Annotated in this window: 62 protein-coding genes and 4 tRNA genes (2 of these 66 cut by a window edge); 32 read left to right on the plus strand and 34 right to left on the minus strand. The window is 64.6% G+C overall.

Going from position 1 to position 54547, the window contains the following annotated elements; all coding sequences use genetic code 11:
• The 6 genes from ureC to DBV10_RS01995 form a co-directional block, all read left to right on the plus strand.
• On the plus strand, positions 1 to 186 hold the final stretch of the coding sequence (ureC, locus tag DBV10_RS01970) for an urease subunit alpha (RefSeq protein ID WP_124510110.1). It extends 1581 nt beyond the left edge of the window; the window shows 186 of its 1767 coding nt (coding positions 1582-1767); the start codon falls outside the window, past its left edge; the stop codon is at positions 184 to 186.
• 11 nt (positions 187 to 197) lie between these two features.
• A complete protein-coding gene (locus tag DBV10_RS01975) occupies positions 198 to 686 on the plus strand; it encodes a GNAT family N-acetyltransferase (protein ID WP_124510112.1) in 489 nt (162 codons plus the stop codon).
• A 65-nt stretch (positions 687 to 751) separates the two neighbouring features.
• Entirely contained in the window at positions 752 to 1414 is a 663-nt protein-coding gene (gene ureE, locus DBV10_RS01980; protein ID WP_124510115.1) for an urease accessory protein UreE, read from the plus strand.
• Between the two features lie 150 nt (positions 1415 to 1564).
• Positions 1565 to 2275 (plus strand): urease accessory protein UreF, encoded by a 711-nt coding sequence (locus tag DBV10_RS01985; RefSeq protein WP_124510117.1) that lies wholly within the window; start codon positions 1565 to 1567, stop codon positions 2273 to 2275.
• Positions 2276 to 2325: 50 nt separating this feature from the next.
• On the plus strand, positions 2326 to 3003 hold the full coding sequence (gene ureG / locus DBV10_RS01990; protein WP_124510119.1) for an urease accessory protein UreG: 678 nt from the start codon (positions 2326 to 2328) through the stop codon (positions 3001 to 3003).
• A 20-nt stretch (positions 3004 to 3023) separates the two neighbouring features.
• A tRNA-Ser gene (locus DBV10_RS01995) sits at positions 3024 to 3111 on the plus strand.
• 87 nt (positions 3112 to 3198) lie between these two features.
• On the opposite strand, the gene DBV10_RS02000 is transcribed toward DBV10_RS01995, so the two are convergent.
• Together DBV10_RS02000 and DBV10_RS02005 are read right to left on the minus strand one after the other, a co-directional pair.
• Positions 3199 to 3387 carry a hypothetical protein gene (locus tag DBV10_RS02000; protein WP_124510121.1) on the minus strand — a complete coding sequence of 63 codons (189 nt, stop codon included), beginning with the start codon at positions 3385 to 3387 and terminating at the stop codon, positions 3199 to 3201.
• A gap of 350 nt (positions 3388 to 3737) precedes the next feature.
• Positions 3738 to 5468 carry a diguanylate cyclase domain-containing protein gene (locus DBV10_RS02005; RefSeq protein ID WP_124510123.1) on the minus strand — a complete coding sequence of 577 codons (1731 nt, stop codon included), beginning with the start codon at positions 5466 to 5468 and terminating at the stop codon, positions 3738 to 3740.
• A gap of 308 nt (positions 5469 to 5776) precedes the next feature.
• On the opposite strand from DBV10_RS02005, the gene DBV10_RS02010 reads away from it, so the two are divergent.
• A complete protein-coding gene (locus tag DBV10_RS02010) occupies positions 5777 to 6109 on the plus strand; it encodes an I78 family peptidase inhibitor (RefSeq protein WP_124510125.1) in 333 nt (110 codons plus the stop codon).
• A 104-nt stretch (positions 6110 to 6213) separates the two neighbouring features.
• Here the strand turns inward: DBV10_RS02010 and hemW are convergent, their stop codons facing one another.
• From hemW to DBV10_RS02035, 5 genes are all read right to left on the minus strand, one after another.
• Positions 6214 to 7458 carry a radical SAM family heme chaperone HemW gene (hemW, locus tag DBV10_RS02015; protein ID WP_199740020.1) on the minus strand — a complete coding sequence of 415 codons (1245 nt, stop codon included), beginning with the start codon at positions 7456 to 7458 and terminating at the stop codon, positions 6214 to 6216.
• A gap of 14 nt (positions 7459 to 7472) precedes the next feature.
• Positions 7473 to 8072, minus strand: coding sequence for an RdgB/HAM1 family non-canonical purine NTP pyrophosphatase (gene rdgB / locus DBV10_RS02020; RefSeq protein WP_124510129.1), 600 nt, complete (start codon positions 8070 to 8072; stop codon positions 7473 to 7475).
• 50 nt (positions 8073 to 8122) lie between these two features.
• A complete protein-coding gene (rph, locus tag DBV10_RS02025) occupies positions 8123 to 8857 on the minus strand; it encodes a ribonuclease PH (protein ID WP_124510131.1) in 735 nt (244 codons plus the stop codon).
• A 121-nt stretch (positions 8858 to 8978) separates the two neighbouring features.
• Complete coding sequence (locus tag DBV10_RS02030; protein WP_124510134.1) at positions 8979 to 9881, minus strand: PP2C family serine/threonine-protein phosphatase; 903 nt, start codon at positions 9879 to 9881, stop codon at positions 8979 to 8981.
• A gap of 85 nt (positions 9882 to 9966) precedes the next feature.
• Entirely contained in the window at positions 9967 to 10983 is a 1017-nt protein-coding gene (locus tag DBV10_RS02035; RefSeq protein WP_063463038.1) for a serine/threonine-protein kinase, read from the minus strand.
• Between the two features lie 90 nt (positions 10984 to 11073).
• On the opposite strand from DBV10_RS02035, the gene DBV10_RS02040 reads away from it, so the two are divergent.
• The 4 genes from DBV10_RS02040 to DBV10_RS02055 all read left to right on the plus strand — a co-directional run bounded on the left by DBV10_RS02040 (position 11074) and on the right by DBV10_RS02055 (position 15229).
• Positions 11074 to 11976 (plus strand): YicC/YloC family endoribonuclease, encoded by a 903-nt coding sequence (locus tag DBV10_RS02040; RefSeq protein WP_305008986.1) that lies wholly within the window; start codon positions 11074 to 11076, stop codon positions 11974 to 11976.
• A gap of 36 nt (positions 11977 to 12012) precedes the next feature.
• Positions 12013 to 12633 carry a guanylate kinase gene (gene gmk / locus DBV10_RS02045; RefSeq protein ID WP_124510138.1) on the plus strand — a complete coding sequence of 207 codons (621 nt, stop codon included), beginning with the start codon at positions 12013 to 12015 and terminating at the stop codon, positions 12631 to 12633.
• A 16-nt stretch (positions 12634 to 12649) separates the two neighbouring features.
• Positions 12650 to 12853: a DNA-directed RNA polymerase subunit omega gene (gene rpoZ / locus DBV10_RS02050; RefSeq protein WP_005794722.1), complete on the plus strand. Its 204-nt coding sequence runs from the start codon at positions 12650 to 12652 to the stop codon at positions 12851 to 12853.
• A gap of 96 nt (positions 12854 to 12949) precedes the next feature.
• Positions 12950 to 15229 carry a bifunctional (p)ppGpp synthetase/guanosine-3',5'-bis(diphosphate) 3'-pyrophosphohydrolase gene (locus DBV10_RS02055; protein WP_124510140.1) on the plus strand — a complete coding sequence of 760 codons (2280 nt, stop codon included), beginning with the start codon at positions 12950 to 12952 and terminating at the stop codon, positions 15227 to 15229.
• Positions 15230 to 15303: 74 nt separating this feature from the next.
• Here DBV10_RS02055 and greB read toward each other — a convergent pair whose 3' ends face one another.
• From greB to DBV10_RS22745, 16 genes are all read right to left on the minus strand, one after another.
• Positions 15304 to 15867 (minus strand): transcription elongation factor GreB, encoded by a 564-nt coding sequence (gene greB / locus DBV10_RS02060; RefSeq protein ID WP_124510144.1) that lies wholly within the window; start codon positions 15865 to 15867, stop codon positions 15304 to 15306.
• Between the two features lie 79 nt (positions 15868 to 15946).
• A tRNA-Arg gene (locus tag DBV10_RS02065) sits at positions 15947 to 16023 on the minus strand.
• Between the two features lie 206 nt (positions 16024 to 16229).
• A tRNA-Ile gene (locus tag DBV10_RS02070) sits at positions 16230 to 16306 on the minus strand.
• Positions 16307 to 16356: 50 nt separating this feature from the next.
• Positions 16357 to 17361: a heat-inducible transcriptional repressor HrcA gene (gene hrcA / locus DBV10_RS02075; RefSeq protein ID WP_124510146.1), complete on the minus strand. Its 1005-nt coding sequence runs from the start codon at positions 17359 to 17361 to the stop codon at positions 16357 to 16359.
• Positions 17362 to 17370: 9 nt separating this feature from the next.
• On the minus strand, positions 17371 to 17961 hold the full coding sequence (locus DBV10_RS02080) for a recombinase family protein (protein ID WP_124510476.1): 591 nt from the start codon (positions 17959 to 17961) through the stop codon (positions 17371 to 17373).
• 2 nt (positions 17962 to 17963) lie between these two features.
• Complete coding sequence (locus DBV10_RS02085; RefSeq protein ID WP_124510149.1) at positions 17964 to 18479, minus strand: DUF4124 domain-containing protein; 516 nt, start codon at positions 18477 to 18479, stop codon at positions 17964 to 17966.
• A gap of 218 nt (positions 18480 to 18697) precedes the next feature.
• Complete coding sequence (locus tag DBV10_RS02090; RefSeq protein ID WP_233589774.1) at positions 18698 to 20209, minus strand: zonular occludens toxin domain-containing protein; 1512 nt, start codon at positions 20207 to 20209, stop codon at positions 18698 to 18700.
• Entirely contained in the window at positions 20116 to 20523 is a 408-nt protein-coding gene (locus DBV10_RS02095) for a DUF2523 family protein (protein WP_124510151.1), read from the minus strand. Before DBV10_RS02095 ends, DBV10_RS02090 begins: the two co-directional genes overlap by 94 nt.
• A 1-nt stretch (position 20524) precedes the next feature.
• Positions 20525 to 21985 carry a hypothetical protein gene (locus DBV10_RS22825; RefSeq protein ID WP_199740021.1) on the minus strand — a complete coding sequence of 487 codons (1461 nt, stop codon included), beginning with the start codon at positions 21983 to 21985 and terminating at the stop codon, positions 20525 to 20527.
• A 104-nt stretch (positions 21986 to 22089) separates the two neighbouring features.
• Positions 22090 to 22326 carry a hypothetical protein gene (locus DBV10_RS02105; RefSeq protein ID WP_124510153.1) on the minus strand — a complete coding sequence of 79 codons (237 nt, stop codon included), beginning with the start codon at positions 22324 to 22326 and terminating at the stop codon, positions 22090 to 22092.
• Between the two features lie 72 nt (positions 22327 to 22398).
• The gene (locus DBV10_RS02110; RefSeq protein WP_124510155.1) at positions 22399 to 22611 is read right to left on the minus strand and encodes a hypothetical protein; all 213 of its coding nucleotides are present in this window, start codon (positions 22609 to 22611) and stop codon (positions 22399 to 22401) included.
• A gap of 115 nt (positions 22612 to 22726) precedes the next feature.
• On the minus strand, positions 22727 to 22933 hold the full coding sequence (locus DBV10_RS02115) for a hypothetical protein (protein ID WP_124510157.1): 207 nt from the start codon (positions 22931 to 22933) through the stop codon (positions 22727 to 22729).
• Positions 22923 to 23066 carry a hypothetical protein gene (locus tag DBV10_RS22740; RefSeq protein ID WP_158616792.1) on the minus strand — a complete coding sequence of 48 codons (144 nt, stop codon included), beginning with the start codon at positions 23064 to 23066 and terminating at the stop codon, positions 22923 to 22925. Before DBV10_RS22740 ends, DBV10_RS02115 begins: the two co-directional genes overlap by 11 nt.
• An 86-nt stretch (positions 23067 to 23152) precedes the next feature.
• Positions 23153 to 23467, minus strand: a complete 315-nt coding sequence (locus DBV10_RS02125; RefSeq protein ID WP_233589775.1) for a hypothetical protein — start codon at positions 23465 to 23467, stop codon at positions 23153 to 23155.
• A 30-nt stretch (positions 23468 to 23497) separates the two neighbouring features.
• A complete protein-coding gene (locus tag DBV10_RS02130; RefSeq protein WP_124510164.1) occupies positions 23498 to 24721 on the minus strand; it encodes a replication initiation factor domain-containing protein in 1224 nt (407 codons plus the stop codon).
• 184 nt (positions 24722 to 24905) lie between these two features.
• Complete coding sequence (locus DBV10_RS22745) at positions 24906 to 25079, minus strand: hypothetical protein (RefSeq protein WP_158616793.1); 174 nt, start codon at positions 25077 to 25079, stop codon at positions 24906 to 24908.
• Positions 25080 to 25376: 297 nt separating this feature from the next.
• On the opposite strand from DBV10_RS22745, the gene DBV10_RS02135 reads away from it, so the two are divergent.
• From DBV10_RS02135 to rapZ, 5 genes are all read left to right on the plus strand, one after another.
• Positions 25377 to 25652: a hypothetical protein gene (locus DBV10_RS02135; protein ID WP_124510166.1), complete on the plus strand. Its 276-nt coding sequence runs from the start codon at positions 25377 to 25379 to the stop codon at positions 25650 to 25652.
• Between the two features lie 149 nt (positions 25653 to 25801).
• Positions 25802 to 26053 (plus strand): hypothetical protein, encoded by a 252-nt coding sequence (locus DBV10_RS02140; RefSeq protein WP_233589776.1) that lies wholly within the window; start codon positions 25802 to 25804, stop codon positions 26051 to 26053.
• Between the two features lie 15 nt (positions 26054 to 26068).
• Positions 26069 to 26968, plus strand: a complete 900-nt coding sequence (locus DBV10_RS02145; RefSeq protein ID WP_124510170.1) for an NAD kinase — start codon at positions 26069 to 26071, stop codon at positions 26966 to 26968.
• A 2-nt stretch (positions 26969 to 26970) separates the two neighbouring features.
• Positions 26971 to 28641: a DNA repair protein RecN gene (recN, locus tag DBV10_RS02150; RefSeq protein WP_124510172.1), complete on the plus strand. Its 1671-nt coding sequence runs from the start codon at positions 26971 to 26973 to the stop codon at positions 28639 to 28641.
• On the plus strand, positions 28641 to 29504 hold the full coding sequence (gene rapZ / locus DBV10_RS02155; protein ID WP_124510174.1) for an RNase adapter RapZ: 864 nt from the start codon (positions 28641 to 28643) through the stop codon (positions 29502 to 29504). Before recN ends, rapZ begins: the two co-directional genes overlap by 1 nt.
• A 35-nt stretch (positions 29505 to 29539) precedes the next feature.
• Here rapZ and mutY read toward each other — a convergent pair whose 3' ends face one another.
• From mutY to mutM, 3 genes are all read right to left on the minus strand, one after another.
• Positions 29540 to 30625, minus strand: a complete 1086-nt coding sequence (gene mutY, locus DBV10_RS02160) for an A/G-specific adenine glycosylase (RefSeq protein ID WP_124510176.1) — start codon at positions 30623 to 30625, stop codon at positions 29540 to 29542.
• Complete coding sequence (locus DBV10_RS02165; RefSeq protein WP_124510178.1) at positions 30622 to 32583, minus strand: dynamin family protein; 1962 nt, start codon at positions 32581 to 32583, stop codon at positions 30622 to 30624. The genes mutY and DBV10_RS02165 overlap by 4 nt, the downstream gene beginning before the upstream one ends.
• Positions 32584 to 32690: 107 nt before the next feature.
• Positions 32691 to 33509, minus strand: a complete 819-nt coding sequence (gene mutM, locus DBV10_RS02170; protein ID WP_124510180.1) for a bifunctional DNA-formamidopyrimidine glycosylase/DNA-(apurinic or apyrimidinic site) lyase — start codon at positions 33507 to 33509, stop codon at positions 32691 to 32693.
• A 29-nt stretch (positions 33510 to 33538) separates the two neighbouring features.
• Between mutM and DBV10_RS02175 the strand changes: the two genes are divergently transcribed.
• The 7 genes from DBV10_RS02175 (at position 33539) to pth (ending at position 39489) form a co-directional block, all read left to right on the plus strand.
• On the plus strand, positions 33539 to 35317 hold the full coding sequence (locus tag DBV10_RS02175; protein WP_124510182.1) for a tetratricopeptide repeat protein: 1779 nt from the start codon (positions 33539 to 33541) through the stop codon (positions 35315 to 35317).
• The gene (locus tag DBV10_RS02180; RefSeq protein ID WP_124510184.1) at positions 35317 to 35853 is read left to right on the plus strand and encodes a lipoprotein insertase outer membrane protein LolB; all 537 of its coding nucleotides are present in this window, start codon (positions 35317 to 35319) and stop codon (positions 35851 to 35853) included. Before DBV10_RS02175 ends, DBV10_RS02180 begins: the two co-directional genes overlap by 1 nt.
• Before the next feature lie 45 nt (positions 35854 to 35898).
• Complete coding sequence (ispE, locus tag DBV10_RS02185) at positions 35899 to 36756, plus strand: 4-(cytidine 5'-diphospho)-2-C-methyl-D-erythritol kinase (RefSeq protein WP_124510186.1); 858 nt, start codon at positions 35899 to 35901, stop codon at positions 36754 to 36756.
• Between the two features lie 30 nt (positions 36757 to 36786).
• Positions 36787 to 36863 (plus strand) — tRNA-Gln (locus DBV10_RS02190).
• 47 nt (positions 36864 to 36910) lie between these two features.
• Positions 36911 to 37885: a ribose-phosphate pyrophosphokinase gene (locus DBV10_RS02195; protein ID WP_015012772.1), complete on the plus strand. Its 975-nt coding sequence runs from the start codon at positions 36911 to 36913 to the stop codon at positions 37883 to 37885.
• Positions 37886 to 38047: 162 nt separating this feature from the next.
• A complete protein-coding gene (locus DBV10_RS02200; RefSeq protein ID WP_124510188.1) occupies positions 38048 to 38683 on the plus strand; it encodes a 50S ribosomal protein L25/general stress protein Ctc in 636 nt (211 codons plus the stop codon).
• A gap of 197 nt (positions 38684 to 38880) precedes the next feature.
• Positions 38881 to 39489: an aminoacyl-tRNA hydrolase gene (gene pth / locus DBV10_RS02205; protein ID WP_124510190.1), complete on the plus strand. Its 609-nt coding sequence runs from the start codon at positions 38881 to 38883 to the stop codon at positions 39487 to 39489.
• 128 nt (positions 39490 to 39617) lie between these two features.
• Here pth and DBV10_RS02210 read toward each other — a convergent pair whose 3' ends face one another.
• Positions 39618 to 39875 (minus strand): YfhL family 4Fe-4S dicluster ferredoxin, encoded by a 258-nt coding sequence (locus DBV10_RS02210; RefSeq protein WP_124510192.1) that lies wholly within the window; start codon positions 39873 to 39875, stop codon positions 39618 to 39620.
• Positions 39876 to 40079: 204 nt separating this feature from the next.
• On the opposite strand from DBV10_RS02210, the gene DBV10_RS02215 reads away from it, so the two are divergent.
• From DBV10_RS02215 to DBV10_RS02260, 9 genes are all read left to right on the plus strand, one after another.
• Positions 40080 to 41042, plus strand: coding sequence for an ABC transporter permease (locus DBV10_RS02215; protein WP_124510194.1), 963 nt, complete (start codon positions 40080 to 40082; stop codon positions 41040 to 41042).
• Positions 41043 to 41055: 13 nt separating this feature from the next.
• Positions 41056 to 41946, plus strand: coding sequence for an ABC transporter permease (locus DBV10_RS02220; protein WP_124510196.1), 891 nt, complete (start codon positions 41056 to 41058; stop codon positions 41944 to 41946).
• A gap of 186 nt (positions 41947 to 42132) precedes the next feature.
• Positions 42133 to 43164, plus strand: coding sequence for an ABC transporter ATP-binding protein (locus DBV10_RS02225; protein WP_124510198.1), 1032 nt, complete (start codon positions 42133 to 42135; stop codon positions 43162 to 43164).
• Positions 43161 to 44024 (plus strand): ATP-binding cassette domain-containing protein, encoded by an 864-nt coding sequence (locus DBV10_RS02230; RefSeq protein ID WP_124510200.1) that lies wholly within the window; start codon positions 43161 to 43163, stop codon positions 44022 to 44024. Before DBV10_RS02225 ends, DBV10_RS02230 begins: the two co-directional genes overlap by 4 nt.
• A gap of 104 nt (positions 44025 to 44128) precedes the next feature.
• Complete coding sequence (locus DBV10_RS02235; protein WP_124510201.1) at positions 44129 to 45619, plus strand: ABC transporter substrate-binding protein; 1491 nt, start codon at positions 44129 to 44131, stop codon at positions 45617 to 45619.
• A gap of 261 nt (positions 45620 to 45880) precedes the next feature.
• Entirely contained in the window at positions 45881 to 47293 is a 1413-nt protein-coding gene (locus tag DBV10_RS02245) for an amidase (protein ID WP_124510203.1), read from the plus strand.
• Positions 47294 to 47425: 132 nt separating this feature from the next.
• Complete coding sequence (locus tag DBV10_RS02250; RefSeq protein ID WP_124510205.1) at positions 47426 to 48034, plus strand: hypothetical protein; 609 nt, start codon at positions 47426 to 47428, stop codon at positions 48032 to 48034.
• Between the two features lie 176 nt (positions 48035 to 48210).
• Positions 48211 to 49563, plus strand: coding sequence for a tetratricopeptide repeat protein (locus DBV10_RS02255; protein ID WP_124510207.1), 1353 nt, complete (start codon positions 48211 to 48213; stop codon positions 49561 to 49563).
• Entirely contained in the window at positions 49560 to 49787 is a 228-nt protein-coding gene (locus DBV10_RS02260; protein ID WP_124510209.1) for a hypothetical protein, read from the plus strand. Before DBV10_RS02255 ends, DBV10_RS02260 begins: the two co-directional genes overlap by 4 nt.
• A gap of 102 nt (positions 49788 to 49889) precedes the next feature.
• Here the strand turns inward: DBV10_RS02260 and DBV10_RS02265 are convergent, their stop codons facing one another.
• The 7 genes from DBV10_RS02265 to clsB form a co-directional block, all read right to left on the minus strand.
• Positions 49890 to 50561 (minus strand): histidine phosphatase family protein, encoded by a 672-nt coding sequence (locus DBV10_RS02265; protein ID WP_124510211.1) that lies wholly within the window; start codon positions 50559 to 50561, stop codon positions 49890 to 49892.
• A 131-nt stretch (positions 50562 to 50692) separates the two neighbouring features.
• Positions 50693 to 50911 (minus strand): hypothetical protein, encoded by a 219-nt coding sequence (locus tag DBV10_RS02270; protein ID WP_124510213.1) that lies wholly within the window; start codon positions 50909 to 50911, stop codon positions 50693 to 50695.
• Positions 50912 to 50995: 84 nt separating this feature from the next.
• Complete coding sequence (locus tag DBV10_RS02275; RefSeq protein WP_124510215.1) at positions 50996 to 51844, minus strand: DUF429 domain-containing protein; 849 nt, start codon at positions 51842 to 51844, stop codon at positions 50996 to 50998.
• Positions 51841 to 52722: a DMT family transporter gene (locus tag DBV10_RS02280; RefSeq protein ID WP_124510217.1), complete on the minus strand. Its 882-nt coding sequence runs from the start codon at positions 52720 to 52722 to the stop codon at positions 51841 to 51843. Before DBV10_RS02280 ends, DBV10_RS02275 begins: the two co-directional genes overlap by 4 nt.
• 225 nt (positions 52723 to 52947) lie before the next feature.
• Positions 52948 to 53370 carry a BLUF domain-containing protein gene (locus DBV10_RS02290; RefSeq protein WP_124510219.1) on the minus strand — a complete coding sequence of 141 codons (423 nt, stop codon included), beginning with the start codon at positions 53368 to 53370 and terminating at the stop codon, positions 52948 to 52950.
• Position 53371: 1 nt separating this feature from the next.
• The gene (gene folE, locus DBV10_RS02295) at positions 53372 to 54103 is read right to left on the minus strand and encodes a GTP cyclohydrolase I (RefSeq protein ID WP_124510221.1); all 732 of its coding nucleotides are present in this window, start codon (positions 54101 to 54103) and stop codon (positions 53372 to 53374) included.
• A gap of 131 nt (positions 54104 to 54234) precedes the next feature.
• Positions 54235 to 54547 carry the 3' portion of a cardiolipin synthase ClsB gene (clsB, locus tag DBV10_RS02300; RefSeq protein WP_199740022.1) on the minus strand. The gene runs 935 nt beyond the window's last position, so only the last 313 of its 1248 coding nucleotides appear in the window; its start codon lies beyond the right edge, outside the window; the stop codon is at positions 54235 to 54237.

Below are 54547 nucleotides of genomic sequence, written 5' to 3' on the forward strand. Positions count from 1 at the left end.
CTGCACAAAACCTTGAGCGCGGTGCGCAACATCCGTGGCGTGCGCAAGCAGCACATGGTGCACAACAGCTACACACCCAAGATGGAAGTGGACGCACAGACCTACACCGTGCGCGCCGACGGCCAGTTGCTGACCTGCGAGCCCGCCACCGTGCTGCCGATGGCGCAGCGCTACTTTTTGTTCTGAGGCCACGCTCCGTGAACGCCTTGCAGCAAGACCTGGACATCCGACAGGACGACCTGAGCGATCCGCGCATTGAAGCCTTCATGCAGGAGCACTTGCAGGACATGTACGCCACCTCGCCACCCGAAAGCGTGCACGCCCTGGACATGGACCAACTGCGCCAGCCTGATATTGCCTTCTGGTCTGCCTGGCTGCCCGGGGCCGAGGGCGGCGTGCTGGTGGGCACCGGCGCACTCAAGCAGCTCGACGCCACCCATGCCGAACTCAAATCCATGCGCACCAGCGCCCACCACCGGGGCCAGGGCATCGCACGCCAGGTGCTCGGCCACCTGCTGCAAGAAGCCCGCACACGCGGCTTCACCCGCGTGAGCCTGGAGACCGGCCCCCAGCCCTTCTTCGAACCCGCGCGCAAGCTGTACTTCCAGCACGACTTCGTGGAGTGCGGCCCGTTTGCCGACTACGGCCCCGACCCCTACAGCTTCTTCATGACCCGCCCCGTGTGAGCGGCGCCACCGCGCAACGCCCTGGGGCCACAATGCGCGTTTTGCCGCCCGAACAAAACCTCACCATGCTCCAAGCCTCCAAACTCATCCCCCAGGGCCAAGGCCTGGCCCCCGTGCTGCTCAAGCGCGCCACCACGGTCGAACTGGACTGGGACGTGCGCCAGAAAAGCCGCTTCGCCGCCACCGACTCCGCCGCGCGCGAACTGGGCGTTTTCCTGCCCCGGGGTACGCTGGTGCGCGGTGGCGACGTGCTGGTGGCCGAAGACGGCTCGCTGGTGCGCGTGCTGGCCGCGCCGCAGCCCGTGCTGGTCATCACCCACTGCAGCAGCCACGGCACGCCGTTCGACCTGACCCGCGCCGCCTACCACCTGGGCAACCGCCACGTGCCCATCGAACTGCAGCCCGACCACCTCAAGATCGAACCCGACCACGTGCTGGCCGACATGCTGCGGGCCATGCACCTGATCGTGACGGCACAGGACCTGCCCTTTGAACCCGAAGGCGGCGCCTATGCCGCAGGCCATGGCGGCGGGCACCAGCACCATGGCGGGCATGCGCATGACCACGGACATGACCATGGACACGATCACAGCCACGAGCACGGGCATGCGCACACACAGGCACCAGCGGTTGCCGCTGCGGCAGCGCCCGCCCGTGGCCGCACCGTGGCCATCCCCGTGGTCGCCCAGGGCCATGTGCACGGCCCGCACTGCAACCACGACCACTGACAGGCATTGCCCATGCTGCGCACCAGGCCCACCATCCAGGCCGAGCCCACCCCCACCGTTCGGGCTGAGCCTGTCGAAGCCAGGGCACAACATGTGGCCAGCCCTTCCCCTTCGGCCAGCTCCAGCCGAACCGGCTGACACAACCACCCCATGCGCCACGACCGCCCCGCCCCCCTGCCCGCCGCCAGCTTCTTGCAGCTGATGTGGCTGGCCTCCCCCGCGCTGCCCGTGGGCGGGTTCTCTTATTCCGAGGGGCTGGAGAGCGCCATCGAAAACGCCGGCCTGGACAGCGAAACAGCGGTCGGCGAATGGCTGCTGGACCAGTTGCACATCACCCAGGCGCGCGGCGACATGGCCCTCATCGCCAAGGCTGTGGGCGCCTGGCGCCGCGCCGACTGGGCGCATGTGCGCGAACTCAACGACTGGGTGCTGCACACCCGCGAGACCAGCGAGCTGCGCCTGCAGGCCGAGCAAATGGGCCGCTCCATGGCCGACTGGCTGCGCAACCAGCACCAGGGCGACGAAATCCTGATGCCCGCCGTGCGCCACCTGGCCGCCCTGCCCCCCACCTACCCCGTGGCCTTTGCGCTGGCCGCATCCGCCACCCAGGCCCCCGTGCGCGATGTGCTGCTGGCCTACGCCTTTGGCTGGGCCGAAAACATGGTGCAGGCCGCGCTCAAATCCATGCAGCTGGGCCAAAGCGCAGGCCAGCGCATCCTGGCCCGGCTGGCCGATGCCATTCCCCCAGCCGCAGACCACGCAGCGCAACTGATGGACAGCGAGCGCCAAGCCTTTTCACCCATGCTGGCCATTCTGAGCGCCCGGCATGAAGTGCAATATTCAAGACTTTTTCGCTCCTAGCGCAAGCAACGCAAACGCCAGAAGCTATCAATTTAATAGTGAACAACGCCATGACCAACGCACTGCACCACATCCCCCACCGCACCAAAAGCCTGCCCCCCCTGCGCGTAGGCATCGGCGGCCCCGTGGGCTCTGGCAAAACCACGCTGCTAGAAATGCTGTGCAAGGCCATGCGCGATGACTACGACCTCATCGCCATCACCAACGACATCTACACCAAGGAAGACCAGCGCCTGCTCACCGTGAGCGGCGCCCTGCCCGCCGAGCGCATCCTGGGCGTAGAAACCGGCGGCTGCCCCCACACCGCCATCCGCGAAGACTGCTCCATCAACCTCGAAGCCATCGACCGCATGCTGGGCGAGTTCCCCAACGCCGACATCGTGTTCGTGGAAAGCGGCGGCGACAACCTGGCCGCCACCTTCAGCCCCGAGCTGAGCGACCTGACCATCTACGTCATCGACGTGGCCGCCGGTGAAAAAATCCCGCGCAAGGGCGGCCCCGGCATCACCAAGAGCGACCTGTTCGTCATCAACAAGACCGACCTGGCCCCCCACGTGGGCGCCAACCTGGAGGTAATGCACGCCGACACCACCCGCATGCGCACCAACGCCCAGGGCCTCAAGCCATTTGTGATGACCAACCTGAAAAACCTGAGCGGGCTGACCGAGGTGATCCACTTCATCGAGACGCGGGGCATGCTGAAAAAATCAGCGCCCGCCGTGGGCTAGAATCCGCAGCTTCCGTGCCCGGAGACGTGGGTGAGCGGTTTAAACCAGCAGTCTTGAAAACTGCCGACGGGCAACCGTCCGTGAGTTCGAATCTCACCGTCTCCGCCAGCACACCAAGCACAACGGGCCCGCGCGGTCCGTTTTTTATTGTCCAAAACACGACGCCCCCCACGACCGCGCGCCCCAAGGCGCCCCCTACGCGCGGCCCACTGCGGTCGTCAGCCCCGGTCCACGGGGCGCAATGGGTGTCAGGTCCTCGGGCCGGCACACCTCGTCGCTGTGGGCCAGCCGGATCCACAGGCCGGTTCTGCGGATGATGATGTAGTCGACACTGACTGTGCGGCCTTTGTAGAGGAACTGCGTTCCGGGTTTGTACAGGATCATTCTTGTTATGTAGCGAGCGGCTATTGCCCCACCATGACAGGCAGCCAGCAGATAAGGGAGCATGGTGCCGCCGCATCGGCCATCATGCCTCGCGCATCGTCAAAGAACCCCCAGATCGCCCGACTTTTTTGGAGAGATGCTCCCACGCCATCCGCTTGGCCTGCCTGCAGGGGGCAGCAAGTGGCGCGCAAAAAAAAGCCCGCGGGGTGCGGGCTGAACACTTGCTTGGAGCAAGCGGGAGGGATGTCGAGAGGAATCGACACCGCCATCCTAAAACGCCTGGCAGCGCGTGGGTGTAGGACAGCGCCGATGGCCGAACGGCGGCACGCCCGCTGCGCCCGGCACAACCATCACATGCCGTAGATGCGTGCGCAGCCACGGCCGGAGGCCTTGGCCAGGTACATGGCCGAGTCGGCCTTGCGCAAAAGCTCTTCGGCGTCCACTGCGTCGGCGGGCGACATGACGATGCCCACGGAGGCGCCGATCTGGATGAAATGCGATTCGATTTCGGTGGGCTGGCCGATGGCGTGCACCAGCCGTTCGGCCAGGCGGTAGGCGCTGTCGCGGTCGGTGACGCCGCGCTGCAGCAGCGCGAACTCGTCGCCGCCCAGGCGTGCCACCACATCGTCCCCGCGCGCGGCCTGCGTGAGCTGCTGGGCCACCCAGGTGAGCAGCTGGTCGCCCACGGCATGGCCAAACCGGTCGTTGATGGGCTTGAAGCCGTCGAGGTCCACGTACAGCACGGCAAAGCCCCGGCCCGAGCGCCGCACATCGGCCACGGCCGCCTGGAGGGTCTGCAGGAAGGCCGAGCGGTTGAGCAGCGCGGTGAGGCCGTCGTGCTCGGCCACATGGCGGATGCGCTGCTCGGCTTCCTTGCGCTGGGTCACGTCGGTGAAGGTGCGCAGCGCGCCACCGCCTTTGATCGGCACGGTCTGGACTTCCAGAATGCGTCCGTCGGGCCGGGGGCGGTCGTACACATGCTGCTGGTCGATCCCGCCGTTCGGGATCAGCATGTCCTGAATTTCCTGCGAGGCCAGATCGAACTCGCCGCGTGCGCGCAGGTAGGCCAGGACATGCATCAACGAGGGCTTGGAGGCCATCAGCTCCTCGGGCAGCTCCAGCAGCTCCAGCGCCCGGCGGTTGCACAGCTCCACAATGCCCGTGGCACTGATCTTGGCCACGCCCTGGTCCATGCTCTCCAGCGTGGCCTCAAGCAGGATGGATTTCTCGCGCAGCTGCGCTTCGCTGTCCCGGGCGCTGCGCTCGGCCTGCGCGAGCAGGTGCTGCTGGCGCTTGAAATCGGTGATGTCCACATGCGCATAGAACACGGTGCCGTCCGCACTCTGCTTGGCGATCACCCGGCTCCAGCAGTTGTGGGGCAAGGGCACCTCAAACGGCGCGCCGGCAAAGCGCATGTTCTCCTGCAGGATCGACAGGCCTTCGTAGAACGGTGCCATGTCGCCCGGCCCGCCAGCGGCCCAGGCATTGCGGTAGACCTCGTCGAACGTGAGGCCGGCGGCGGCGGCGCGGTCGGTGAAGCCGTAGATCTGCATGAAGGGTTCGTTGACCCATTGGATGCGCTGGTCTTCCCCGCAGATCATCAAACCGTCCGGGATGCGGTCAAAAAGCTCGGTGCTTTCGATCACGGGGCTGCGCAGGTAGCCGGGTTCATGGATGTCGGCGGCCTCCGATGCGTCGGTCTGGTGCAAGGCCTGGGCGCGCCACACGCGCACCCGGCCCACCCCGGCAATGGGCAGGGACGCCACCTGCACCCGCAGGCCCCGGTGCTCAAAGCTGTAGGGGCGCGTCTGCGCACGGTGGCGGTCTACGCCTGCAGCGATGTAGCGGTCGATGTTCGGCAGCTCGTGCGCGTCCAGCCGCTGGGTGTAGAACCGCCGCAGGTTGGCGTGGTAGGGCTCCCCCGCGTACACATGCCCTTCGTGCTCGGGGAAGAATTTGAAGAAGGTGCGGTTCCACGCGATGGAGCAGTCGTCTTCATCAAATGCGCACAGGGCAATATCCAGGCCATCCAGGGTGTCGCCGAGGGAGCGGAGGAGGCGGAGCAGGGAGTCGTCAAGCATGGCGTAACAGGGCGGCACAAACACGGTGTCCAGAAGCCGATGGACCACAGTAACCCCTGGGCTGTCCATTGTGCAAAGAAGGCCTTGAGGCAGGTCGTCACAGCCCCCCTTGCCCGGCATGGCAGCGGCCGCCCGTTGCAAACTGGCAACAATGTCTTGATGCGCATCAAGAAACACCCAGAGACAAGCGAACCAAGGCGCACCCGCGGCACCAGTCCACAGCCCCAGGGGCCTGCGTTCTTGTTCCTGTCTTGCGCGCGTGCCGCCTTCCGGTATGGTCAGGCCCCTGGTCTTTGTGGAGATGGTCCATGACAAACACCCCCTTTGCCGCCGCCGGCGGCCTGGCCTTGGCGGCGGCCTTGATGGCAGGCTGCGCCAGCCACGGGCGCCCGCCTGCGGCGCCCGGCGCACCAGTGGCCACGGCCCAGGCACCCGGCGGGCTGTGCAATGCGCAACCGGCCCAGGGGGTGGTGGGCCAAAACAGCACGGCGTCGGTGGCAGAGTCGGCGCGGGCCCGCTCGGGCGCACAGATGGTGCGCATTCTGCGGCCCGGCCAGATGGTCACCAAAGAGTTCGATACCCAGCGGCTGAACCTGGAGGTGGACGCCAGCGGGCGCATTGTGGCCGTGCGCTGCGGCTAAGCCCGCCGGCCAGCCAAAATGCTTCTCTTTTGATAGCTTATAGCGCCCTCCTGGAAAGCGCTAGCGGCCGTTTTCCCCTGACAAGTCGGGCAAACAGGACCGACTCAGTCGGCCAGGAACAGCTCCTGCAGGTCGCTCAGAAAATCAAAGCCCCGCTCGGTCGGGCGCACATGGGCCAGGTCGCGCTCAATCAGGCCTTTGCTCTCCGCCGCCTTCAGCCCCTTGGCAATGGCGGTGACGGGCAGGCCCGTGCGGGCCATGAAGTCCTGTAGCGCAAAGCCGCCACGCAGGCGCAGGGCGTTGAGCATGTACTCAAACGGCAGGTCGGCCCGGCGCACCTCGTCGTCCTGCGCCACGGCGCGGCCGGCCAGGGCGTTGTCCATGTAGCGCGCCGGGTCGCGAAAGCGCACCTGCCGCACCACGCGGTGGGCAAAGCTGAGCTTGCTGTGCGCGCCCGCGCCCAGCCCCAAGTAGTCGCCAAACTGCCAGTAGTTGGTGTTGTGGAAACACTGGTGGCCGGGTTGCGCGTAGGCCGAGATTTCGTAGCGAGCCATGCCGGCCTGGCCCGTCAGCTCGGTGATGCGGTCGAGCATGGCGTAGGCCTGGTCGTCCTCGGGGATGGCAGGCGGGAACTTGGCGAAGTAGGTGTTGGGCTCGATGGTGAGGTGGTAGATGGAGATGTGCGGCGGCTGGAAGGCCAGCGCGGTCAACAGGTCCTGCTCCAGCTCCGGTAACGTCTGGCCCGGCAGCGCATACATGATGTCGAGGTTGAAGGTGTCAAACGACGCGGCGGCCTCCTCCACCGCGGCCATCGCCTGGGCGCGGTCGTGCACGCGGCCCAGGGCCTTCAGGTGCTGGTCGTTGAAGCTCTGCACCCCCACCGACAGGCGCGTGACGCCCGCTGCGCGGAAGGCGCGGAAGCGGTCTTTCTCGAAGGTGCCGGGGTTGGCCTCCAGCGTGATCTCGCAGTCGGACTCCAGCCGCAGGCGGGCGCGGATGTCGCCAATCAGCCGGTCGATGGCCGTAGGCGAAAACAGGCTGGGCGTGCCGCCGCCGATGAAGATGCTGTGCACCGTGCGGCCCCAGACCAGGGGCAGCGCCGCCTCCAGATCGGCCATCAAGGCGTCGATGTAGCGCTGTTCGGGCAGTGCGCCGCCACCGCCTTCGCGGTACTCGTGCGAGTTGAAGTCGCAGTACGGGCACTTTTTAAGGCACCAGGGCAGGTGCACATACAGCGACAGCGGCGGCAGGCTGGGTAGCTGCAGCAGGCCGGGGCGCATGTAGTGCTGGATGTCGCGCACCACAGCGGGTTCAGCCTCTGCCTGCGGTGTGATCGGAATATGAACCACGTTCAGGGCCCCTTCTACAGCCAGCGTTCGCGTATCAGCGCCAGCATTTGCGCCGCAGATCGGCCCCGGTGGCTGTGGGCGTTTTTCACTTCCACGGGCAGCTCGGCAAAGGTTTGGCCGAACTCGGGGATGAACATCACGGGGTCAAAGCCAAATCCGTTGCTGCCCCGGGGTGCGGTGGTGATCTCGCCCACCACCCGGCCCACGGCGATCAGCGGCTCGGGGTCTTGCGGGCTGCGCACCGCGACCAGGGTACTGACCATGGCGGCGCGGCGGTTGGCCACGCCCTGCAGCTGCTCCAGCAGGGCGCGCACGTTGTTGTCGTCGCTTTTTTCGTAGCCGAACCGGGTGCAGTAGTAGGCCGTGTCCACCCCCGGCAGGCCGCCAAAGGCATCCACACACATGCCGGCATCGTCGGCCAGCGCAGGCAGGCCCGTGTGCTCGGACGCAAACCGCGCCTTGGCCAGGGCGTTTTCAACAAAGGTGCGGAAAGGCTCCTCGGCCTCGCCCACGCCCAGGTCGGCCTGGCGCACCAGCTCCACGCCCAGCGGGGCGAACATGGCCTGCAGCTCGGCCAGCTTGCCACGGTTGTTGGATGCGAGAACGATTTTCATGGGTAAAAATGGCCTCTAGCGCTTATGCATCAATCGCTAACAGCTATCAATTAGTGAGTATCTTGAAGGGCTTTTTGTTGCAGTTGCACCAGCTCGGCAATGCCTTGCTCGGCCAGGCCCAGCAGTTGGTCCATCTCGGTGCGGGTAAAGGCCACGCCTTCGGCCGTGCCCTGCACTTCAACGAAATGGCCGGCACCGGTCATCACCACGTTCATGTCGGTGTCGCAGCCCACGTCTTCCACATATTCCAGGTCGAGCAGCGGCGCGCCCTGCACCATGCCCACCGAGATCGCGGCCACGGGCTGCAGCAGCGGCGACTGGGTGATCTTGCCGCTGGCCAGCAGTTGGCTCACCGCGTCCTGCGCCGCCACCCAGGCGCCGGTGATGGCGGCGGTGCGGGTGCCGCCGTCGGCCTGGATCACATCGCAGTCGAGCTGGATGGTGCGCTCGCCCAAGAGCTTCAGATCGAACACGGCGCGCAGGCTGCGCCCGATGAGGCGCTGGATCTCTTGTGTGCGGCCGGTTTGTTTGCCGCGCGCGGCCTCGCGGTCGCTGCGGCTGTGGGTGGCGCGCGGCAGCATGCCGTACTCGGCCGTGACCCAGCCTTCGCCACTGCCACGCTTGTGGGGCGGCACGCGCTCCTCCACCGAGGCGGTGCACAGCACCTTGGTGTTGCCGAATTCAATCAGCACCGAGCCTTCGGCGTGCATGGTGTAGTGGCGGGTGATGCGCACGGGGCGCAACTGGTCGGTGGCGCGGTCGCCGGTGCGAAGGAATGTGGTCATGGTTCTTGGGTGTCCAGGGAAGGCCTTCCATGCGCCGCCCAAGGCGCACGCCAGAAAACGAAGCGGGTCAGATAGCAGGCCTGCGCCCGCTGCACGAGTCCGCGCAGCCGAGGCAGGTCAGTCAGGCTTTTCGAGCAGCAGAGCGGCGAATCGCCTCGTTGATTTCGGCGATGGAGCGCTCGATGGCCGCGTCGTCCAGGTCGTCCACCAGCCCATCGAGCGGCCCCGCCTGGATGGTGGATGCAAACACGTCTTCGCTGATGCTGTCGGTGGACACGCCCTGGGTGGACTCGAACGCATCGGGCGTCTCCCACTCCAGCGCCACCACGGTCACGTTGTCGCTGCTGTCGCCGGCCTTGCGCAAAGCATCTTCCACCAGGTCGGGCACAGCATGCGACACCGCGTTGCGCGAGAGCTGCTTGGCGATCTCCTCGTCGCTGAGCGTGCCCCACAGGCCGTCGGAACACAGCAGGATGCGGTCGCCCTGCTCCAGGTACACCGGGCCGGTGATGTCGTAGATGGGCTTGGTGGGCGAGCCCAGGCAGGTGAACAGCACGTTGCGGTTGATGCGCTCCAGCCCCGGGGGCGGGTTGTTGCGCAGCTCCATGTACGAATGGTCGCGCGTGCGTGTGAGCAGATCGCCATCGCGCACCATGTAAAGGCGCGAGTCGCCGCAGTGGATCCAGGTGGCGGTGCCGGCCTGCAGCACGGCCGCCACCAGCGTGGTGCGGGGCGTGTCGAGCATGCCCTTGTCGGTGGCATAGCGCAGGATCTGGTGGTGCGCGGCCAGCAGCGCGCCGGACAGGAACTCTTGCACATCCTTGAGCTGGGGCTTGGCCTCGCGCTGGAACAGCGCCGAGATGGTCTGCAGCGCGATCTGCGCCGCCACCTCACCCTCGGGGTGGCCCCCCATGCCATCGGCCAGCACAAACAGGCCCGATTCGCGCGTGTAGCAATAGCCCATGCGGTCTTCGTTCTTCTCGCGGCCACCGCGGCGGCTGATCTGGAATACGGAGAACTTCATAGCACCCCACGCAAACAAGGATGCACCCATGCATCGTTAGTAGACATGTGCCTCGCCCGAACCGGCTGCTGTGCGTACGCCTGGTTCATTTGGGCTTGGCTCCGATGCCGGTGGCTTCACCCACCTTCTGCACATTCTTCTTGGTATCGGACACCAGGGTGTCGAGCTGCAGGCGCATTTTCTCGGCCACCGAAAGCTTGGTGTAGCGGCGCTCGCCTTCACGGCTGAGCTCTTTTTGCAGCGCAAACACCGACTGCGGGCGCGACAGCGGGTCCAGCGCCATGCACCATTCCACCACCTCGATCAGGTTGTCGGAGTACACGCCGCGCAGCTTGGTCAGTGCCAACGACAGGCGGTCCTTGTCGATGCGCTGGGGCGCCTCATTGGGCGGAAAGCCCTGCATGCAGGCGTAGATGCAGGCGCCAATGGCGTAGATGTCGGTCCACGGCCCCATGGACGAATCGCGCCGGTACATCTCGGGCGCGGCAAAGCCGGGCGTGTACATGGGGCGGATGAAGTTGCCTTCTTTGGACAGCACCTCGCGCGCGGCGCCAAAGTCGATCATCACGGCCTTGTTGTCGTCGGTGATGAAGATGTTGGCCGGCTTGATGTCGAGGTGCAGCATCTTGTGCTGGTGCACGATGCGCAGCCCGCGCAGCACCTCGTCGAACAGCGAGCGGATGGTGGATTCGCGGAAGACCTTCTGCGTTTTCAGGTCGCGCGCGGTGATGATGAAATCCTGCAGGGTCGCGCCCTCCAGGTAGTTCATCACCATGTAGACGGTTTCGTTTTCGCGGAAGAAGTTGAGCACGCTCACCACCGAGGCATGCGAGATCTGCGCCAGCGCGCGGCCTTCTTCAAAAAAACTCTTGAGGCCCAGCCGATAGAGCGAGAGCTTTTCGGAGGGCACCTTGGGCAGCAGTTCGCCGGGCGCACGCGTGGCCAGGGACGAGGGCAGGTATTCCTTGATGGCGACCTGCTGGCCTTCGGCATCCAGGGCCAGATAGACCACCCCAAAACCGCCGGAAGACAACCGGCGCACCACGCGGTAGCCGCCAATTGCGGTATCGGGCGGCAAGGGTGCCGGCTTGATTTTTGACATATTTTGCGAAGATGACTCGGGGGTAGAGCGGAACCCGGATAATCGCCGGATCGCAAGCAACCATCAAAAAGTCCAATGCCAGTTTACAGCATGACCGGATACGCCAGCGCACAGCATGGCGCATCTGCCGCCGGCGCTGAAACCGACGCCCGCGCGCCCCAATCGCGCCGGCTGGGCCTGGAAATCCGCTCGGTCAACAGCCGCTTTCTGGACCTTTCGTTCCGCCTGCCCGACGAGTTGCGCGCCATGGAGCCCGCCCTGCGCAGCCTGCTCACGGCGCGCCTCAAACGCGGCAAGGTCGAGGTGCGCGCCGCCCTGGACACCGACGACAGCAACACGCTGCAAGACCCGCCCGCGCGGCTGCTGCAGCGGCTCAATTCCCTGCAGGATTCCGTGCGGGCCTGGCTGCCCACGGCGTCGCCCCTCACGGTGGCCGACGCCCTGCGCCTGTGCGCCAACGCCCATTCGGGCACCGAGGACTGGAGCGAAGCCGTGCCGGCCTTGGCCGAAGAAGCGCTCACAGCCCTGCTGGCGGCCCGGGAGCGCGAAGGCAAACGCTTGGCCGCCATGCTGCTGGACCGGGTCAAGCAGCTGCGCGCCCTGGCCCAGCAGGCCGTGCCCCTGGTGCCCCTGCTGGTTGAGCAGCAACGCCTGCGCTTCATGGAGCGCTGGAAAGAGGCCATGGCCCTGACCGACGGCGCCACCCTGCCCGAAGCCGCCCGCGACCGCGCCCTGACCGAAGCCACGGCCTTTGCCATCCGCATCGACGTGGCCGAGGAAATCACCCGCCTTGACTCGCACCTGGACGAAATCGATCGCCTGCTCAAAAAAGGCGGCGAAGTGGGCAAACGCCTGGATTTCCTCATCCAGGAGCTGCACCGTGAAGCCAACACACTGGGCTCCAAGTCAGCGGCACTCGACCTGACCCGCATCAGCGTGGACATGAAGGTGCTGATCGAGCAAATGCGCGAGCAAGTGCAAAATATCGAATAAAACTCATTTTTTGATAGCGCCTGGCGCACATCAACTATGGACTATCCAGGAAATCTCATCGTAGTGGCCGCCCCCAGTGGCGCCGGCAAATCCAGCCTGGTCAAGGCGCTGCTGGAGCTGGACTCGCACGTTCACCTCTCGGTCTCCCACACCACCCGCGCCCCGCGCGGCCAGGAGAAGCACGGCCGCGACTACTACTTCGCGTCGCAGTCCGAGTTCGACGCCATGGTGCAGAGCAACGCTTTCGTGGAATGGGCCCATGTGCATGGCAACCGCTACGGCACCTCCAAGAAGGCCATCGAGGAGCGCATCACCCAGGGGTCGGACGTGATCCTGGAGATCGACTTCCAAGGCGCCCTGCAGATCAAGGAGGCCTTCGCCAACGCCGTACTGGTCTTCATCCTGCCCCCCAGTTGGGAAGAGCTGCGCTCGCGCCTGGAGCGGCGCGGGGAAGACACGGCAGATGTGATCGAAGTCCGCCTCAAGAATGCGGCCGAAGAGATGGCCCAGGTCAGCAAATTCGACTTCGTTATAATTAACGAATTGTTCGAGCGCGCGCTTTTCGACCTGAAAGCCGTCGTTCACGCCCAGCGACTCAAGTACGTCGCCCAGCGCCGCGCACGTGCTGACACCTTCCAGTCGCTCAATATCACCTGAATCCCGGAGTAAAACGATGGCACGCATCACTGTAGAAGACTGTCTGGAAAAGATCCCCAACCGCTTCCAGCTCGTGTTGGCCGCCACGTACCGTGCCCGCATGCTGAGCCAAGGCCACGCCCCCCGCATCGAAAGCCGCAACAAGCCTGCCGTGACCGCCCTGCGCGAAATCGCCGAAGGCAAGGTCGGCCTGGAAATGCTCAAGAAGGTTCCTGGTTGAGCCGTTTCCTGGGCACAGCCCCCAAAGAGCACCGCGACAGCGGTGCTTTTTTTTTCCCGGAATTCGTCTGATGCGCTCCCGCGCTACATTTGAGGCATGAACGCGGTGCTCAACTCACCTTCTGCAACGCAGCCCCGGCCTGGCGATCCGCCAACGGCTGGCAATCTTTCGGCGGCCGCCGCAGCAGCCAATGCGGCTGCGGCCAGCTTTGCCGCGCTGACAGACAGCCTGGACTACCTGGATGCTTCCAGCATCGAACAGGTGCGCCAGGCCTACCGCTTTGCCGACGAAGCCCACCTGGGGCAGCTGCGCAACAGTGGTGAGCCCTACATCACCCACCCGATTGCCGTGGCGGCCCAATGCGCCACCTGGAAGCTCGACGCCCAGGCCCTGATGGCCGCCCTGCTGCATGACGCCATGGAAGACTGCGGCGTCACCAAGGCCGATCTGATCGACCGCTTTGGCGCGCCTGTGGCCGAACTGGTGGACGGCCTGACCAAGCTCGACAAGCTGCAGTTCAACACCCGCGAAGAGAATCAGGCCGAGTCCTTCCGCAAGATGCTGCTGGCCATGGCGCGCGACGTGCGCGTCATCCTCATCAAGCTGGCCGACCGCACGCACAACATGCGCACGCTGTCGGACATGCCACGCAGCAAGTGGGGCCGCATTTCGTCGGAAACGCTGGAGATCTACGCCCCCATCGCCCACCGCCTGGGGCTGAACCAGACCTACCGCGAGTTGCAGGACCTGTCGTTTCGGCACCTGCACCCCTGGCGCTATGCCACGCTGTCCAAGGCCGTCAACAAATCGCGCAACCGCCGCCGTGATCTGGTGCAAAAGGTGCAGACCGAGGTGGACGCCGCCTTCTCGAAGATCGGCATGAAGGTGCGCCTGGCAGGCCGCGAAAAAACCCTGTACGCCATCTACCAGAAGATGGACCTCAAGCACCTGAGCTTTGCACAGGTCACGGACATCTATGGTTTTCGGGTGATCGTCCCTACCGTCACCGACTGCTACACGGCGCTCGGGGTGCTGCACCAGATGTACAAACCGGTGCCCGGCAAGTTCAAGGACCACATCGCGATCGCCAAGCTCAACGGCTACCAGTCGCTGCACACCACGCTGGTGGGCCCCTCGGGCGTGAACATCGAGTTCCAGATGCGGACCGACGAGATGCACGTGATCGCCGAGGCCGGTGTGGCCGCGCACTGGCTGTACAAGGCGCAGGACGGTGACGGCACCTCGGCCGAGCGACTGGGCACCAAGTGGCTGCAGTCGCTGCTGGACATCCAGAACGAGACGCGCGACGCCGCCGAATTCTGGGACCACGTGAAGGTGGACCTGTTCCCCGACGCGGTCTACGTGTTCACCCCGAAAAGCCAGATCATGGCCCTGCCCCGCGGCGCCACCGTGGTGGATTTTGCCTACGCGATCCACAGCAACGTGGGCGACCGCACCACGGCCGCCAAGATCAACAACGAGCAGGTGCCGCTGCGCACCGAACTCAAGAACGGTGATGTGGTCGAGATCATCACGGAGCCCGTCTCCACACCCAATCCGGCGTGGCTGGGGTTCGTGCGCACCGGACGTGCCCGCTCGAAGATTCGCCACTACCTCAAGACCCTGGCGCAGACGGAGTCGGAAGGATTGGGCGAAAAACTGCTGACACAAGCCATTCGCGCCGAGGGCCTGGAGCAACTGCCCCCCCTGAACGCAGACACCCAACCCCTGTGGGACAAACTGCTGCGCTTTACGGGCAACCGCAGCCGCAGCGAACTCATGACCGACCTGGGCCTGGGCAAGCGCATCGCCAGCATCGTGGCCAAGCGCCTCATGGTGCTGATGTCGGAACATGGCCACCGCCCCGATGCCTTGCTCATGACCCGCGAGCGCTACACCTCGCACGAGACCCTGTCACAGGGCGCGGTCACGCTCGATGGCAGCGAGAACGCATCGGTGCAATACGCACCCTGCTGCCGCCCAGTGCCCGGCGACAGCATCGTCGGCTACCTCGGCCGGGGCGAAGGCCTGGTCGTGCACAACGTGCATTGCGGCGTGGCCAAGCGCTTGCAACACAAGGACAGCGAGCGCTTCATTGCCGTGGACTGGTCGGACGAGCCCACGCGCATGTTTGAAACCGGCGTGGTGGTCACCGTCACCAATGGCAAAGGCGTACTGGCGCGCGTGGCAGCCGAGTTGGCGAATTCCGAAGCCGACATCACCCATGTCGACATGGACGACGAGGCGGCGCTCGACACCACCGACCTGCGCTTCATCATTGCCGTACGCGACCAGGCACATCTGGAAGTGGCCCTGCGCAACCTGCGCCGGACGCAGGCCGTCATTCGTGCGGCCCGGATCACCCCCCAGACCTGAGAACCCGGCGCAAAGAGCGCCCAGCACAGAGCAAGGCCGCTGCAACGGCCGCCTTCCGCATACATACAAAACAACTATGCAGAAAGGCGTGGCGGCGGGTAGCGGACCTCCAGCACTTCCAGATGGCGGACACCCCCGGGGGTGGGCAACTGGACCTCATCCCCCACGCGGGCCTTGAGCAGTGCCCGCGCCACCGGAGAAATCCAACTGACCTGCGACTCGCGGCTATCGGCTTCGTCAATGCCCATGATGGTGATGGTGCGCTCAACCCCCTCGTCGTCCAGGTAGGTCACCGTCGCACCAAAGAACACCTGGTCGCTTCCTGCGTGCTGGCCGGGGTCAACCACTTCGGCGATCTCCAGTCGCTTGGTCAGGAACCGGATGCGCCGATCAATTTCACGCAAGCGCTTCTTGCCATACAGATAGTCGCCGTTCTCGGAACGGTCGCCGTTGCTCGCAGCCCAATGCACCACGTCCACGACCTTGGGTCGCTCGTTGTCGATCAGGTCGAGCAGCTCATCCCGCAGGCGCGCATACCCCCCGGGCGTGATGTAGTTCTTGCCTCCAGCAGGCAACGGCGGCAATGCCAACTCATCGTCGTCAGCCCCATCGGTCTCTTTGGTAAAAGCCTTGCTCATCGCCAGATACTCCCGATCAGCGCAAAGTGCTCAGACAAATGAAAAAGCCTGCAATCTTGCGATTGCAGGCTTTAAACATTGGTGCGGCTGGCAGGAATCGAACCCACGACCCCTTGGTTCGTAGCCAAGTACTCTATCCAGCTGAGCTACAGCCGCTAAGCTTTGAATTATAGCATGATTTCTTGGCGACCCTTGAAATCTTCTTTTTTATTTGCATCTGCTTGGTAGCAACTATCGCAAACAAAATCTAATTCAGCGCAAGCCACGATTGTAATGCACTCCAAGGCCTCCTAAAGAGAAACAGAGCACATTGCTGCAGAAAAATGGCCTTGATCGTGACGACCACCCATGCGAGCGATGGGTGGTAGGGCGTGTTGGACTTGAACCAACGACCAAAGGATTATGAGTCCTCTGCTCTAACCAACTGAGCTAACGCCCCAAGCCATGCTCCAGCGCTATACAACGGGGCAAGCGCCGTATTGTAGGGGCTTACTTGCGGTGGCTGAGTGCGTTGGAAACCAGCTTGGAGGTGATGTCCACAATCTGAATCATCCTGTCGTAAGGCATGCGCGTGGGGCCAATCACCCCCAGCGTACCGACCACCGCGCCATCCACTTCGTAGGGGGCACTGACGATGGACAACTCTTCAAAAGGAACAACCTGGCTCTCTCCCCCGATGTAGATGCGCACACCTTCGGCCTGGCTGGAGATGTCGAGCAGGCGCAGGATCTGGGTCTTCTGCTCGAAGAGGTCAAAGGCCCGCCGCAGGTTGCCCATGTCGCTGGAAAAGTCGCTGACCGCCAGCAGGTTGCGCTCACCGGAGATGACGACTGCATCCTGCGCCTCTGACAGCGCCTCGGACCCGACGTTCACCGCTGCCTGCATGAGCGACGCGATCTCTCCGCGCAGCACATCCACCTCGGACTTCAATCGCTCGCGCACCTGCTCCATCGCAAGCCCCGCATAGTGCGCGTTCAGAAAGTTGGAGGCTTCGATAAGCTGCGACTGGGAGTAGTCCGCCTCGGTAAAGATCACCCGGTTCTGCACATCACCCTCGGGCGAGACGATGATGACCAGAAAGCGCCGTTCGGAGAGCCTCAAGAATTCGATATGGCGGAACACCGAAGTACGCCGGGGTGCCATCACCACGCCCACAAACTGCGACAGGTTGGACAGCAACTGCGCCGCATTGGCAATCACCTTCTGCGGCTGCTCGGGCGCAAGCTGGGGGGCCGTCAGCGGGTCCCGCTGCACGGTCAGCATGGTGTCCACAAACAGCCTGTAGCCCCGTGCCGTGGGGATTCGACCCGCCGAAGTGTGGGGGCTTGCGATCAGCCCCAGCTCCTCCAGGTCCGCCATGACATTGCGGATCGTGGCAGGCGACAAATCCAGGCCGGACGCCCTGGACAGGGTCCGGGACCCCACCGGCTGTCCATCGGCGATATAGCGCTCGACCAGGGCTTTGAGCAACAACTTGGCGCGGTCATCGAGCATGGAATGATTTTACTTTTGTAATCGGGTCTTGGCCCAGCGCCCCCGGCCCTCATGGCGGTGGATGTGGTCGCGCAGGCTGCTGATTGAGACGCTCAGCATATCCGCAAGAGTGCGTTGGTCGTACCAGCCCGACCGCCAGCACTCCGCAGCGCGGGCCACGTCTTCATCGGACAAGGCCCGCTTTCGGCCCCACGTTTTGCCAGCGGCACGCGCAGCCCGCTGACCAGCAAGGCATCTTTCCCGGATCAGTTCGCGCTCAAATTCTGCGAACGCCGAGAGCAGATGCAGAAACATGCGCCCTTGCGGCGTGTCGGTTTCGATTGATTCGGTCAACGACCGAAAGCCGACGCCCTTCCCTTTCAGGAGCTCAAAGACCTTGACGAAATGGGAGACGGAGCGGGCCAGCCGATCCAGCTTGTAGACCACCAACACATCACCCTTGACCATGATGGTCAAGAGTCGCTCCAGCTCAGGACGGTTTTTCACCGCCGAGCGCTTTTCCTGCACAACCTTGTCGATGCCCGCCCGCCGGAAGGCCGCTAGCTGTGCCGCCGTGTTCTGTTCAAGGGTTGAAACGCGGGCGTATCCGTAGACCGTCAAAATCAGCAACGCAACCTGAATTGCGTATCCCGCGCCTCCTTGCGCTGGCGTCTGATCCAGTCAAGATCGTAAAGCCGACTACCCGCACGGCCCATGCTGTCCAAGTACTTCACCTGCTCATCGAGTGCATCGCATTGGGCTTTCCGGCTTGGCTGCTGCTGCGGGTATTGCGCTGGTGCTGCGGATGGCATCGCGGCTTGGGCAGCATTCCGCTTCTGCCGATCTGCAAAAGCTACTTGATCGTCCCAACCCATGTTGATTGGCACCCGCTCAGTACGCTCAAGCGTCCACCCGCGATTTCGACATTCCTCGGCGGTCCAATACCGTTTGCCCTGGCTTGTCGAACAAAAATAGATCAGCTTTGTCTTTGGCCCTTGAGGGTCCGAGACGGCGGGCGAAGCGTCAACCTCCTTACCACCTTTGCATGGTTCATCCGAGTATGTATTGCCACACCGATAAACCTGCGCCGACACATCGGCAGTGAATCCCAAAAGCGCAATTCCAAGAAGCATGAGCATTGCCCGAATGTATCAAAGGGTATTGCCTGATTTACCGTCCTACATGGGGTTTGTCACCCCATACCCCGACCCCACCACTACGCCACAAGGGCTTCGTTCTCGGGGCCCGGTTTGTCTCTCAGAAAGCAAGCCCGGATGTCATCCCCACGGGAAAAACAACGCCTGCAAATGTCATGGCCAGATCCGTTTAGGCGACATTTCATCCACCGGAACACAGATCACTGACTCTGTATAGAACGCACTTGTGCATTCCGCGCCGCCAGCCCCTTAGACCACTCTGAAACCGACTGCACAGGCTCATGGCGGGCCGCTGGTGTTGCAGGCACGGGCACGGTGCGCGGTGGCTCAGCATGGGCTGCTTGCGGCCCCTGCTGGCCCGGGCGGGGCGGCGTGGGGCCATCGCTGCGGGCACCGGTGGCGGTATCGATCACCACGGGCTTATCACCGCGACCACTGGCGGTAAAAGGTGCATCACAGGTGACTTGTCGCACCACGGTATCCCACTTGACCAGGGCCATGCAGTGGGCCAGATGCGTGACGCTGTAACCGGCCTGTTTTAGATCGTCGCTTGTGAGGTCAAACACGCGCCGCCCCTGATCGCTCACCACGAAGGTGACCCATGCAATGCCCTGCTTGTGCAGGTTTCCCGTCATGTGCAGCAGCTTGCCGTACAGCGGGTCTTTGGGCTCTGGAGGGGGTGGTGCAGGCTGCGGCTGAGACGCGGCCACAGCGGGGGCCATGGCGGGCTGCTGGGCCTGCTGCTGCATGGGCTGCGGCACCGCCTGAGCCTGGGCAATGGGGATAGCCTGGGTGGCGGGTTTTGGCTTGGCAGGCGCAACCCTGCGGCCCCATACGTCGTGCTGTCCATCAGGCCAGAACGCCCAGACCATCACAGCAACTGAGAACAGCACCCATACCCACTTGAACCGATTGAACTGCACGATCATGGGGGCCATGTCCTGGGCCTTGCCCTCGGAGCTGCTCACGCTCTGGGTATTGCTGCGGTACAGGCCGAAATACTGCGACTCGTACTTGCGCTCATCCTGCTGGATCAACGCGCCCCGGTAGCCCGCGTGCACCTTGCGTATGTAGCTGCCCGACTTGCCCAAGATATCGGCTTTGCGGCAGCGAATGAGGGTTGCCACGAGCTGGGCGATGGGCTGGCTGATGTCCCTGAAAGATTGGGTCATCAGCAGCACATCAGCGTTGTAGTGCCGGTGCAGCTTGTACCACTGGACGACGTGGTCAGGCGTGCCAATCTTGGGCAAGGCCACATGGCATTCGTCGATGACATAGAGCGGGCCCTGCCCCTGTTCGCTGCGCCACGTGCTGTGGTAGTCCCACACGGTGCCGAACGTGAAAACGTTCTCCGGCTGCGGCTCTGGCTCGCGGTCCGGCCAGAGCTGGAAAGCCTCCTGCTCTGCAATGTTGGCGGCGTTCCAGTTGCCCAAACGCGGGGCGGGCCGCGTGCGCACTTCGAGCAGCTCGCGCCATGCCGGATCAATGGCCGCGAATGCATCGATGTTGAGCGGGAGATTGGTGATGACCTTGCGACCTGCGCGCAATGCTGGCAGGACGTGGAAGGCCACGGCCTCATAGCTTTTGCCAGATCCTGGAATTCCCTCGAGCCCGGTAATCATGAGCCAAGGCGCGTGAAGGGAATCAGCTGCAGTATCAGGCGCAGCACGATAGCCGAAATGATGATGCCAACAGCGGTGCCAACGCCGCACAGCTGCATGACATTGATGATTTCTTCGGGCAATCCGGACGACGGGGCAAAGCCCGTGAGGCCGCTGAGGTCCAGTCCATTGGCCGCTGAGACAACCAGGGTCATGAGCTTGTCCAGGCACCAGCAAAACAGATCCGTGAACATGTCCCACAGAGCCTTGAAGATGGCAACGGCAAGATCCGAGAACCAACCAACAACGGACTTCACGACACCGAGAAGCCACTCAACGACAGCCTTGATTTTTTCCGTCAAGAACGAGGTCAAGCCCGTAACTACTGCCGTCAATGCCTGAATTGCACTTGCAAGCGCTTCCATATCAGCCCCCAAAAACAAGCGCGCGAGCGAGCAGCAGCGCGGACAGAATGGTTATGGCCTTGAGCACCGACCAGAGCCACACCGGGGGCGCCATGTCGTGTACACCAAAGTTGCCAATGGCCCCGAAATCCAAGTCAATGAGCCACGTAGGGGGCACGCCGCCATCCCCAACATTCGGCATGAGCTGGCGCGCAAGGCCGGTGATCGGAGCCTTTTTGAGGTCAGCTATGCGAGCATCCCAAACGGACGCGGGGCCGTCTGGATACTTGGGTTTGTAGAGCTCAGGAATTTTGAGATCACCCGAGCCAAGACCGTTGAAGCCACTGCCATTGCCAGAGCCAGTGCCGGTGCCACTCCCGGTGCCATCGCCGGTGCCGGTGCCGGTGCCGGTGCCGCCACTGCCAACGCCGGAGCCCGGACCAGTGCCGCCCGTAGTGCCGCCACCTGTGTTGGTGCCGCCAGTGTCGGTACCACCTGTATTGGTACCACCCGTGTTTGTGCCGCCTGTGTTGGAGCCGCTGGTGTTACTGCCGCCGGTATTGCTACCACCACCCGTGTTTGTGCCGCCTGTGTTGCCGCCCGTGTTGGTGCCGCCTGTGTTGCCCCCGGTATTGCCACCTGTGTTGGTGCCGCCCGTGTTGTCACCCGGGTTGGTGGGTGGCGGCGTGTCTGGAGGGGTGCCAGCAGGAATACAAGTCACATGGCCATTTACCGTGCCAACCGAGCCACTACATGGGGGAGATGGGGGACCATCGGTATCGGTTTTGGTAGAGCACTTTGCGCCGGTCCCTGTGTACGGCGTATCTGCATAGATAGGGACCAACCCCGCAGCGTTAGCAATGTCTTTGACATCTATATAGCCCTGCCAACCGCCGCCAGAGTATGCGCACGATCCGTCGCAGTAAGCGGCCGGAGGATTGGTAATGCTGCCGACAACAGACGCTGAGCCGCCACCGTCAATGGGATATTGACCACCAGAGCCAGCGACATAGCGAGCCCATCCGATCTTGGAAAGCACTGTAATTTTTGTGCCCGATTGGCACTCCTGTGGAGGCGTTGTAGGTGGCTGTTTGCATTGACCGTCAACCTCAACAAGAGGGGCATTGCACTGGCAACCACCCTCTACCTCGGTGCTGCCGCCTGGGCATGTCAGCGTGTCTTTGCCGAGGCCAATGTAGACACCCGGGCCGCCGTTGTTTTGCGTGATTAGGCAGCTGGGCGGCTGCTGTGTAGGCACCACGCCCGAGGCGCCGCTATTGACGATTCCGTCGCAGGGGCCTTGATACCAGCTCAACACTTGCGAGCAGACGGAACCCACAGATGAGGCCCGGTATTGGGGCACAGGGGCGCAGTGGACCGGCGCGCCGTAGTATTCAACGGGCTTCGGAATGAGGGCGTGCGAGAGCGGCGAGAGCGCCACCAGCAGCACGGCGAAAAGGAGTCGCGCGATTGTCATGGTCATGGTCTCGCGAGCAGGAAAAAGCAAATCGCCCCGATGGCGCCGACCAGCGCAAACGCAGCGTGAACGGACACCATCAGGGCGACGATCAACATGGGGAGACCGTGTTAGATCTTGGCGATGATGCGCTTGACGATGGACGGGCCCTTCATCACCAGGGCGATGCCGACGATCACGATAGCAAGGGCCGTCACCTTGGTGGCGATGCCGCTGATGTCCACAGCCGCGAACAGATCATCAATGGGCGAGGTTGCGTGAGCAGCGGATGCCACCAGCACCAGGGCCGAAGCTGCAGCAACTTTGGCGCCGAACTTGCGAGCGACATTGCGGGTTTGATTGATCATGTGTTTCTCCTTGAGAGGTTGATAAACGGCGCGAAATTGCACCGATGTGCCCGAGGGCACACCGCTGGAATCTCAGAGCCTGCGGACCATGCGCAGGACGACACCCAGGCCGTAGCCGAGCATTGCGAGGGAGAGCACCAAGCCGAAGCCCAGACCCACGGACAGGCTCACGCTTTGGGGCGTGATGCCGATGGCCGCGAGGTCTTGCAGCGTGGCTTCCGTGACCTCGACCTGATGGGCGGATTGACAGGGGAACTCAGCGACAGTGCAGAGGACTAGGGTCATGGTCAGTCCTCATCCGGGAGGGCTTCGCCGCATTCGGGGCAGACGATCAAGTCGCCATCCGTGGCGGCTTCGTCTGCATCAAATTCAGCACCGCAGGCGGGGCATTCGGTTTCGCTCATTGCGCGGGTTCCAGGGCTTGATGGAGGCCTGCACGAGAGCGGGCATAGGCGATGCGCCGCAGACGTTCTGAGCGGGCATTGAGGCGATCAGCAAGCAGGGCCAGGAAGGCCCAGGCCAGTTGCCACATGAACGCGCCTGCAATGCCTGAAAGAAAGCCCAGGAGTGCAACGCGCTGGGCGAAGAGGGCGAGGTCAATTTCCACAGACAGGCTCCTGCTTTTTGTAGAGGTCATCCAGGTCCACCACCTGGGGGCGGTGGAAGGGTTCTGTGTGGTCCTCGATAAGCTGCGCGCAGGTTTCGAGGTCTTCCACGATGGCGGCTTCGCAGAGCAACATGACCCACTCCGGTTGCCCGTCTTCAAACGACGGTGCGAGGAATGCACCTGTTGTGCGGGACTGGATCACGTTGCGCATAACGTGCCTTACGCGGCCTTGGCCGTGGCGGCGGGTTTGATCGCCAGCAAAGTGAGCTTGGTGGTGTTGTCAGCACCGGCCACGATGTCGAATTCGCAATCGCACATCACGCCGCCGAGGGGCCACGAATTCTTGAGGTGTGCCCACTTCTGGAACTCTGTGGAGTCGCCCAGCTTGAACGGGCGAGTGACCACGCCGATGCTTTCGCCACTGCTCGACTGGGCAATGTCCACCGACAGATGGAAGGTGGTGGAGTCGAAGGCGCGGCCTTCAAAATCACCCTTGGATTGCTTGAGGCCGTGCAGTACGGCTTTGCTTGTCATCTTCATTTGCTTGGTCTTTCGTGGCCTGGGTTAGTGGGCAAACGCGGTGTGGCCAGCACCGGAGCCCGAGACTTTTTTGAACATTTGCTGATAGACGCGCTCGACTTCGGAACGCTTGAACTTGGCAAGACGCCCGGGTAATTCGGCGCAGTTCTCAATGAATTGCGCGAGGGTTTCGCGATCCATGCAGAGGAACGCGAGAGCGGCTGATTTGCCCGCTGTAGAGAACAGCCAACGTGCATTGCGCGTGCACTCAGCCATCAGGGTTTCGAGAGGGAGACGCGGCTCTGTTTTGATGGGTTCTGGCGCTGCAATAGCGCCGTGCTCCGACAGCATCAATGCATGCCAGTCGCTGGCACCTGCGAAGAAATCAGCGGGCCTGCGGAGCATGTCAGTGGGCAGCAAACGCTTTTGGTTTCCGTAGCGCAACTCAATGCGTTGCCAGCCGGTAGCGTCCTGCTTTCCGTAGAGCTGGACGCCTTTGTCATAGACGTTGGTTTGCTTGCCTGCGGCCTTACTGCCGAAATAGAAGGAGCGACCCACACCACCAGCACGCCATGCGCCCACCATGTTGTGGTCCGGGCGATGGCCCAGGTGATCCATGCAACCAGCGTCGTAATCAGTGGCGATGCGGTCCATACCGCCGCTGAGACCTTCAAAGAAGTCCAATGCGAGATCACAGCGCGTGACCAGGGCGCGGTGTTCGTCCATGTAATCGGCCATGGCAGAGGGCCACCCAGGGGCCGCGAAGGTGCATGCAACGCCGTACAGGTTGCAATGGATGGTCTTGGACTGGGCACGCTGGCGCGGGCTTTCTCCGGAGGCCAGGAAGCCCACCCATCCGCATTCAGTGCCTGCACGCAAGATGCTCCAGCGGTGGCGGTAAAAGTCGTGTCCCTTCTTCAATTCGGGGTCCACGGTGAAGCCTTTACCCAGGATGGCGCAGACGTTGTTTGCAAGCTCCAACGCTTGCGTGCTGGCCGCGAAATCAGGGTCTGCTATGTCGCGCAGCAGGTGGCAGAGCTTCTGACGACGGCGGTCGTCTTCGCTGAGCTGGTGCTCTGAGCGGAGGTCAAATTCCGATGCCTGTGCAGGAGGGAAAAGATGCTCGACCGTGGGGATGGGAGCAAACCGCAAATTGACCGTGAAGCGCAGCCAATCGACATGAACGGGGGAGCCGGTTTGGACGCGCTCCGCTTGCAAACGGAGCTTGACCTCATTGCCCTCTAGGACGAGCGATGTTGGATTGGTCATGCCGCGAACTCTGGAAAGTTGTCCCCGTGATTACCATCGGGGACCGAAGCCGTGCAAGGTGCTACGCACCCCCCAAAATTGATAGCAGTCGGGAGCGCTTCGCGCACGGCCACTTCCCCGCAAAGCGGGGCCCCTTCTGCCGTGCGCTGCGCGTCCAGGGCGCAGCGATTGAATGAGCTGCCGGTCATTCCGCAGCCTCTACATCGGTGGCGCACTTCGGGCAAACCGCGTGCAGTTCGCCATAGCTATCTGTGTCGCCGTCATAGCCGTCCATATCGTCGGACTCTGCAAGGGTGCCCTCCCAGCCGCAAGAAGGGCAGATGACAGCCATGTCGTCGTTATCGTGGTAATGCTTCATGGCTTGACCACCTGAACAGCGGAGCAGGGGCACCAGATGTCATGACCACCATCAGAGAAAACGAGCAGACAACGGCCTGTGCGAACACGACCAACGCGAGCTGGCAGGCCATGCCATGAAACAGACAAGCCACGCTTTACGAGCTTGTCGTTCAGGTCAAGGTTTGCGCGAAGGGTGCCCGCCCCCAGCGCAGGCGCTGCAGGAGCCGCCACAGCGCGTGCAGCGCCCTTGATGGCTGGGGGTGGGCAAACTGCATCAGCCAGAATGCTGGCTTCAAAACCAGAGGGAGATTCAGGGATGGGAGCACTGATCGGAATCGGCTTGCTACTGCCGCTATTTGCGGCGGCCATCGGGCTAGCACTCACGTACTGGGTGCTTTGCGCAGCCATCAAAAACGGTGTAGCCGCGGCACTGTCAGAAACCAAAGTGCGGGTGGTAACCCCGCCATCCACGTTCAGCGGCAGCACCCCAGGTGCGGCGCCTGCAGGGTTCAAATGGGTGCTGGTGCCCGAGGAATCCATGCCAAACGCGGCACGCAAGGTGTCGCATTTGGATGACATGAGGGTTGATTGACGGTGCATGGCGGCTCCACAAATGCACACAAGTTGTGTGCGAATCGGGAGGCTACGCCGCAAACAAGGTGTTTGCAATCATTTTGCTAATATGCACACTGCATGTATGCATGCAAACAACATGTAGGAGCGATATATATGCAAACAACCATGAATCTGCTAGATACCGCGCTTCAGTTAAACCCAGCGCCCTACTGGCACGAAAAACTGAAGCTGTCGCGTAATGCCTTGCACACAGCAAAGACACGTGGGCACCTGAGCCCGGCAATCGCGGGTGCGCTGGCGGAAGAACTAGGCCAGGACGTGAAAACCTGGATAGTGGTGGCAGCGCTGGAATCAGAGCGAGAAAGCGCATGCAAGACGCGGATGCTCAAGCGCGTCGCCAAACTCACATCGGTTTAATGATGTAATTTCGCGATGACGTCCAATTTCCGCCATGTCGCACTCATAGGCAAGTATCAAGCTTCATCTACGGGCTCCATGGGCGACAGCTCTCGCCAGGCGCTGGACGACATCGCCCACTTTCTTGCGCGCCAGGGCTGCGAGGTGGTGCTGGAAGCCGAGACCGCCAGCAACACGGGGCTGACGCACGACTACCCCTCGCTGAATGTAGACGACATTGGGGCCCGGTGCGACCTGGGCCTGGTGGTGGGGGGCGATGGCACGATGCTGGGCATCGGCCGCAGGCTCGCCCGGTTTGGCACGCCACTGATTGGCATCAACCAGGGGCGGCTGGGATTCATCACAGACATTCCGTTCGACACCTACCAGACCACCCTTCCCCCCATGCTGCAGGGGGCGTACGAAGAGGACCTCAGGCCTTTGATGCACGCCACCGTGGTGCGCGATGAGCGGGTGGTGTTTGAAGCCCTCGCCATGAATGATGTGGTCGTGAACCGTGGCGCCACCTCTGGCATGGTGGAGTTGCGGGTTGAAGTGGGGGGGCGCCTGGTGGCCAACCAGCGCGCCGATGGGCTCATCATCGCCTCGCCCACGGGCTCGACGGCCTACTCGCTGTCGGCAGGCGGGCCGATGCTGCATCCATCCATCCCGGGCTGGGTGCTGGTGCCCATTGCACCGCACACCTTGTCCAACCGCCCCATCGTGTTGTCCGACGCCACGGAAGTGGCCGTCGAGGTGGTGAGCGGGCGCGACGTCAGCGCCAACTTTGACATGCAGTCACTGGCCTCCCTGCTCCACGGCGATCGCATTCTGGTCAAGCGGTCGGAGCACTGCGTGCGCTTCCTGCACCCCCAGGGCTGGAACTACTTTGCCACGCTGCGCAAAAAGCTGCGCTGGAATGAAGGAGGCTCCTGACCATGGCACTCCGGCGAATCACACTGCGTGATTTTGTGATTGTCCAGGCCCTGGAGCTGGAACTCCAGCCCGGCTTCACCGTGCTGACCGGCGAAACCGGGGCAGGCAAGTCCATTCTGATCGATGCATTGCAGTTGGCCCTGGGAGCGCGCTCAGACGCCGGGGTGGTGCGCGAGGGCAGCCCCCGCACAGACATTTGCGCAGAATTCGATTGCCCAAAACATGTTCGGCCTTGGCTGGAAGAAGCCGGGTTTGATTCAGACGACATGCTTTTGCTGCGTCGCACCGTGGACACCCAGGGCAAAAGCCGCGCCTGGATCAATGGAACCCCCGCCACGGCAGCACAGTTGCGCGCGCTGGGCGACATGCTGCTCGACATCCACGGACAACACGCCTGGCAAAGCCTCACGCGCCCCGAATCGGTACGCGGACTGCTTGACGCGTTTGCGGGCACCAGCATGACCGACACCCTGGCCCGGTGGTCACAATGGCGCGCAGACCAGAAAGCCCTGCAGCAGGCACGCCAGGCCCAGGCCACATTGCAGCAAGAGCGCGAACGCCTGCAATGGCAAATCAGCGAAGTGGAAAAGCTGGCCCCCGCTCCCGCTGAATGGGATGAGCTGGATGCCCAGCACAAGCGGCTGTCGCATGCGCAGGCACTTCTGGATGCGGCCGACGGAGCCATCCAGACCCTGCAGGCCGACGAGGCCGGGGCACTCGGTGCCCTGACGCAGGCCCACCTGCTCCTGCAGGCCCAGGAGCACATCGAACCCGAGTTCGCCAATCTGGCCGACATCCTCGCGTCGTGCCTCGCGCAGGCCAACGACGTGGTCCATTCCCTGCATGCGTACCTGCGGCATGCCGACATCGATCCACAGCGCTTGGCCGAACTCGATGCCCGCATGTCGCAGTGGATGACCCTGGCCCGCAGGTACAAGCGTCCGCCCGCAGAGCTACCCGCCCTGCTGCAGGACTGGAAGGCTGGGATGCGCCAACTGGACGCAGCCACCGACCTGGAGCAATTGCAAGCCGCCGAGACGGCCAGCGCCAAGGCCTACCAGGCCGCAGCACGGGCGCTGTCGCAGGCGCGCGCCAAGGCGGCGCCCAGGCTGTCGGCAGCCATCACCCAGGCCATGCAAGGCCTGGGCATGGAGGGTGGAAGGTTCGAGGCGTCCGTGACCCGTGCCCAGGAGCCCGCAGCCCATGGCATGGATGAAGTGGTGTTTTTGGTGGCCGGCCATCCCGGCATGAGCCCCAAGCCGATTGGCAAGGTCGCCTCCGGCGGCGAACTGTCACGCATCTCTCTTGCCATCTCGGTCACCACAAGCGAGCTGGGCATGGCCCCCACCCTCATCTTCGACGAGGTGGACTCTGGCGTGGGCGGCGCCGTCGCAGAAACCGTGGGCCGGTTGATGCAGCAGCTGGGCAGTGACCGCCAGGTCCTGGCCGTGACCCACCTCCCCCAGGTCGCAGCCTGCGCACACCACCATCTCAAGGTGGCCAAACGCAAGAGCCCGGCCGGAACCACCAGCACGGTGCTGGCGGTCCAGGAAGAACAGCGTGTGGCCGAGATTGCACGCATGCTGGGCGGCGAACGGTCAACTGACACCACCTTGGCCCATGCCCGCGAAATGCTGAACAACGTGGCGACGAGCCTGGGAGTGGAGGACTGATGGCGCTTGAGATTGTTCTGATCACGGGGATGTCGGGCTCAGGCAAGTCCGTGGCCCTGCACGCCCTGGAGGATGCCGGGTACTACTGCGTGGACAACCTGCCGCCCGAGCTGCTGCCCGCCTTCGTGGCGCTGGAGCATCGCCACCACGGCAACCGCGTAGCCATCGCCATGGACGTGCGCAGTGCGACTTCGCTGCACCAGGTGCCCCAGGAGTTGCATCGCCTGCGCAACCAGGGCGTGGCCGTGCAATCGATTTTTCTGGATGCCACCATCGATACCCTGGTGCGCAGGTTCTCCGAAACGCGCCGCCGCCACCCCCTCTCCCATGACGACCTCCAGCAAGGGCGGCGGGCCCTGGTGCAGATCATTGAACTGGAGCGCGAGCTGCTGGCCGACCTGCGCGAGCAGTCGCATGTCATCGACACCAGCACGATACGGGCGTCGCAGCTGCAAAGTTACGTCAAGGGCCTGATGTCCACCGCGCAAGGGCAGCTGACCCTGGTGTTCCAGTCCTTTGCGTTCAAACGCGGTATCCCCATGGATGCAGACTATGTGTTCGATGTGCGGATGCTGCCCAACCCCCATTACGAGCCGGCACTGCGTGACCTGACGGGGTTGGACCAACCCGTCGCTGACTTTCTGCACCACCAGCCCGACGTCAGCCTCATGCGCGCCCACATCGCACAGTTCCTGGCACATTGGCTGGACATGCTCGACAGAAACCACCGCAGCTATGTCACGGTCGCCATTGGCTGCACTGGCGGGCAGCACCGCTCGGTCTATCTGGTGGAAAGGCTCGCCGAGGCCTTCAGCGACCGCTGGACGGCGCTGAAGCGCCACCGTGAACTCGACGGCCGATAGACGGACGCGCCGGGCTGAGGATCAGCCCCGGCCCCTCACCACAACCGGGCCTGGGTCGCGTCCAGCAGCTTGCGGATGGGAGCGGGCAAACCCACCAACGGCCATTGGTCCGGCCCCAGCCACTCGCCCTCCCCCATGACACCCCCCCCGAAGTCCCCGCTGATCATCACCGGATGGAGATGCAGGTCCCGGTGCGTGAGCACGTGCAAGAAGGGAGGCAGCTCTTCCTGCACATGCCGTGACGGATCACCAAGACCCGCCACAAACGCGGCACACGCAGCCGCATCGGAAAAGACCGGCACGCAATGCATGCCTGCCCAGATGCCCGTTGCAGGGCGCCGCTGCAGCCAGACACGGCCTCGGCCGTCACGGACAATCGCCAACTGCCACGACTCGGATCGGCGGGCCAGCTTGCGCGTCCTGACAGGATAGCGCTCGGGGTCGCCATCCCTGAACGCTTTGCAGGACTCCACCAGGGGACAAGCAGAACAGCGGGGCGCGCGCGGGGTGCAGACCGAAGCACCCAGGTCCATGAGCCCCTGGGTGTACCGCGGCATGGCATGAACCAGGTCTTCTGTGGGCAACAGCGCCTGTGCCAGCCCCCACAGCAGGCGCTCGTTGGCAGCCGACGCCATGTCCTTGTCGAAACCCAGCCAACGCGTCAGCACCCGCCGCACGTTGGCATCCAGGATCGGCACCCGCTCTGAAAAACAGAAAGCGGCAATGGCCCCCGCTGTCGATCGGCCAATGCCTGGCAGGGTCGCCAGCACCTCCGCCGTGCGAGGAAATGCCCCTCCGTGGTCGGCCATGACCTGCTGCGCGCACCGGTGCAGATTGCGTGCCCGGCTGTAATAGCCCAGGCCGCTCCAGAGCCCCATCACCTCGTCCTGGGGCGCGTTTGCCAAGGCGCTGACGTCAGGAAACCGCGCCAGAAACCGCGCGTAGTAGTCCAGCACAGTGCTGACCTGGGTCTGCTGCAGCATGATCTCTGACAGCCATACGCGATAGGGGTCTCGGGTCTGCTGCCACGGCAGGTGGTTGCGGCCATGGGATGCCTGCCATGCCACCACGCGCTCGCCAATCGACACGGAAATGCGCGTGCCCTCTGCGGACCCACTCATGCCGACACAAGGTGCACGTCGGAGGCTGCAGGCTCCAGGCCCGGCACGGCAATCAGCTGGGAGGTGAGCTCCTGCAGCCTGCGTTCCAACAGACCCAGCGCCTCTTCACCCGCCTCGATTTCCGAAATACGCTCCACCAGCCCGCTGGCCGCTTGCTGGATGCGGTCCACCGCTTCAATGCGGCGCGCAAAACTGCGGCGGCGCTCGCGCAATTGCGCATCCAGTTGCGCCGTGGCCGACTTGCTCCACAGCTCCAGATCGTTGGCCGCAGATTCATACACCGTGCGCAGCCGCATGGCCAGGGCCCGCACCAGCCGCTCGGCAAACTCGGGCTGCGCCAGCTTGAGCGCATTGCCCACCCCCAGGTACTGCAGGTGGCTTTGTTCGATCTGGTTCAGATCGTGCGCAAAATGCTCCAGCTGGGGAGGCGTGGGCACCTGGAGCGAGAACCCGAACTCGGCATTGAGCTGCCGAAAAGTCCCGCCCAGCATGGCCTGGATTTCCGTGCCGGAGGCCTGCGCCTTGTCCAGCGTACCGCGCAGCTTGTCGAAGGTCTGGACGTAGATCTTCTTGACGCCCAGTTTGAGGCCCTTTTGCTGCAGCGTCTGCGCCAGCTCTGAGAGCTCGGCCTTGAGCGCCTTGGCACCCAGTTGCTGGAACACATCCCGCAAAAGCTTCAGGTGCACAGCGCGCACGGCCTGGATCTTGGCGGTGCTCAGATCGAATTCGCGCTGTTCCTGCTCGATGCGGTGGCGCATGGATTCGATCACCGAGGCGTTCTTGCCCCGCAGGCTGCGCAGCTCGGCCATCTGGTCGTCGAGGTCACGGCGCCGGATGTTGATGACCCGCGCGGTCTCCGTGCGCAAACTGGCGACCCCTGCAGCAACTGCCGCGCGCAAAATGGAGCGGCGTCGGCCCATGATGCCCTTGGCCAGCGCCTCCTCCAGCACGGGCAGCCCGCTGGACTCCAGCAAAAGATCGTCTGCCGTGATCTTGGCGACCAGCCCCTTCTGGGCCGACACCGGCACCACCCTGTCCAGAGGCACCCCAAGCATTTCTGCGGATGTGCTGCACTGGCGCTCCATCTGGGACTGCACCTGCTCGGCACTGTTCAACGTGTCCCACAGGGTATCGATCTTGTTCAGCACCACGAGCCGGGCATCCATGCTGTCGGACGAGATCGCCAGATGCTCGCGCCAGATGGACAGGTCGGAGCGGGTGACACCGGTATCGGCGCTCAGGATGAAAACCACCGCATGCGCCTGGGGGATCAGGTTGACGGTCAGCTCGGGCTCGGCCCCCACCGCGTTCAGGCCCGGCGTGTCCAGAATCACCAGACCCTGCTTGAGCAGCGGATGGGGAATATTGATGATGGCGTGCCGCCACATGGGCACTTCCACCAACCCCTGGGCATCGGGCACGGGGTTCTCATCGGTCAGTTCATCGTGCCAGAAACCCAGCGCACGGGCGTTGTCGAGGCTGACCTTGCGCACCTCGGCCACCTTCTCCAGCGCCTTGGCGATCTGGTCCGCGTTGCTGACGTCCAGGGGAATCTCCGTCCAGCGCTCGGTCTTCACCCGCCACTCGGCCAGGCCCTGCATCTGCAGGCGTGTCTCAATGGGCAGCAGCCGCAGGCTGGGTGCGACTGAGGCGTCATACCCCAGCTCCGTCGGGCACATGGTGGTGCGGCCTGCGCTCGCAGGCATGATGCGGCGCCCATAGTCGGCAAAAAAGATCGCGTTGATCAGCTCAGACTTGCCACGGGAAAACTCCGCCACAAAGGCCACCATGACCTTGTCGCTGCGGACCTGCTCCTCCAGGCGATGCAGCCGTTCCTGCACGGCGGCGTCCATGAGGTCATGCGAGGACATCCACTCGGCCAGCCGCTTGAGCTGCTGGGCGAACTCCCGCCGCCAGGCGCCATGCTGGTCGAACTGTTCGTTGAATGAAGGTCCCACTTTGCTCCCACAGATCTATGAATGGCCTACAGGGTAGACATACACAAAATATAGCATCGACCGCATGCGGGCTGTCGTGCCCCCGAGATTGGACGCCTTGCGAGCCCCTATGAACGCTGGCACTGGGGACAGAAGTAGCTGCTTCGCTGCCCCTGCCGCAGGAGCCGTATTGCCGTGCCACACACATGGCAGGGAGCCCCATCGCGCCCATACACATTGGCGGCCGTCTGAAAATGCCCGGCCATGCCATCGGCACTCGAAAAATCCCGCAATGTGCTGCCCCCCATGTCCACGGCGCGTGCCAGCACCACGCGAATGGCCTCATGCAACCGGCGCACCCGTTCGGCGCCGATGCGGGCCGACACCGCCGTGGGCCGGATGCCCGCCATGAAAAGCACCTCGGATGCATAGATGTTGCCCACCCCCACCACCAGACGCCCCGCGAGCAACAGCTGCTTGATCGGCATCCGGCTCTTTTTCAGCCCGGCTTGAAAAGCAGGCAGATAGAAGGAGTCCGACAGCGGCTCCATGCCCAGCGCCCCCAGCAGCTTCACCGCCTGCGGGCTGTGCTCGCCGCCGGGCGCAAAGACCACGGCGCCAAACCGGCGCGGGTCGTGCAACCGCAAGGTGCCTTGACTGGTCACGAGGTCAAAATGGTCATGGGGGCCGGCGGGCGGCAGCCCGTGGCCAAAGCGCAGGCTGCCTGACATCCCCAGGTGGATCAGTAAAAGCCCTTGGCTGGTGTCGGCCAGCAAATACTTGCCCCGCCGGCGCAGCACCAGCACCTGCTGCCCCACCAGGGACAAGGGGTCACAGCCCAAGGGCCAGCGCAGGGGCTTGCCCAGAACCACGGCTTGAATACGCGCCCCAGCAATGGCTTCGGCAAAGCTGCGGCGGGTCACTTCCACTTCGGGCAACTCAGGCATACAAAACGCCGGGCAACGGCTTCACAGGCATGGATTATTATGACCCGATGGTGCTATTTCACAGCCTTCGAACCGCCGCATTGACCACCCTTGTGGCGGTGGCCGCCCAATCAACATGGGCCCAACAACCCCGCAGTGACGACCGCGCCACCACCGGCGGCCCTCCGGTGACCTCCCATCCGGCCCTCGACGCCGAGCTGTTCTACGAGATCTTTCTGGGAGAGATCAGCGCGCGCACGGGTGATCCCGGCGCCGGCTATGCCTTCATGCTGGAAGCCGCACGCCGGAGTGCTGACGGCCAGCTCTACCAACGCGCGGCAGACATTGCTCTGCAGGCCCGCTCCGGCGAGTACGCCCTGGCCGCAGCCAAGGCCTGGAAAGAAGCACTGCCGCAATCGCGCGAGGCCAACCGCTACGTGCTGCAGATTCTGGTCGCCCTCAACCGGATCGGCGAAACCCCCGACCTGCTGCGCCAGGAGCTCGCACAGTCCCCCGCCCGCGCCAAGGCCACCACGCTGTCTGCCCTGCCCCAGATGTATGGGCGCGCCAGCGACAAGGCGCTGGCTGCCAAGGTCGTGGAACAGGCCCTGGTGGACGAGCTGACCAATCCCGCCACAGGCCCTGCCGCCTGGGTCGCCCTGGGGCGCCTGCGCCTGGCGGCGGGCGACAAAAGCGGCGCCTTGAACGCGGCAAGCAAGGCGCAGAGCCTGGACAACGCCAGCGAAGATGCCGCACGGCTGGCCCTGGAGCTCATGGACGAAAACGTACCGGAAGCCGAGCCAATCGTGGCTCAGGCACTGACCAAGCAGCCCGTTCCCGAGTTGCGCATGGCATATGCGCGCGTGCTGCTGGGCCTGCAGCGCTACCCGGAAGCCAGCCACCAGCTGGAAGCCGTGACCCAGGAAAAGCCCGACCTCGCGGAAGCCTGGCTCGTGGTCGCCACGCTGCAGTTCCAGGACAACCGCCTGCCCGCTGCCGAAGCCTCACTGCAGCGCTTCATGGACCTGTCCTCGACCGCCCCGGATGCCGAGGCACGGCAAAAGAGCCTGACCCAGGCCTACTTGCTCTACGCGCAAATTGCCGAGAAGAAGAAGGACTTCGCAACCGCCGAGGCCTGGCTGGGGCGCATTGACAATGCAGAAGAGATTTTTGGCGCCCAGACCCGCCGCGCTTCGTTGCTGGCGCGCCAGGGCAAGCTCGCGCAAGCGCGGGCGTTGCTGCGCAACCTGCCAGGCTCCTCAGCCGACGACAAGCGCATGAAGCTGTCGGCCGAAGTGCAACTGCTGCGCGAGCAGCGCTTTTACAAAGAGGCCTACCAGGTGCAGGTCGAACTGGTGGCACTGGCCCCGGACGACGCCGAACTGGTCTACGACCAGGCGATGCTGGCAGAAAAAGTGGGCAAACCAGGCACCATGGAGCAATTGCTGCGGCAGGTGATTGCCCACCATCCGCAGTACCACCACGCCTACAACGCACTCGGCTATTCGCTTGCAGACCGGGGCCTGCGGCTGGCAGAGGCCAAGCAGCTGATCCTGAAGGCACTGGAGTTCGCCCCCAACGACCCTTTCATCATGGACAGCCTCGGCTGGGTGGAATTCCGCCTGGGCAACAAGGCCGACGCGAGGCGCCATCTGGAAGCCGCCTACAAGGCGCGCCCCGATGTGGAAATTGCGACCCACCTGGGCGAGGTCCTGTGGAGCATGGGCGACAAAGAGGGAGCATCCCGGGTCTGGAGAGAAGGACAGCGCGTCAGCCCTGACAACGACACACTCAAGGAAACACTCAAGCGCCTCGGGACCGCCCTCTGATGCAGGCCACCCGCAACACGCCTGGGCATGGCACGCGCGCACTGTCACAGTCCTCCTTCCGATGGGTAGCGGGGTGGCTTGCACTGTGCCTGCTGTGGCTGGCGGGCTGCGCCCAGCCCGCCCCCAGAACCAGCGCCGAAGCAGACAGCTGGAGCGGGCGAATTGCACTGCAGGTCGAAGGGCAGGCATCCCAATCCTTCTCGGCCCTGTTCGAGCTGCAAGGCAGCGCCGACAAGGGCAGCCTCGTGCTTCTCAGCCCCCTGGGCAACCGCCTGGCGCAACTGGACTGGGGCGATGGCCATGCCCAACTGCTGAGCGGGCAGGACACGCGCAGCTCGGACTCACTGGATGCGCTGGTGCAAGAAGTGACGGGCACACAGGTCCCCATTGCGGCTCTTTTCAGCTGGCTCCATGGCACCCAGGCCACGACAACGGGCTGGCAGGCCGATCTGTCGGGCATTGCGGACGGGCGACTGATCGCACGCCGCGACAGCCCTGCGCCGCAAGCCACGTTGCGCATTGCACTGACTCGGTAGCACAACGATCCGCCGCCCCCGCCCCCCTTTTTTTTTGACTCTGCGATGCAAGCGCTGTACGACGTTCCGGCCCCGGCCAAACTCAATCTCTTTTTGCACATCACCGGGCGCCGTGCCGATGGCTACCACCTGCTCCAGTCGGTCTTCATGCTGGTGGACTGGTGCGACACCCTGCATTTCGAGCGCCGCACGGACGGCCTCCTCACGCGGGAGGACCTGGGCCCCGCCCTTCCCGAAATGGACCTGACGCTGCGGGCCGCGCATGCACTGCAGTCCGCCACAGGCTGCACGCTGGGCGCACACATGGGCGTTCTCAAGCGCATTCCTGCCCAGGCAGGCATGGGTGGCGGCTCTTCCGACGCCGCCACCGCACTGCTGGCCTTGAACCGCCTGTGGGGCCTGAACCTGTCCCGCACGGCACTGGAAACGATCGGCTTGCAGCTCGGCGCAGATATTCCTTTTTTTTTACGCGGCCACAACGCTTGGGTGGAGGGAATTGGTGAGACAATCACGCCGCTTGAGAAATCACAGCAACTACCGCAAGCGCGCTTTGCCATCGTGAAGCCCGCAGCAGGTTTGGAGACAAAATTAATTTTTTCGTCACCGAATTTGAAACGCGATTCAGATAGTGCTACAATCTTAGGCTTTGCTGCAGAACACTTTGACTTCGGTCGAAACGACTTGCAGCCGGTTGCTCAGGCTCTTTGCCCGGAAGTCACACAAGCCATCGAATGGCTCAGAGACCACGGATTACAGGCTAGAATGACAGGCTCTGGAAGCGCAGTGTTTGCGCAAATGTCACATGACATGGACTTGAGTGATGCCCCCAAGGGCTGGCAAGTCAAAGCATGTGAAAACCTGATGATTCATCCTCTGGCAGGGTGGGCATCAGACGAGAATTAAGGTTGACTGCTTTCGGCAGTTGACCTGTGTAGGGGAGTCGCCAAGCTGGTTAAGGCACCGGATTTTGATTCCGGCATGCGAAGGTTCGAATCCTTCTTCCCCTGCCAAATATTTTCTCGCGTACGGGCTTATTTTTCAGATTGCTGGGACTCTCATGCAAGCCAACCACCCCGACTTCATGGTTTTCACCGGCAATGCCAATCCTGGCATGGCAGCTGAAATCGCCCAGCACCTCGGCACCACCCTCGGTGCAGCCGACGTGGGTCGTTTCTCTGACGGTGAAGTCACCGTCGAAATCAAGCAAAACGTGCGTGCGCGCGATGTTTTCGTGGTGCAGTCCACCTGCGCCCCCACCAACGAAAACCTCATGGAACTGCTGATCATGGTCGATGCGCTCAAGCGTGCATCGGCAGAGCGCATCAGCGCCGTGATCCCCTACTTCGGCTACGCCCGCCAGGACCGCCGCCCCCGCTCCACCCGCGTGCCCATCACCGCCAAGGTCGTGGCCAACATGCTCCAGGCCGTGGGCGTGGCCCGCGTGCTGACCATGGACCTGCACGCCGACCAGATCCAGGGCTTCTTCGACATCCCCGTGGACAACATCTACGCCTCCCCCGTTCTGCTGGGCGATCTGCGCCAGAAGAACTACGAGGACCTGATCGTGGTGTCCCCCGACGTGGGCGGCGTGGTGCGTGCGCGTGCCCTGGCCAAGCAGCTGGGCTGCGACCTGGCCATCATCGACAAGCGCCGCCCCAAGGCCAACGTGTCGGAAGTCATGCACGTGATCGGCGAGATCGAAGGCCGCAACTGCGTGATCATGGACGACATGATCGACACCGCCGGCACGCTGGTGAAGGCGGCCGAGGTGCTCAAGGAGCGTGGCGCCAAGAGCGTGTATGCCTATTGCACCCACCCCATTTTCTCGGGCCCTGCCATTGAACGCATCGCCAAGGGCACGGCCCTCGATGAAGTGGTAGTGACCAACACCATCCCCCTGAGCGACAACGCCAAGGGATGTTCCAAGATTCGCCAGCTTTCCGTGGCCCCGCTGATCGCAGAAACGATCCAGCGCATCGCCAAGGGGGAGTCGGTCATGAGTCTGTTCTCGGACCAGGACAACCTGTTCTGACACGCGCCCCTCGGGGAGCGTTGCAGCCGGATTGCACGCAAGCCTCCTTCGGGAGGCTTGTCTGTTCGAGAGCATTGCGCAGGCCTGCCGCCACCGTGGCGACACAGGTCTTTTTTCAACGGGGTATGGCTGGTCGCGGTCGACCCTTTTCAGGAGCTAACTATGAACTTCGTCGCTTTTGAGCGCGCCAAGCAAGGTACGGGTGCGAGCCGCCGTCTGCGCAATTCGGGCAAGACGCCTGGCATCGTCTACGGTGGCACCACCGAACCCCAACTGATCGAGATCGACCACAACGCCCTGTGGCACGCCCTCAAGAAGGAAGCCTTCCACTCCAGCGTGCTGGACATGGAAGTTGCCGGCGCAACCGCCAAGGTGGTGCTGCGTGACGTGCAATACCACCCCTACAAGCAACTGGTGCTGCACATCGACTTCCAACGCGTGGACGACAAGACCAAGCTGCACCTGAAGGTGCCACTGCACTACAGCGGCGCTGAAGAGTCCAACGCCGTCAAGGTGGACAAGTGCATGGTCAACCCGATCGTGAACGAACTGGACGTGACCTGCATGCCTTCGGACCTGCCCGAATTCATCGCCGTGGACCTGTCCAAGCTGGAAAAGGGTGCCTCCCTGCACCTGAAGGACGTCAAGCTGCCCAAGGGCGTGACGGCCAAGATCCGTGGCGGCCAAAACAACAACCCCGTGCTGGTGTCCGTCGTGCCTCCAGTCGTGGTGGTGGAAACCCCTGCTGACGCCGCTCCTGCTGCAGACGCCAAGGGCAAGGGCAAGGGCAAGAAGTAATCTTCCGATTGCTGCTCAGCCTGGCCAGCGCGCCCTGCGGCGCTGGCCGCCCAACGGCCCACCTTGCGTGGGCCGTTTTGTTTTTGCAGGCAACAACACGCACATGGCATGCCATGCCATGGCACGGCGCGCACACACAGACGGGCAAGGCCCCCGGCGGCGCCCATCCACTGCCTTCTCCCACGGATAATCCGCAGATGATCAAGCTGTTTGTTGGCCTGGGAAACCCAGGCCCCGACTACGAGGCCACCCGCCACAACGCCGGTTTCTGGTGGATTGACGCCCTGGCGCGCGAACTCAAGACCACCCTGGTGCCCGAGCGCAGCTACCACGGCTTCGTGGCGCGCACGACCGTGCACGGCCAGAGCGTGTGGCTGCTGCAACCGCAGACCTTCATGAACCTCTCGGGCAAATCGGTGGCGGCACTGGCGCGGTTCTTCAAGATCCTGCCCGAGGAAATCCTGGTGGTGCATGACGAACTGGACATTGCCCCCGGCCAGGTCAAGCTCAAACGCGGCGGCAGCCATGCCGGACACAACGGCCTGCGCGACATCCACGGCCAGCTGGGCTCCCCCGACTATTGGCGCCTGCGCATCGGCATCGGCCATCCCGGGGTCAAAGGCGAAGTGGCGAACTGGGTGCTCAAGAAACCCTCCCCCGAGCAGCGCACGCTGATCGAAGACTGCATCGCACATTCCCTCAAGGCCTATCCCGCCCTGCTTGCGGGCGAGATGGACAAGGCCACCCTGCTGATCCACACCACCAAACCACCCCGCCCCAAGCCCCCCCGCCCTGCGGAAGACTGACAGGCCGGTACGCCACAAAAGCAAAAAAGCGCCTTCCAAAGAAGGCGCTTTTGCTATCAATTCAATAACTTATTAGACACATCCTACAAGCGGTAGCAGCCACACAGGGCCCATGCCCCACGCGCCCCTCAGGCCGATGCGCCGGCCTGCAGGCGCTGGAACTTCTGCCACAGCGTCTCGCGGTTTTCCACATGCTGCGGGTTCACCGGGATGCAGGCCACGGGGCAGACCTGCACGCACTGGGGTTCGTCGAAATGCCCCACACATTCCGTGCATTTGCCCGGGTCAATCTCGTAGATCTCCTGCCCCAGGTAGATCGCCTGGTTCGGGCACTCGGGCTCGCACACATCGCAGTTGATGCACTCGTCGGTGATCATCAGCGCCATACGGCCTCCCTGGGCACGGGGCCAGACACAAGGGCAAGGGGGTACGCGGCGCAGTTCATGCTCCGTATTATCCCGCGCGGTGGCATGTGCCTTGCGTGCCACACTGCAACCCACCACCGCCGACGGGGATGTTTTTACCGTTATGCTGTGTATACACATTAATTTTGACGCACCCGCGCCCCACCCTCTTCCCACGCCTCCTCCATGGGTCTGTTTTTCCTCAAACGGTTTGCCACCCTTCTGGCCACGCTGATCGGCGCATCCATCGTCGTGTTCCTGGTGCTGGAGATCCTGCCGGGCAACGCCGCCCAGATCCTGATGGGGCCCGACGCCTCGCCCGAGGCCGTGGCCGCGCTGGCCAGCAAGCTGGGGCTGGACCAGCCCGCCAGCCTGCGCTACTGGCAATGGGTCAGCGGACTGGTGGTGGGCAACATGGGCGACAGCTATGCCTACAGCTCGCCCGTGCTCGACCTGGTGCTGGAGCGCCTGGCCCTCACCGTGCCCCTGGCCCTCATGGCCATGGTGATCACCACGGTGCTGGCCCTGGCGGCCGGTGTGTATGCGGCCTCCCGCCACAACAAGCTGGGCGACGTGGGCGTGATGGGGCTGGCGCAGATCGGCATTGCCATCCCCAATTTCTGGTTCGCCATCCTGCTGATCCTGCTGTTCTCGGTGAAGCTGCAGTGGTTCTCGGCCGGCGGCTTCCCCGGCTGGACCGAAGACGCGGGCGGCAGCCCGCTCGAAGCCCTCAAGGCCCTGCTGCTGCCCGCGATTGCCCTGGCCGTGGTGCAGGCCGCCATCCTCGCGCGCATCACGCGCTCGGCCGTGCTGGAGGTGCTGCGCGAAGACTTTGTACGCACCGCTCGCGCCAAGGGCCTGTCGCAGCGCGCGGCGCTCTGGGGCCATGTGCTGCGCAACGCGATGATTCCGGTGATCACCGTGATGGGGCTGCAGTTTGCCAACCTGCTGGCGGGCACCATCGTGGTGGAGAACGTGTTCTACCTGCCGGGCCTCGGCCGCCTGATCTTCCAGTCCATCTCCAACCGCGACCTGATCGTGGTGCGCAACTGCGTGATGTTGCTCGCCGCCATGGTGGTCATCGTCAACTTCGTCGTGGACATCCTCTACGCCGTGATCGACCCCCGCGTCAAAGCCAGCGACATCTGATTTCCTCTTGCCCATGAGCGCCGCATCTCCTTCCGCCCCATCTGCTGCCCCGCCCGCAGGCACCCAACCACCGGGCTGGTGGCACCGCGCGCTGCGCCACCGCAGCTTTGTGATTGGCGCCGTGCTGTCGCTGCTGCTGATCCTGGCTGCAGCGCTGTCGCTCGTCTGGACCCCCTGGTCGCCGTACGAGATGGACCTGGCCGCCAAGCTGCAGCCGCCCACGGGCAAGCACTGGCTGGGCACCGACGCGTTCGGGCGCGATGTGGCCTCGCTGCTGCTGGTGGGCGCGCGCAATTCCATCTTGGTGGGCGTGATCGCCGTGGGCATTGGCTTGGGCCTGGGCACGGCCCTGGGCCTGCTGGCGGCCGCCAAACGCGGCTGGGTGGAAGAACTCATCATGCGGCTGGCCGACTTCACCTTCGCTTTCCCCGCCATTCTCTCGGCCATCATGATGACGGCGGTGTTTGGCGCGGGCATCGTCAATTCCATCATCGCCATCGGCATCTTCAACATCCCGACGTTTGCGCGCGTCACGCGCGCCTCGGCCAATGCCGTGTGGTCGCGCGAGTACATCATGGCCTCACGCGCCTGTGGCAAGGGCAGCTGGCGCATCACCATCGAGCATGTGCTGCCCAACATCCTGTCGGTGCTGATCGTGCAGGCCACCATCCAGTTCGCCATTGCCATCCTGGCCGAGGCCGCCCTCTCCTACCTGGGCCTGGGCACGCAGCCGCCCCAGCCCTCCTGGGGCCGCATGCTCAGCGAGGCGCAGACACTGATGTTCCAGGCCCCGCTGCTGGCTGTGTGGCCGGGCGTGGCGATTGCGCTGGCCGTGCTCGGACTGAACCTGCTGGGCGATGGTCTGCGCGACCTGCTGGACCCCCGACTCTCGAGGAAGCGATGACACCCCCTGAGTCGCTTCGCGCCTTCCCCCTCTCTCGCATTGCTGCGCAATGCGGGAGGGGGACGCCCCCAGTGCGGCGGGGCGGCCCTTGCACGGGGGCACTGGCCTCGTGCATGCCTGTGCATCGGCCGCGTCCGGCACGATAGACAGCTGAACAAAATTTGCGAACGATGAAGACCTGCTGCCATGCCCTTGCTTGAAGTCTCCAACCTCCGCATCCGCCTGCAGACGCACCGGGGCCCGGCCGATGCCGTGCGCGGTGTGAGCTTTACGCTGGCGCGCGGCGAAACCCTGGGCCTGATTGGTGAATCGGGCTGTGGCAAGTCCATCACCGCCATGTCGCTCATGGGCCTGCTGCCCGACAGCGCACAGGTCACGGGCAGCATCCGTTTCGACGGACAAGAGCTGGTGGGCCGCACCGACGCACAGATGTGCCAGATGCGCGGCAACCGCATTGGCATGGTGTTCCAGGAGCCCATGACGGCGCTGAACCCCGTGCACACCATCGGCCGCCAGGTGGCCGAGCCCCTGCGCCTGCACCGGGGCCTGAACGCCGCCGCTGCACGCCAGGAAGCCATTGCGCTGCTGGACCGCGTGGGCATCCCCAACGCCGCGCAGCGCTTCGATGCCTACCCGCACCAGTTCTCGGGCGGGCAGCGCCAGCGCATCACCATCGCCATGGCCCTGGCCTGCGGGCCCGACCTGCTGATTGCCGACGAGCCCACCACGGCGCTCGACGTGACCATCCAGCAGCAGATCCTGGACCTCATCAGCGACCTGGTGGCCGAGCGCAACATGGCGCTGATCCTCATCTCGCACGACCTGGGCGTGATCTCGCAGAACGTGGACCGCATGATGGTGATGTACGGCGGCAGCGTGGTCGAAAGCGGCTCCACCGCCTCCGTCTTTTCAGCCATGGCGCACCCCTACACGCGCGGCCTGTTTGCTGCACGCCCCCACCTGGGCGCCGTGCACGCCCCCGGCCAGCGGCCGCGCCTGTCCACCATCCCCGGCACCGTGCCCGAGCTGGTGGACCTGCCCGCCGGCTGCCCGTTTGCGGGCCGCTGCAGCTACACCATCGACGCCTGCCACCGCGAGCCGCCCACCGCCACGTGGATTGCCACCGACGCGGACGGAGACCACGCAGTGCGCTGCCTGCGCCCCGAAGCCATCGCAGACGCCCATGGCGCGACGCAGGCGGCGGAGGTGGCCGCATGAGCAACAACACCGCATTGCTCCAGGTGCAAGACCTGGTGCGCGAATACACGCTGCCGCGCGAGCACCTCTTCCAGCCCCCGGGCAAGGTGCATGCGCTCAACGGCGTGAGCTTCTCCATCGCTGCGGGCCGCAGCCTGGGCATCGTGGGCGAATCGGGCTCGGGCAAATCCACCCTGGCGCGCACGGTGATGGCGCTGGATGCGCCCACCGCCGGCACGGTGCACCTGCTGGGGCGCAACCTGCACCAGCTGGCACCGGCCGAGCTGCGCCACGCCAGGCGCGACTTCCAGATGGTGTTCCAGGACCCCTATGGCTCACTGGACCCGCGCCAGACGGTGGAGCGCATCGTGACCGAACCCCTGCAGGCCCAGGGCCAGACCACGCGCGCCGAGCAGCGCGAGCAGGCGGCCCAGGTGCTGTCGCAGGTGGGCCTGCGCACCAACGACCTGGGCAAATACCCGCACGAATTTTCGGGCGGCCAGCGCCAGCGCATCGCGATTGCCCGCGCCCTCATCACGCGCCCGCGCCTCATCGTGGCCGACGAGCCCGTGAGCGCGCTGGACGTGTCCGTGCAGGCCCAGGTGCTGAATCTGATGCAGGATTTGCAGCAGGAGTTCGGCATCACCTACATGCTCATCAGCCACGACCTCGCGGTGGTGAACCACCTGTGCGACGAAGTGGTGGTGCTGTACCAGGGCCGCATCGTGGAGCGCGGCTCGCCCGCCGAGCTGTTCCGCAACGCGCAGCACCCCTACACCCAGTCGCTGGTGGGCGCGGTGCCCCAGGTGCAGCCGGGCCGGGCCCGCGCGCGCCGTGCAGAGGCCGCTGCGGCAGCGGTAGCCACCGCAAAAACCGCATAACCAAATACAGGTGTGATGGTGTAAAAAGCTTTTTCTTCTCCCCGGTAACCCACTGCCACGACACCGGGGTCTTCGTCTGGTTTTTTTGTCTGGAGAGTCCGAACATGCTGAACCGCCGTACCGTACTTGCCACTGGCGCTTTTGCCGCCGTGCCCCTGTCCACCCCGCTCAGTGCGCTCGCGCAAGGCCGCAAAGATGCGGTGACGCTGGCCATGACGCTGGAGCCCCCAGGCCTGGACCCCACGGCCGGCGCCGCCTCGGCCATTGCCGAGATCGTGCAGTACAACATCTTCGAGACACTCACCAAGATCAACGCCGACGGCAGCGTATCGCCCCTGCTGGCCGAGAGCTGGGAGGTCTCGCCCGACCTCAAGACCTACACCTTCAAGCTGCGCCGGGGCGTGAAGTTCCAGAACGGCGAACCCTTCACGGCGGCGGCCGTCAAGTTCTCGTTCGACCGCGCCGGCGGCGAAAAGAGCACCAACAAGGACAAGCGCACCTTTGCGGGCATCACCACGCAGGTGGTGGACGACACCACCGTGGTGCTGCTCAACAAGGACATCGACCCCGACCTGCTTTTCGTGCTGGGCCAGGCCACGTCCATCATCGTCGAGCCCAAGAGCGCCGACGGCAACGCCAACAAGCCCGTGGGCACCGGCCCCTACCAGCTCAATGCCTGGAACAAGGGCTCCTCCGTCGTGCTGACGGCCTGGGACGGTTTCCGCGATGCCAAGGCCATCAAGATCAAGCGCGCCACGTTCCGCTTCATCTCCGACCCCGCCGCCCAGGTGGCCGCCCTGCTGGCGGGCGACGTGGACGCTTTCCCCCGCGTCACGCCGCGCAGCGTGGCCCAGTTCAAGGCCAACCCCAAGTTCCAGGTGGTGGTGAGCGGCTCGCGCGCCAAGACCATTTTGGCCATCAACAACGGCAAGAAGCCGCTCGATGACGTGCGCGTGCGCCGTGCCATCGCCGCGGCGGTGGACCGCAAGGCCGTGATCGAAGGTGCAGGCGACGGCTACGGCGCGCCCATCGGCAGCCACTATGTGCCCGGCGCGTTCGGCTACGTGGACACCACGGGCGTGAACCCCTACGACCCCGAGAAGGCCAAGAAGCTGCTCGCCGAGGCCGGCATCAAGACGCCGCTGGAGCTGACCCTGACGCTGCCGCCCACGCCCTACGCGCGCCAGGGCGGCGAGGTGATTGCGGCCCAGCTCGCCAAGGTCGGCATCGTCGCCAAGATCCAGAACGTGGAATGGGCGCAGTGGCTCAGCGGCACCTACGGCAGCAAGAACTACGACCTGACCATCATCAGCCACGTGGAGCCGTTCGACCTGGGCAATTTCGCCAAGCCCGAGTACTACTGGGCCTACAACTCGCCCAAGTTCAACGACCTGTTCAACCAGATCAAGAACGCCGCCCGCCCCGCCGACCGCGCACGCCTGCTGGGCGATGCACAACGCCTGCTGGCGCAGGACTCGGTGCACGCCTTCCTGTACTCCAACCAATGGATCACGGTGGCCAACAAGAACCTCAAGGGCCTGTGGAAAGACATGCCCGTGTTCGTGAACGACCTCTCGGCGCTGTCCTGGGGTTGATGAGACACCCCCCTGAGGCCCTGCGGGCCTTCCCCCCGCTCTCACATCGCTGCGCGATGTGGGCAGGGGGACGCAGCCCTCGCTGCGGGGCGGCCCTTGCTCGGCTGCCCGCGCCTGGGTCGCGCCAGTTTCCAAGGCTGCGGGTAGCGCGCCGCGCAATGAATAGCTGAAACGCGCGGGAGCAGATAGCTCCTGAAACAATAGCTGCTATCGCTTTACCAACAAGCGATAGCAGCCTTTTTTACTTATAAAACTCCCGACATGACCGCCTTGCACGACCTGCCTGCCCACGAACTTCTGGCCGCCTACCGCCAGCGCACGCTGTCTCCCGTGGAGGTCACAGAGGCCGTGCTCGCGCACATAGCGCGCTGGGAGCCCCACATCCAGGCCACCTACCTGCTGCGGCCCGAAGCCGCGCTCGCGCAGGCCCGCGCCTCTGAAGCGCGCTGGCTGCGCGGCGAGCCCCAGGGCGCGCTCGACGGCGTGCCCAGCACCATCAAGGAAAACATCGCCACCCAGGGCGACCCCACGCCGCTGGGCACAGCCGCCGTCGAACTGGTGCCTGCCGCGGCCGACGCGCCCCCCGCCGCCCGCATGCGCGAGGCCGGCGCCGTCATCGTGGCCAAGACCACCATGCCCGACTACGGCATGCTGTCCTCGGGCCTGTCCACCTTCCACCCGCTCTCGCGCAACCCCTGGGACGTGAGCAAAGGCCCCGGTGGCTCCAGCGCCGGGGGCGGCGCCGCCGCTGCTGCCGGCTACGGCCCGCTGCACATCGGCACCGACATTGGCGGCTCGCTGCGCCTGCCCGCGAGCTGGTGCGGCATCTTCAGCCTCAAGCCCAGCCTGGGCCGCATCCCGATCGACCCGCCCTACACCGGCCGCGCCGCCGGCCCCATGACCCGCACCGTGGCCGATGCCGCGCTGATGATGCAGGTGCTGAGCCAGCCCGACGCACGCGACAGCATGAGCCTGCCCGCACAGGACATCGCCTGGGGCCAGTTCAACAAGCTGGCCGAGCGCGCGCGCAGCCTGCAAGGTTTGAAGATAGGCCTGCTGCTGGATGCCGGCTGCGGCCTGCCCGTGGAGCCCGAAGTGAAGGCCGCCATCGAGCACGCGGCCCGTCTCATGGAAAGCGCAGGCGCCACCATCGTGCCCATGCAGCCCTTCATGGCGCAGGCCATGCTCGACGGCATGGACCATTTCTGGCGCATGCGCTCGCACACCGACCTGCAGGCCCTGCCTGCCGCGCGGCGCGACAAGGTGCTGCCCTACATCCGCGCCTGGGCCGACAGTGCCGCCGGCCTGAGCGGCACCGAAGTGTTCAACGCCAGCCACCAGTTCCACCTGACCCGGGTGAACACGGTCAAGGCCTGCAGCGCATTTGACTATGTGATCTCGCCCGTGGCCCCCATGCCCGCCTTCCAGGCCGAGCTGCCCTCGCCCACCAACGACCCGCTGCGCCCGCTGGAGCACATCGGCTTCACCGTGCCGTTCAACATGTCCGAGCAGCCCGCCGCCTCGGTCAACTGCGGCTACACCCGCAGCGGTTTGCCCATCGGCCTGCAGATTGCGGGAGCGCGTTTTGACGACCTGGGTGTGCTGCAGGTGGCGCACGCCTTCGAGCTGATCCGCGAGCCCCAAAGGGCCTGGCCCCAACCCCCCTCGGCATAACCCTGGGCATGCGGCGGGGTGGGTGTTGGTAACCTTGGGGTTTTGCAGGAGGCTCCGGCCCCCCGAAGCACCACCCCCGGGCTCTCTGGCGCCCGGGGCCACCGCCCGACAGACCCCTTAACGATCCACCCCATGGACATCCTCATCCTGGCGATCCTGATCGCCACCGGCACCTACATGCTCAACGCCAAGGAGCAGCGCAAGCGCATCGCGCTGCTGGGCAAATACCTGGCCAACTACCAGATCGAGAAGCTGATGGAGGCGCTGACCGACGGCTACCTGCGCGCCCTGGGCGAAAGCACCGACGAGCGCCGCAGCCAGATCTGGAGCCTGCTGAGCACCACCGAGTCGCAGCTGAGCGAGCAATTCAGCCGCTTCGCCGCCGACTTCGCCAAGGTGGACGAAGCCCACACCCGCGTCAGCCGCCTGTCGCTGCCCCTTCCGTTTGCCGAACAGCTGCTGCCCAGCTTCACCTTCGACATGCGCCGCGCGCTCGCCATCCACGCGCGCGGCATTGCCCATGTGGTGCAGAACACCGGCCACCTGTCACCCAAGGACCGCGCCTTCATGATGACGGCCGAGCTGTTCCTCATGCAGCACACCTGCCACTGGTTCTGCAAATCCAAGACCGTGGCCACCGCCCGCATGCTGGCGCGCCACCAGACCCCGCACGAACAGCTGATCGACGCGGTCTCGGCCGAGACGCGCAACGCCTACCTGGCCCTGATCAAGGGCGGCTGAAATGAAGCGACACCCCCCTGAGGCCCTGCGGGCCTTCCCCCCGCTCTCGCAACGCTGCGCGCTGCGGGCAGGGGGACGCAGCCAGCGCGGCGGGGCGGCCCTTGCGCGGCTGCTCTGGCCTGCGCCGTGTCGGGCCCATGCATCGGGGGTGAAGCTCAACACTGTGGATCACTGACATGGCACCAAGAACCGACAGCCTGGGCAACCCGATCACGCTGCACGACCAGGCCAGCGCGACGGCGCTGAACGACTTTGTCGAAGGCTTCATCGCCTGCGAAGCCCGCGCGGTGAACGTGCTGAACGCTGCGGCCGACCCCAGCCCCATCGTGCAGGCCAGCTGCGCAGCGCTGCACATGTTTGCCGAGTCGGCCGACGCCCCCCGCAACGCACAGCCCTTTATTGAACAGGCCCTGGCCCACGCCCCAGAGGCCAGCGAGCGCGAACAACGCTTTGTGGCCGCCGTGGCCGCCTGGGTGAACGGCGACCTGCCTCGCGCCATCGCGCTGCATGAGGAACAGGCCCGCCTGCACCCGCGCGACCTCGCATCGCTCAAGCTCGGCCAATACCATTTGTTCAATCGGGGCGACTCGCCCGGCATGCTGCGCCTGGCCCTGCAGGCCCTGCCCGCTGCGGCCGAGGTGCCCTATCTGCACGGCATGCTCGCCTTTGGCTGGGAGCAATGCCACCTGCTTGACCGCGCCGAAGACTCGGCCCGCCACGCCATCGCACTGTGCCGCAAAGAACCCTGGGCCCACCACGCGCTGGCCCATGTGATGCTGACCCAGGGCCGCATCCGTGAAGGCGCCGACTTCATGGCCAGCGTGAGCGACACCTGGACGGACCTGAACTCCTTCATGGTCACGCACAACTGGTGGCACCAGGCGCTGTTTCTGCTGGAACAGGACCGGCATGCCGAGGTGCTGGCGCTCTACGACAGCCAGGTCTGGGGCGTGGTCAAGGAATACACGCAGGACCAGATCAACGCCGTCTCGCTGCTGGCGCGGCTGGAGCTGGCGGGCGTGGACGTGGGCACCCGCTGGGCCGATGTGGCCGACCACCTCGCCCTGCGCCTGGCCGACCATGTGCTGCCCTTTCTGGACCTGCAATACCTCTACGGCCTGGCCCGCGCGGGCCGCACCGAGGCCGCGCGCCGCTTGTTGCACCACATCGAAGCCCACGCCGCCACCCGCACCGAGGCGCAGGAGCGCACCGTGTGGCAGCAGGTGTGTGTGCCCGCCGCGCACGGTCTGCTGGCGCATGCGCAGGGCGACTGGGCGACGGCGGTAGAGAAGCTGGGCGTGGCCCTGCCCCGGCTGGTGGAGATTGGCGGCAGCCATGCGCAGCGGGATCTGTTCCACCAGATCTGGCTGGATGCGCTGCAGCGCAATGGGCAGTGGGCGGCGGTGCAGAACGTGTTGCAGCCGATGGTGAATGGGCAGCCGGAGTCGGTGCGGCTGGCGCGGCAAGCGGGCGGGGTCCATACCGCACTGGGGTTGCCCGTGCCATGCGCCCACCGGAGTCCGCCGTGAAAACCCTCGCCTCCATCGTCCTCGGCCTGCTGGCCTCCTACTTCACGCTCCTCTGGGTCGTGGGGCATCTGGACACCCTCTCGCAGGCGATGTGCAGCACAGACTTCACCCTTCCCGCCCTCGCCTGCCGCTTCGGCGGGCTGGGGATCACGCTGCTGCTCATCCCGCTGGCGGGTGCTGCCACCTTCCTTGTGGCGCGAGGGATTCTGGCCAAGCTGGGCTAGGAAAATGCTTGAGATCCAGGGGGCCCCGCAGTGCCTGGCCATCCTGGCTCCTGGCGCCTACCCGGCAGGCGCAAACCGCTGCTATTTTTCAGAGCAGGTTACTCACCGCACCACCAGCTTCTTCTGGTCATACACCGGCTGCTCCGGCAAATCCGCCAGGTGCCGCACGTCGGCCCAGTCCAACACCTCCACCGCATCGCCATCCACCCGCACGCGGTTCAGGCCCGCGTTGGGGATGTCGCTCTGGCGCGGGCCGTCCAGGCCCGTGCCGCGTGCGGTGCGCCAGACCATGTCGAGCACGCCGCCGTGGGTGACGACCATCACCTTCTGGCCTGCGTGCCGCTGCGCGATGCGGTACACGGCGTCCATCACGCGGGTGTGGAACTGGCGGGTGGTCTCGCCGCCGGGCATGCCGTAGTCGGCTTTAAAACGCAGCCACTGGTTCCAGGCGTCGGCGTGTTCCAGCTTGACGTCGTCCACGCGCTTGCCGTCCACCACGCCAAAGGCCTGCTCGCGCAGGGCGCTGTCGGTGAGGGTGTCGATGTGCAGTTCGGGGAAGAGCACCTGCAGGCTGGGCGCTGCGGTTTGGCGGGTGCGGATGAGGTCGCTGCAGACCAGGTGGTCCACCGTGAGTTGCTCGGCGGCCAGGCGCTCGGCCAGGCGGCGGGCCTGCTCGTGGCCGGTGGCGTTGAGGGGAACATCCACGTGGCCCTGGAAGCGCAGTTCGCGGTTCCAGTCGGTCTCTCCGTGGCGGATGAGGATGAGTTCGGTCATGGTGCATCCATTATGGAATGCACGCATACTATTGCAAGCAATTTCGGCCTCTAGCGCTTATCTGGCAATCGCATATAGCTATTATTTTTATAACAAAACAACACCCAACACGCCCCCGACCGGCGCCAAGGTCAGCGCATGGGCACGACGAGCACCTTGCGGCGCGGCTGGCAGCCGGGGCCTTCGTGGGCGGCGCTGTCTTGCTCCCAACCTGGGCCGGGCGAGGTTTGGGCGCACACGCGCTGGCCATCGACCAGGCTGCGCCAGTAGTACCAGGGCGCGGGAGCGGCCTGCGCCAGCAGCGGGGCCAGCAGGGCCAGGACGAGCAAAAGGCGGGGGGCGAAAGGCATGGGTAAACAAATCATCCAGTGATGCCCGCCCATGCTAGGCGGCCTGAGGCGGGCCGATGCCAGGAAAAGCGGTGGAATGGCCGGTCACGGCTTGTCAGCCGTGACGATCCAGCCTTCCAGCGGGTCCAGCCCCGGCGGCAGGCCGTAAAGCGCATCGCCTTCGGCATGGCGCTGATGGGCCCAGGCGGCCTGCAGCAGACACAGCACGGCGTCCAGGCTGTCGCCGCTGGCGTCATCCACCAGGGTGTCGCGCTGGGCGTGGCTGAGCTTGAGGCGCAGGCCCAGGCGGGTCTGCCCCAGCTCCAGCGCGTTGACCAGGTCCTTGCGGGCGATGAGGCGGTCGGGGGTTTGTTTGGCGCGGTCGTCGCTTTTGTAGCTGCGCCGACCGAGGATTTCGCGCGCGAGCAGGCCGGGGTAGGCCTCCAGTGCCACACGGCGCAGGTCACTCCCATGCAGGCCGGGCAGGTGCACGCCCGCCTCGAGCAGCAGCGGCAGGCCGGCATGCAGCATGTACGCCACGGGCGGGTTCACCCATTTCATCGAGGGGCTGGAGCCTGCGGGCCCGTCCGTCGCGCGGTGCGCAAACTTGCCGCCCACGGGGCGTGCATCGCAGAACGCCGCAAACTGCGCGCGGATCTGCTCGCGGCTGAGGCTGTGGTAGTGCTGCATGCAGGCGTGCCAGTCGGTGGGCCAGCCCAGTGCCTGCACCAGCTCGCGCGGCAGGCCAAAGGGCAGATCAAAGCCGCCCACCCAATCACCGGGCTGTGCGAGCCACTGGCCGAACGCGGCCAGCGTGTCGAAGGGCTGCAGGGCGTTGAGCTGCACGCGCGCCCCGTGGCGCTGGCCCAGCGCCAGCACGATGGGTTTGCGCCGCGTGGGGCTGCTGGAGAAATCGCAGCCCAGCAGCACTGGCGCCGGTGCAGCGGCCGTCATCCCAAAGCCAGGGCCGTGACGCCTGCTGCAATGCACAGCGCGCCGAAGATGCGCGCCACGCGGTCGCCCTCGCCCAGCAGGTGCCCGCCGATGAGGGCGGCAAACAGCATGGACACCTCGCGCGCCGGGGCCACGTGTGACATGGGCGCCTGCTGCATGGCGTACAGCACCAGCACGTAAGCTACAGGGCTCACCACCGCCACGGCCAGAGCAAAACGCCACTGCGCCAGCCAGAGCGTGCGGGCGGTGGGCAGATCGCGCAGCACCACCGGCGCCAGCAGGCCTACGCGCACAAAGTTGCCCATGTAGTCCACCAGGATGGGCGACATCAACAGAAACTTGACCGCATAGCCATCGACCACCGTGTAGCTGGCAATGAACGCGCCGGTGAGCAAGCCATACAACATGCCCTTGTGCACACGCGCCCGCGCGGCGGGGTCGTGCGCCGCGCGCAACAGGCCCGGGCCGCCCGCGATGAGGAACACACCGCCGACCACGCCCAGGATGCCCAAGGCTCCGAGCGCAGAGATCTGCTCGCCCAGCAACGTGATGGCCACCAGCGACGACAAGAGCGGCCCCGAGCCGCGCGCCAGCGGATACACCACCGTGAGGTCGGCCACGCGGTAGCCGCGCAGCAGGATGACGAAGTACGCCACATGGAGCAGCCCGCTGCCCACCACAAAGCCCCACTCCACCGCGCCCCACAGCGGCACCGCGTCACGCCCCAGGTACCAGCCCAGTGGCGCCCAGACGATCATCATGATCACCGAGGTGAAGAACGCAAACCGTGAGTCCCCCCCGGCCTTCTTGGCCACGATGTTCCAGCACGCGTGGATAAGGCCGGCGAGGATGATGAGGGCGAAGGCGGTGAAGGTCACGGGTCAGAAAGAGAGAGGGCTTGAATGCAAAAAGCCGCAGCGCGATGGCGGCTGCGGCTTGGATTGAAGGGCTAGGTACCGCTCACGGCATCTGCAACTGGCGCGGCCCAAGCCGGGGGCCACCGTGCAAGGGCCGCCCCGCCGCACTGGTGGCGTCCCCCTGCCCGCACCGCGAAGTGGTGCGAGAGCGGGGGGAAGNNGCGCAGCGCCTCAGGGGGGTGATCTCTATGCTCTTCCGATGATGGAGGCCGTGGCCATCAGCTCTTCCAGCAGCGCAAACGACACCTTGCCCGACACCGCATACGGGTCCAGCTCGGGCTTTTCGGAGTATTTGAGCAAGATGGAATGGTTGATCTTGGAGAGGTTCACCTGCCCCATGGTCCAGCCGCCAAAGCGGCGCTCCGAGATTTCTTCGTAGTGCAGCAGCTCCACATCCTTGTGGCGCGGGTCCTTCTGGATGTGGCCGTACAGGTCGCTCACGGCGGAGCGCCCGCCCTCGATGGCCTGCAGGAACACGCCGCCGCCGTAGCACAGCACGCCGGTGATGCCGCAGGCGGGGTTGTGCTCGCGCGATTGCGTGAGGATGGCTTCAATGGCGGCGGGCGAGGTGTCCACCGCACGGCTGGCATAAAGCAGGCGCACGAGCATGTCAGTTCCTTCCAGGAATGAGCGAGAGAAATTCGCGGCGCAGGGCACTGTCCTTGAGGAACACGCCGCGCATCACGGAGTTGATCATCTTGCTGTCCATCTCGCGCACACCGCGCCAGGACATGCAGAAGTGGCTGGCCTCCATCACCACGGCCAGGCCGTCGGGCTGGGTTTTTTCCATGATGAGGTCGGCCAGCTGCACCACGGCTTCTTCCTGGATCTGGGGGCGGCCCATGACCCAGTCCACCAAGCGTGCGTACTTGCTCAGGCCGATCACGTTGGTGTGCTCGTTGGGCATGATGCCGATCCAGATCTTGCCGATGACAGGGCAGAAATGGTGGCTGCAGGCGCTGCGCACGGTGATGGGGCCAACGATCATCAGCTCGTTCAGGTGCTCGGCGTTGGGGAACTCGGTGATGGGCGGTTGCGCCACATAGCGGCCCTTGAACACCTCGTTGATGTACATCTTGGCCACGCGGCGCGCGGTGTTGTTGGTGTTGTGGTCGCCCTCGGTGTTGATCACCATGCTGTCGAGCACGCCCTGCATCTTGGCCTCGACCTCGTCGAGCAGCTTCTCCAGCTCGCCGGGCTCAATGAACTCGGCAATGTTGTCGTTGGCGTGAAAGCGCTTGCGGGCGGCGGCGAGGCGCTCGCGGATCTTGACGGAGACAGGCGTGCCTTCATCATCCGGCGGGGTGGGCGTCATATCGGCGGCAGGAGTTTGGCTGGACATGGCCAGAATCGTAACAGCGAACCGCGATCTTCCGATTTCAAGGGTTTTAGGCAGCTAGCGCTTATTGGACAAGCGCCAACAGCTATTATTTTTATAGCAATCACCCCGCAGCACATGGCACTGCCCGCCTGTCAGTATCGGTTGCCCGTCACCCACAGGGCCAGCCGCATCAGGCCAAAGGCGATGCGGTCCAGCACGCGCTGGCGCAGCGGGCGGCCGGCATAGCGTGCGGGGTCCATGCGCCGGCCGGCGTGCTGCATGGCGTGCACGAGCCGCTGGCGCAGGTCGGCGGCAAAGGCGCCGTCTTCCACCACCACGTTGGCCTCGCGCGCCAGCAGCAGGGAGAGGGGGTCGAGGTTGGACGAGCCCACCGTGGCCCAGGGCCGCTCGCCCCGCGCGTCGATCACGGCCACCTTGGCGTGCAGAAAGCTGGGCGCGTATTCG

The organism is Acidovorax sp. FJL06 (assembly GCF_003852545.1).
Classification (GTDB): domain Bacteria; phylum Pseudomonadota; class Gammaproteobacteria; order Burkholderiales; family Burkholderiaceae_C; genus Acidovorax.

Excerpts from the sequence above, each read along its gene's own strand:
- ureE (WP_124510115.1), top strand. The coding sequence starts at position 752 with ATGCTCCAAGCCTCCAAACTCATCCCCCAGGGCCAAGGCCTGGCCCCC.
- DBV10_RS01985 (WP_124510117.1), top strand. The coding sequence starts at position 1,565 with ATGCGCCACGACCGCCCCGCCCCCCTGCCCGCCGCCAGCTTCTTGCAG.
- ureG (WP_124510119.1), top strand. The coding sequence starts at position 2,326 with ATGACCAACGCACTGCACCACATCCCCCACCGCACCAAAAGCCTGCCC.
- DBV10_RS02000 (WP_124510121.1), bottom strand. The coding sequence starts at position 3,387 with ATGATCCTGTACAAACCCGGAACGCAGTTCCTCTACAAAGGCCGCACA.
- DBV10_RS02005 (WP_124510123.1), bottom strand. The coding sequence starts at position 5,468 with ATGCTTGACGACTCCCTGCTCCGCCTCCTCCGCTCCCTCGGCGACACC.
- DBV10_RS02010 (WP_124510125.1), top strand. The coding sequence starts at position 5,777 with ATGACAAACACCCCCTTTGCCGCCGCCGGCGGCCTGGCCTTGGCGGCG.
- rdgB (WP_124510129.1), bottom strand. The coding sequence starts at position 8,072 with ATGAAAATCGTTCTCGCATCCAACAACCGTGGCAAGCTGGCCGAGCTG.
- rph (WP_124510131.1), bottom strand. The coding sequence starts at position 8,857 with ATGACCACATTCCTTCGCACCGGCGACCGCGCCACCGACCAGTTGCGC.
- DBV10_RS02030 (WP_124510134.1), bottom strand. The coding sequence starts at position 9,881 with ATGAAGTTCTCCGTATTCCAGATCAGCCGCCGCGGTGGCCGCGAGAAG.
- DBV10_RS02035 (WP_063463038.1), bottom strand. The coding sequence starts at position 10,983 with ATGTCAAAAATCAAGCCGGCACCCTTGCCGCCCGATACCGCAATTGGC.
- DBV10_RS02040 (WP_305008986.1), top strand. The coding sequence starts at position 11,074 with ATGACCGGATACGCCAGCGCACAGCATGGCGCATCTGCCGCCGGCGCT.
- gmk (WP_124510138.1), top strand. The coding sequence starts at position 12,013 with ATGGACTATCCAGGAAATCTCATCGTAGTGGCCGCCCCCAGTGGCGCC.
- rpoZ (WP_005794722.1), top strand. The coding sequence starts at position 12,650 with ATGGCACGCATCACTGTAGAAGACTGTCTGGAAAAGATCCCCAACCGC.
- DBV10_RS02055 (WP_124510140.1), top strand. The coding sequence starts at position 12,950 with ATGAACGCGGTGCTCAACTCACCTTCTGCAACGCAGCCCCGGCCTGGC.
- greB (WP_124510144.1), bottom strand. The coding sequence starts at position 15,867 with ATGAGCAAGGCTTTTACCAAAGAGACCGATGGGGCTGACGACGATGAG.
- hrcA (WP_124510146.1), bottom strand. The coding sequence starts at position 17,361 with ATGCTCGATGACCGCGCCAAGTTGTTGCTCAAAGCCCTGGTCGAGCGC.
- DBV10_RS02085 (WP_124510149.1), bottom strand. The coding sequence starts at position 18,479 with ATGCTCATGCTTCTTGGAATTGCGCTTTTGGGATTCACTGCCGATGTG.
- DBV10_RS02095 (WP_124510151.1), bottom strand. The coding sequence starts at position 20,523 with ATGGAAGCGCTTGCAAGTGCAATTCAGGCATTGACGGCAGTAGTTACG.
- DBV10_RS22825 (WP_199740021.1), bottom strand. The coding sequence starts at position 21,985 with ATGACCATGACAATCGCGCGACTCCTTTTCGCCGTGCTGCTGGTGGCG.
- DBV10_RS02105 (WP_124510153.1), bottom strand. The coding sequence starts at position 22,326 with ATGATCAATCAAACCCGCAATGTCGCTCGCAAGTTCGGCGCCAAAGTT.
- DBV10_RS02110 (WP_124510155.1), bottom strand. The coding sequence starts at position 22,611 with ATGACCCTAGTCCTCTGCACTGTCGCTGAGTTCCCCTGTCAATCCGCC.
- DBV10_RS22740 (WP_158616792.1), bottom strand. The coding sequence starts at position 23,066 with ATGTTGCTCTGCGAAGCCGCCATCGTGGAAGACCTCGAAACCTGCGCG.
- DBV10_RS02125 (WP_233589775.1), bottom strand. The coding sequence starts at position 23,467 with ATGACAAGCAAAGCCGTACTGCACGGCCTCAAGCAATCCAAGGGTGAT.
- DBV10_RS02130 (WP_124510164.1), bottom strand. The coding sequence starts at position 24,721 with ATGACCAATCCAACATCGCTCGTCCTAGAGGGCAATGAGGTCAAGCTC.
- DBV10_RS22745 (WP_158616793.1), bottom strand. The coding sequence starts at position 25,079 with ATGAAGCATTACCACGATAACGACGACATGGCTGTCATCTGCCCTTCT.
- DBV10_RS02135 (WP_124510166.1), top strand. The coding sequence starts at position 25,377 with ATGGGAGCACTGATCGGAATCGGCTTGCTACTGCCGCTATTTGCGGCG.
- DBV10_RS02140 (WP_233589776.1), top strand. The coding sequence starts at position 25,802 with ATGAATCTGCTAGATACCGCGCTTCAGTTAAACCCAGCGCCCTACTGG.
- DBV10_RS02145 (WP_124510170.1), top strand. The coding sequence starts at position 26,069 with ATGACGTCCAATTTCCGCCATGTCGCACTCATAGGCAAGTATCAAGCT.
- recN (WP_124510172.1), top strand. The coding sequence starts at position 26,971 with ATGGCACTCCGGCGAATCACACTGCGTGATTTTGTGATTGTCCAGGCC.
- rapZ (WP_124510174.1), top strand. The coding sequence starts at position 28,641 with ATGGCGCTTGAGATTGTTCTGATCACGGGGATGTCGGGCTCAGGCAAG.
- mutY (WP_124510176.1), bottom strand. The coding sequence starts at position 30,625 with ATGAGTGGGTCCGCAGAGGGCACGCGCATTTCCGTGTCGATTGGCGAG.
- mutM (WP_124510180.1), bottom strand. The coding sequence starts at position 33,509 with ATGCCTGAGTTGCCCGAAGTGGAAGTGACCCGCCGCAGCTTTGCCGAA.
- DBV10_RS02175 (WP_124510182.1), top strand. The coding sequence starts at position 33,539 with ATGGATTATTATGACCCGATGGTGCTATTTCACAGCCTTCGAACCGCC.
- DBV10_RS02180 (WP_124510184.1), top strand. The coding sequence starts at position 35,317 with ATGCAGGCCACCCGCAACACGCCTGGGCATGGCACGCGCGCACTGTCA.
- ispE (WP_124510186.1), top strand. The coding sequence starts at position 35,899 with ATGCAAGCGCTGTACGACGTTCCGGCCCCGGCCAAACTCAATCTCTTT.
- DBV10_RS02195 (WP_015012772.1), top strand. The coding sequence starts at position 36,911 with ATGCAAGCCAACCACCCCGACTTCATGGTTTTCACCGGCAATGCCAAT.
- DBV10_RS02200 (WP_124510188.1), top strand. The coding sequence starts at position 38,048 with ATGAACTTCGTCGCTTTTGAGCGCGCCAAGCAAGGTACGGGTGCGAGC.
- pth (WP_124510190.1), top strand. The coding sequence starts at position 38,881 with ATGATCAAGCTGTTTGTTGGCCTGGGAAACCCAGGCCCCGACTACGAG.
- DBV10_RS02210 (WP_124510192.1), bottom strand. The coding sequence starts at position 39,875 with ATGGCGCTGATGATCACCGACGAGTGCATCAACTGCGATGTGTGCGAG.
- DBV10_RS02215 (WP_124510194.1), top strand. The coding sequence starts at position 40,080 with ATGGGTCTGTTTTTCCTCAAACGGTTTGCCACCCTTCTGGCCACGCTG.
- DBV10_RS02220 (WP_124510196.1), top strand. The coding sequence starts at position 41,056 with ATGAGCGCCGCATCTCCTTCCGCCCCATCTGCTGCCCCGCCCGCAGGC.
- DBV10_RS02225 (WP_124510198.1), top strand. The coding sequence starts at position 42,133 with ATGCCCTTGCTTGAAGTCTCCAACCTCCGCATCCGCCTGCAGACGCAC.
- DBV10_RS02230 (WP_124510200.1), top strand. The coding sequence starts at position 43,161 with ATGAGCAACAACACCGCATTGCTCCAGGTGCAAGACCTGGTGCGCGAA.
- DBV10_RS02235 (WP_124510201.1), top strand. The coding sequence starts at position 44,129 with ATGCTGAACCGCCGTACCGTACTTGCCACTGGCGCTTTTGCCGCCGTG.
- DBV10_RS02245 (WP_124510203.1), top strand. The coding sequence starts at position 45,881 with ATGACCGCCTTGCACGACCTGCCTGCCCACGAACTTCTGGCCGCCTAC.
- DBV10_RS02250 (WP_124510205.1), top strand. The coding sequence starts at position 47,426 with ATGGACATCCTCATCCTGGCGATCCTGATCGCCACCGGCACCTACATG.
- DBV10_RS02255 (WP_124510207.1), top strand. The coding sequence starts at position 48,211 with ATGGCACCAAGAACCGACAGCCTGGGCAACCCGATCACGCTGCACGAC.
- DBV10_RS02265 (WP_124510211.1), bottom strand. The coding sequence starts at position 50,561 with ATGACCGAACTCATCCTCATCCGCCACGGAGAGACCGACTGGAACCGC.
- DBV10_RS02270 (WP_124510213.1), bottom strand. The coding sequence starts at position 50,911 with ATGCCTTTCGCCCCCCGCCTTTTGCTCGTCCTGGCCCTGCTGGCCCCG.
- DBV10_RS02275 (WP_124510215.1), bottom strand. The coding sequence starts at position 51,844 with ATGACGGCCGCTGCACCGGCGCCAGTGCTGCTGGGCTGCGATTTCTCC.
- DBV10_RS02290 (WP_124510219.1), bottom strand. The coding sequence starts at position 53,370 with ATGCTCGTGCGCCTGCTTTATGCCAGCCGTGCGGTGGACACCTCGCCC.
- folE (WP_124510221.1), bottom strand. The coding sequence starts at position 54,103 with ATGTCCAGCCAAACTCCTGCCGCCGATATGACGCCCACCCCGCCGGAT.